The organism is uncultured Eubacterium sp., from assembly GCF_934561735.1.
Lineage (GTDB): Bacteria > Bacillota > Clostridia > Oscillospirales > Acutalibacteraceae > Eubacterium_R.
This window is the reverse complement of record NZ_CAKTGT010000006.1, coordinates 1-57,671: the sequence shown is the minus strand read 5'-3', so window position 1 is coordinate 57,671 and position 57,671 is coordinate 1. Positions and strand designations below refer to the sequence as shown.

Genomic DNA, 57,671 nt, shown 5'->3' with positions numbered 1-57,671 from the left:
TTGTCAAAAAATACAAAATGTTATTGACAATTATACAAAATGGAATTATACTGAATTAAACAACATTATACGCCATAATTGCGTCATTTTGTATGTAAATGCAAAAACAAAAAATTATATATAGTTTTAAATATATAAAAATATATATTTTGGGGGTTTGACCATGGCAACTGTCAAAAAGAACAATACAAAGAAAATTGTTTGGGCTGTTATTGCCGTTATTCTGGTTGTTGCAATTATTGTTGCATCCGTGATAATAGGCAAAAACGGCAAAAAAACAGAGGTAACACTTAATACGGTATCTACAAGTTCTATCACTCAGACCGTATCTTCAACAGGTCAGGTAAGTTCCGGTGTTAAAAAGGAATACAAGCCCGGTTCTGTTGCTACCGTAAAAAAGGTTTATGTAAAAGTCGGTGACAAAGTTAGAAAAGGCGACAAGCTTGCTTCGTTTGACACAAGCACTCTTGATTCTCAGGTTGCAAGCCTTAATTCCGCATATGCAAATTCAAACGCTTCGTATCAAGAGGCAGTTCAACATCAGGCAGAAGCGGCAAAGCAACTCAGCTCAATTAATAAAAGCATAGCAAAGACCGAAAAAACTTTGAAAAAGCTTCAAAAAGCCGAGCAGAAGAAAAACACTACCGCTACCACCGTTACTCAAAAACAAACAACAACTGCGGCGGCTTCAACAACAAGACCTAATATTACTATGCCAACCAGACCTTCGGCAACAACTACCGAATCAACAACAAAGTGTGAGCACGAGCTCGGTGCACCGTATAAGCAGAATAATTATGCTTATCACTATGCAACATGTTCAAAGTGCGGTGCAACCGTTCAGGAAGTTCACTCTTTCGCTTCTCCTGTAAAGTTTGATAACAATATCCATACATACACTTGCACAAAGTGCGGATATGTAAAGAAAGAAGCACATATTTTTGAATCAAACTCGCTCAGTGCAACATGTACAGTATGCGGTGCACAGCGTACAACAGGCTTTAACGAAACAGAAGTAAAGATTCAAATCGCTCTTGAAGAACTTCAACCGGTATTTGATTCACTCAAAGATCTCGGTGACGCATCAAAGCAAATCGTTGAGCTTCTTACAGGTCTTGCAAAGGACCTTGCGGATATCGCAAAAGATGTTGATGATTTAACCAGTACAATTACTCTTGTTGCCAACACAATTATGCAACAAATCGCTTCGGGCAACTGGAGTGCAGATAAAATTGCTGACGCAGTCGGCAAGTCGGTTACAGCTGCAATTAAACAGGGTATGATTGAGTTTATTGACAGCGGTGCTGCTGTTAAAATGATTGAAACTGCCGTTAAATCCGTTGATTGGAAGGCAATCGGCAGAGGTATTGCCGAGTCGGATAATTTCGGATTGGCTTCGGCTCAGGTTCAACTTGCCGCTCTTTATGCTCAAAAGGAAGTTTATACAATTACAGCTGCAGCTTCAACAGTTAATGCTCAAAAACAGGCAAAGGATGCCGCAAAGAAAGCATATGATACAGCTAAAAATGCAAGAGATGACCTTGCTAAGGGTTGGACAGCTGAATTTTCCGGTGTTATTACAACCTGTGATATAGAATCCGGTTCACAAACAACCGCACTTTCAACAGGTATTACTCTTGAAAATATGAAAAAGAGAGTTGTAACGATTTCTCTCGGTGAATACGATGTTCACAAGGTTAAAGAGGGAATGGCTGCAACGGTTAAAACAGCGTACGGTACATATGACGGTGTTGTTGCTTCTATTGCACCTACCGCAACAGGCGGTTCATCGGGTTCTGTGCTTGACAGCGTAGGCTCAATGGCAGGTATCAGCGGTCTTTCTTCACTTACCGATTCCGGTGCAGGTGTTGAATGTAAAATAGTTGTTGATCATCCTGACGAAAACATCATTGTCGGTTTTGATGCCGATGTTGAAATTGTAACCGGTATATACAACGATATACCTTGTGTTCCTATTGAATCCATAGTTCTTGAAAAAGAGGGCACATATGTTTATCTTTATGATTCGGAGGAAGGCACAGTAACAAAAACAAAGATTGAAACAGGTGCAACCTCGGATACTTCGTATGAGATAAAGTCAGGAATTTCAGTTGGTGACCAAATTGTTGCAACTCCTCAAACAGACTACGAGGAAGATACATTCAAGGTAAAAGTTGTAACCAATAAAACTAAATAAGAGGTAATATAGGTGAATATAACAGAAAGCTTAAAAATCGCTGTAAAGTGTATAAAAGCAAACTGGATGCGTTCCGTTCTTACCATGCTTGGAATTATTATCGGTATCACCTCTGTAATTATGATTGTCGGTGCAGGTACGGGTGTGCGTGACTATATCGTTGGACTTATTGAGGATATGGGCTCAAATGCTGTGCTTGTATCGGTTGATACAACTCAGGCAACCGAAAATGACTATATTACACTTGACGATGTAGAAAATATCAAAACAAAAGTTTCGGGCGTTGAGCGTTGCTCGCCAATGCTTATGGGCTTTGGTAATGCAACTATTGATGCAACCGCAACCGAAGCAACGGTAATGATGGTGGGCGTAAACAGCGATGTTCAGTTTGCTATGACAAATACGTGTGAGTACGGCAGATTCTTTACGGATGAGGAATATGCCGCAAATGCTCCTATGGCTGTTATGGGTCTTGAATCGGCAAAAACAGCCTTCGGTTATGAAGATGCAACAGGTCAAAGCATAACGGTTTCTTCATCCGGTAAATCAATGAAAATCAAAGTTTGCGGTGTTGCCAATATCGATGCAATGGTTAATTCGTTGGGCGGAAGCGGCAATATCGGCTCAATGTTCCAAAACGGCTCGGATAAGCCGATGATTGCACTCTTTATGCCTTGTACAACACTTACACAGATTACAGGTGCAAGTGCAAATCTCTCCAATGTTTTTGTAATTGCAGAGGAGGGCAAGGATTACGATGCTGTCGGCAACGCAACCGTAAACTATTTAAAAGCCGTTCACGGCAATTATTCAAACGGTATGTACACGGCTCAAAATATGGCTACATATATTGAGATTGTTGATATTATTATGAAGGTTCTTACAATCTTTATTGCCGGTGTAGGTGCAATTTCTCTTATCGTCGGCGGTATCGGTGTAATGAATATTATGCTTGTATCGGTAACCGAACGAACGAGGGAAATCGGTATCAGAAAATCGCTTGGTGCTAAAACCCGAGTGATTACAATGCAGTTCCTAACCGAATCGGTCATATTGTGCTTGATAGGCGGATTTATTGGCGTCGTCTTGGGTGTCGCGGGAGCATTTGCCGCGTGCTCGATAATAGATATAACGCCTAAGATAAGTATTTGGCTTATTCTCTTGGCACTTTTGTTCTCATCGGGTGTTGGATTATTCTTTGGTATTTATCCTGCAAAGAAAGCCGCTCAGCTCAGCCCTATTGATGCATTGAGAGCAGAGTAAATAAATTACTATAAAATAAAAAAACAATCCTTTCCAAAGCAGAGAGGATTGTTTTTTAATCGTTGTATGCTTTTTTGTTGTAGGGGAAGAGATATTATCTTCTCGTGCTGAATTTATCTCTTTTATGCAAACATAAGAAAATCGGTATCGCTTGATTTAGCGATACCGATAATTTTTAGGGAAGTTATTACTGATTATTTTTCAGCGTATTTGTCGTCACCGTTCCAGCTGTACATAGCTCTGATGCCCTTACCTACTTCTTCAAGTTGGTGAGAAGCTTCAAGCTCTCTTGTAGCCTTGAAGTGAGCCCAACCGTTGTTTGCTTCTGTGATGAACTTAGAAGCAAATGTACCGTCTTGGATTTCACGAAGGATTTGCTTCATTTCCTTCTTGGTTTCGTCTGTTACAAGACGCTTACCTGTTTCGTAGTCACCGAACTCAGCTGTGTTTGAAATTGAGTATCTCATCTTTGAGAAGCCGCCTGAATAAATAAGGTCAACGATAAGCTTCATTTCGTGGATACATTCAAAGTAAGCGTTTCTTGGGTCGTAACCTGCTTCAACAAGTGTTTCAAAACCAGCCTTCATAAGAGCTGTAACACCGCCGCAAAGAACAGCTTGCTCACCGAAGAGGTCAGTTTCTGTTTCGCACTTAAATGTTGTTTCAAGGATAGCAGCTCTTGCACCGCCGATGCCTGCACCGTAAGCAAGTGCTGTGTCAAGGCAGTGGCCTGAAGCGTCTTGATATACTGCTACGAGGCAAGGAGTACCTTTGCCTTCTTTGTACTCTGATCTTACTGTGTGACCCGGAGCCTTAGGAGCAATCATAAATACATCTACATTTGCAGGTGGTACGATTTGCTTGAAGTGAATGTTAAAGCCGTGTGCAAATGCAAGTGCTTTGCCTTCTGTGAGGTTTGGAGCGATGTCGTTCTTGTAGATTGCAGCTTGCTTTTCATCAGGAGTAAGTACCATGATGATGTCTGCAGCCTTAACTGCTTCTGCTGTTGTCATAACCTTAAGACCAAGGTCTTCAACATGCTTCCATGATTTTGAACCTTCGTAAAGACCAACGATTACATTAACGCCGCTTTCGTGAAGGTTGAGTGCGTGAGCGTGACCCTGTGAACCAAAGCCGATGATAGCAACTGTCTTGCCGTCAAGTACACTCAAATTACAATCTGATTCGTAAAAAATTCTAGCTTCTGCCATTTTTATTTCCTCCGAAAAAATAATATTTTGTTTTGTTTGGCTGTCGGACAAGTTGACCGACAACCGTTTGATTTATTTCTTAATTCACATTATATATCGTATGATGTCTTATGTCAATAGAAAATTTTAATTTTTTTATAATCCTTCCATTGCGTGCAAAATATGGAGCCTCATTGCCGTTCTCGCACCCTCTGCGTTTCGTGCTTTGAGGAAGTCCATAATCAGTCTGTCATCGTTTAAGTTGTTTTTGTTGATGTTTTCGTCTTTTTGCATAACAATTACGCCGTTTTTGATTGCGTTGAAGATGATTGGCATAAATTGCTTTACAAATGCATTGTGCGTTGCGTTTGCGATACTTTCGTGGAACTTTTGCTCCTCGTATGTTCTGTCTTCGCCGGATTTTATCTTTGCTTCAACGGCTTCGCCGTATTTGCAGATGATCGCTATTTCCTCGTCTGTGGCACGCTGTGCGGCGTAATATGCACAATCCGGTTCAAACATCAGCCTCATCTCAAACAAATCGTCAAGACCGCTGCTGATTTCGCCGAGGTCGTTGCTTTCTATTGTGGTGTTTGATGTAACAAAAGTACCTTTGCCACGCTTGATTTCCAATATTCCGCCGAGCGTTAAAATTCTCACCGCTTCTCGCAGGGTGGAACGACTTATTCCGAGTTCTGCGGCAAAATCGTTTTCGTTTGGGAGTTTGTCGCCTACGGAAAAGCGGTGCTCGTTTTCTATCATAGACTTGATTCTTTTTGCTGTAATATCGGACAGTTTACTTGTATTTGACATAGCACCATCTCCTTTATGTATGATAATACCACAAAACATCATACAAGTCAATATGTTGTCAGACATCATATTTTTAAATTATTTTTCCGATAGCTATTGTAAATTGTGAACAAATGTTATAGAATGTAATTAATTCTAATATATAGAGGCAGAAGGTGTAATAATGAATAAGGCCGTAAAGGTAAGATATTATATTGAATCATTGTGCGTATATGATTTTAAACAGGACGAGATTATTAACGCACTTTATGATTTGCTCAACTCATTGGAGGACGAAACTGTTTTGACAAAGCAGAGCAGATTTTTCAATTTGCTGTCATCACATCATTCGCTCAGGCACTATGTGTCAAAACTTATTTTGACAGATGACAATGTTTTTACAAAGGCTGCTGCGGCAGGAAAATGTGATGAACTTGACCCGTCTATTATTGACGGTGTAAAAGCCGATTTGGAAAAGCTTGAAGTTATCGCTTCGATTTCGGCAGAGGATATTTATAAAGCGGAAGAGGACAGTGACATTGCGGATGTTCTCAAAACTATGCCAAAGTGGAATTCAAACGGCAGGGCAATGCTTCCGCTCACCGATAATTGGGCAGAACATATTGAAGATTTAAAAGCCTTTCACAGAACAAACGGTTACGGTATGTTTGCCAAATTTGTTGCGTTCACTTGGAGAAATGAGGAGTTCGTTCCGATTACGGCTATTGATTCCATTCGCTTGACCGACCTTAAAAACTATGAGGTTCAGCGTGGCAAGGTTGTTGATAACACCGTTGCGTTTATTTCCGACTTGCCGGCAAACAATGTTTTGCTTTACGGTGACAGAGGTACGGGCAAAAGTTCCACCGTTCACGCAATCCTTAATGAATATAAGGACAGAGGCTTGCGAATGATTGAAATTTCAAAGGGCGACATCAACGATTTGACTATGATTAGGGAAAAGATTTCCGACAGTCCTATGAAATTCATCATATTTATTGATGATTTGAGCTTTGACAATCACGATGATTCGTTCGGCGAATTAAAGGCGGCACTTGAGGGCTCACTTTCGGGCAGACAGAATAATACTCTTATTTATGCCACATCAAACAGACGCCATCTTATCAAGGAGAATTTCTCCGACCGTGAAAATGATGTAAACCGTTCCGATACTCTTCAGGAAGAACTTTCGCTTTCAGACAGATTCGGTCTTTCAATCACATTCATCAATCCCGACAAAAAGGATTTTGAAGACATTGTTCAAAAGATTGCAACCGACAGAGGACTTAAATCCGATATGGAAAAGATATTGTTCAACGCAGAACAATGGGCAAGACGCAGAGGCGGTCGTTCTCCGAGATGTGCCCGTCAGTTTATCGACTATGTTGAAAGCTGTGAAAAGCGAAATATCGAATGGTAAAAATTTGATAAATATGAATTAATTAATTGTTAAAAATATTAATTCTTTGTTTACTCAAAATACAAATTGTGAACAAAATCGTTTGATATTATGGGTGCAAAGAGAAGAAAGAAAGGAAAAACGATTATGGCAAATAAAATTCTTGTAGTTGACGATGATTTAAACATCTGCGAACTTCTCAAACTTTATCTTGAAAATGAGGGCTATGTGGTATTCACCGCAAACGACGGTCAGGAAGCTGTTGATATGTTCCAAAACAAGACACCCGATTTGGTGCTCCTTGACATTATGCTTCCTAAAAAGGACGGCTGGCAAGTTTGCCGTGAAATCAGAAAAACATCATCTGCTCCTATTATAATGCTTACCGCAAAGGGCGAAACCTTTGATAAGGTACTTGGCTTGGAACTTGGCGCAGACGACTATGTTGTAAAGCCTTTTGATGCAAAAGAGGTTATGGCAAGAGTTAAAGCTGTTCTTCGCAGAACAACAGGCGACAGCGACTCAACAGAAACCGAAAAAAAGGTTGTTATCTATGACAATCTTGAAATTAATATTCAAAATTATGAGATGAAGGTAAAGGGCGTGCCTGTTGACACTCCTCCTAAAGAACTTGAACTCATTTATCACTTTGCTTCAAATCCAAACAGAGTTTATACCCGTGACCAGCTTCTTGATGAGGTGTGGGGATTTGATTATTACGGCGACTCCCGTACAGTTGATGTGCATGTAAAAAGACTCCGTGAAAAGCTTGAAGGCGTATCGGACAAATGGTGCTTAAAGACCGTTTGGGGTGTTGGATATAAATTTGAAACAAAGGACTAAATTGAATTATGGCATTACGAAAAGGTAAAAGACAAAACCTGTTTACCAAATACTTTTTGATATTTGTTGCCATCTTTCTTTTTATGCTTACGGTTATGGGTACAGTGCTCATAACGATTGTTAACGCTTATTCTCTCAGCGAAAAAACAGACCTTTTGAGTGAAAATACAAAAACACTTGCAAATACAATATCGCAGAATATGATTGTAAATAATATGAACAGTGATTATTCGGCATATAAGGAAAGTATTTGTGAAAACCTTTCTATGGTGTCGGGTTGTATAGATGCCGATGTGTTTGTTTGTGATGCCGGCGGCAGCATAATTATGTGCAAGGACCAAACCGGACTTAAAGGATTTGTTACCGGAGAAACGGTGTGCAAAAATCATAAAAATTTTGTAATCGGTGACAAACAGCTTCAGCGTGTGTATGAGGGTGCTTCAATCGGCAAGGCAATGATTAACGGCGAATCGTATTATGTTGTCGGTACGGCAATAAAAACTTCGTTTGATGCAAATAATTTAACTGACAACAATCAAATTATAGGTACGGTTTTTGCAGTTACACCGACAGGCTCACAAGGCATTGTTTCGCTTGTTATGAAGTCGTTTTTGATTATTGCAATCATTTGCCTCGGCATTGCCTGCATAGTTATTTGGCAGGTTACAAAGCATATGGTTACTCCTCTTCAGCAAATGAGTGCGGCGGCAAAGCGTTTTGCGGTAGGCGACTTTTCATACAGAGTTAACATCAAAACAAACGATGAACTTGCGGATTTGGGCTATGCTTTCAACGAAATGGCAGATGCTCTTGACAAACTCGAAAGCTCAAGACGGTCGTTTGTTGCAAATGTTTCGCACGAACTTAAAACGCCGATGACTTCCATTGCAGGATTTATTGATGGTATTCTTGACGGAACAATTCCAAAGGAAAAAGAGGATTATTATCTAAAGATTGTATCGGATGAGGTAAGACGATTGTCACGACTTGTTGTGGCAATGCTTAATATGAGCAAGATTGAATCGGGCGACTTCCAGATGAAACCTAAGCCGTATAATCTTTCCGACCAAATTATTCATATTCTTTTGACCTTTGAGCAAAAGATAGAAAAGAAAAATATAGAAATTCGAGGACTTGATAATCTTGAACCTCACCATATTGTAGCCGATACGGATATGATTTATCAGGTTATTTACAACTTGTTTGACAATGCCGTTAAGTTTACAAATGACGGAGGATATATAGAGATTAATGTTGCCGATGTGGGCGACAATGTTCAAGTCAGCATCAAAAACAGCGGTGAGGGTATTGACGCTTCAGAGCTTTCCCGTGTGTTTGAAAGATTCTATAAAGTGGACAAATCACGCTCACTTGACGCAAAGGGTGCAGGTCTCGGACTTTATATAGTAAAAACAATGGTAGAGATGCACGGCGGCAGAATTTTTGCAAAGTCGGACAGCAAGACCGAAGCAGAATTTGTGTTTACTCTTCCAAAATCAAAATAAAAGGAGAATCGTCATGGACGAATATAACAACAATCAAAATAATGTAAGCGGCGGCAACGATATGCCGAACGGCGAGTATCATTTTGTTCCGCCAAGACAAAATCAACCGCAAAATAATACAAATCAGGGCTCACAGCCCAATCAATATTCACAGCCTGTAAATCAGGGCCGATATTATCAAAACAATACACGCCCTAATAACGGCACATATTACACACCAAACAATGCAAATATGTATGGCAGACCTGTTGCACCGGCTCCGAAGCCGCCTAAGAAAAAGAATAAGGCACTCAAGGTTGTCATCATTGTTGCAATAGTTGTTGTAGCTGTGTCAATCTTTGGCATTGCAGCCGCAATGGTAGGAAATAATTCATCAAGCGGTTCAAGTGAAAGCACCACTCAAAGCGATTCTGCCGACAGCACAAAGGGCGGAGCAAAAATTAATGATAGCAAGGGCGATGTTGCAACAAAGGACAGCAACGGTAATTTGACCGTTGCCGGCGTCGCTGAAAAAACTATCGATTCCTGTGTTCTCATTTCGGTTTATTCCGAGCAGAATTCATATTATGATTTTTACAATTTCGGTCAAAGTCAAAACAGCGGTTCAGATGAACAAACTTTATCGGGCGAAGGTTCGGGCGTTATAATGAGCGAAAACGGCGGAACAACATATATTATGACTGCGGCTCATGTTATTTCGGACGGCTCAACCTTTAAGGTAACAACAAATGACGGCAAAACCTACGATGCAACAATTGTAGGATATGACAGCCAAACCGATATAGGCGTTCTTTCAATCAAGGCAAGCGGGCTTCAGGTTGCCGAGTTTGCCAACAGCGATGACATCGTTGTCGGTGAACAAGCGGTAGTTATCGGTTGCCCGGGCGGCAGTAAGTTTATGAACAGCGTTACAACAGGTATTGTATCTGCTCTTGACCGTCCCGTTTCATCATCAATCGGTTACGATAACGAGTGTATTCAAACAGATGCGGCTATCAATCCGGGTAACTCGGGCGGTGCGCTTTTCAATATGAGCGGTCAGGTTATCGGCATCAACTCATCAAAGATTGCTTCAACCGATTATGAGGGTATGGGCTTTGCCGTACCGAGCAATACAGCGGTTAAAACGGCAAACAGCCTTATTAAAAACGGTTATGTGGCAGGCAGAGCAAAACTTGGCATCACTTACAATACAATTACAAATGCGTCAAATGCAAGTGCAATTCTTGCCGCTCTTGAACAAAAGGGCTACAAAGATGCCGAAGGTACAATGATTATCGGCGAAGTTGATTCCGAATCGGACCTTGCAAACAAGGATGTTAGACAGTATGATATGATTGTTGCAATTAACGGCAACACAATGACTTCAACCGATGTGCTCACAAATATCCTCAGCAAATCATCACCCGGCGATACGGTAACACTTACAATCGCAAGAATTGAGAATAATAATCTTAAAATCTTTGATGTAAAGTGCAAGCTTATCGAAAGCAAAGGCTAATATTACTAAACAGTTTAAGGGACTGTCGCATTTATATGTGACAGTCCCTGTGTTATTGTTGCTTATTTATAGTTTACATTGTCTGCTTTTGTTATGTCGTAGATTGAATCAAGCTGTACATTGTCGTCAAGTGCACTGAATTTGTCGTTTTGGTAATCGGCTGTGCCTTCGTAATCGGCAAGGTAGTTTTGCTTCATAGTCAGCACTTTGTCGCCTTTGCCTTTGTAATTTTTAATTATCAGCTCGGGTGTGCCGTCGTTATCCAAATCTTTGATTAAATATTGCATTTTCGCTTTGACATCATCGCTTGTGTTGTTGATTGCCCATTGAACAGCCCAATAGTATTGACGGTGAACATTGTCGCTGTAAAGCGATTTGCGTTCTTTAACCCCATAATTTACGGGAATTGATTTTTTAAACGCCATATAGTCGTATTGCGGTCGCCATTGGTCACCTGTTTCTACGGTGTTGTTAAATGTATCCTCGTCGGCTTCAACATCAAAGTAGGTAATGCCTTTCAGTTCCTTGTCCTCTTTGTAAACAGCATCCCAAAAAGCGTGGTGTTTGATGGTCTTAACATTTTTCGGAATGTACATATAGTTGAGTGCCCTTGTGTAATAAAGGCAGTCCGAACCGATAAATTCCAAGCTTTCCGGCAGGGAATTGTAAATTGTTTTCATCGAGTCAACGGCTTTGTATGTTGTGTCCGTAATCGGCGTGTCGGTTGTGTAGGTGAAAATGTTTGTTAAAACGGTGTTTTTAAACACAGCCATATTGTCCATTTTTGTTACGCCCTCGGGTATGTAAAGGTCAACGATGTTGCTGTATGCAAATGCAAGTTCGTTGATTTTTGTAACTGTTGACGGAATGACATATGTGCGGCAAAGCCTGTTGTATGTTTGATAATACTGCTCGTCATAGAGTTTGTTTGTGCCCCACATTCTTTCAACAAGGTTGTTGCCTTTTTCATCAACTAAATTGCCGTTTTCATCGGTAATCTTTGATATAAACTTGCGGTTGCCCTTTTTGTCGATTTTTTCATCTGCGTAGCCGTTTTCAATCATCAGCTGCAAATCGTGATAGTTAGGGTAAAACACCGCTTCGGTTACATCTTTGTTGTAAACAACGCCGTCAAGGTCGCAGTAGTTGGGGTTTTGGTCGTCAATCCACACATTGCGAACATACCAACAGCTGTAAATAGCCTTGCTGTCAATGTATTTTACATCCTTGCCGAATGTGATGTTGTGCAGTGTTTCATCACCGTTGAACGCATATTCGTGGATGGATGTGATAGGCTTTGATGTATCTTTTTTGCCTGTGTCGAGGTCAACAACATAGTCAATGGTGATGTCTGTTATTCCGCCCGGATTTGAAAATCTTACAAGTTCATATGTGCCGTCATCAAGCTGTTTGTATTTGTATGTGTCGCTGTGTACGGCTTTTACTGAAAAGAACATTGCCGCAAAAATTGCAATCAGCAGTACAACGATAAAGACAACTTTTTTGGTTTTTGCGTTGTCATACGGTTGATTGATGTGAGGCTTTTGCAGTCCTTCGATTTGATATGTCCAAATTTCATCTTCGGGAATATCGAGCGTGTAAGCCTGAGCGGTTTCCTGAGTTTCAAATGCCTCCTGTGCAAGGAAGTCGTCATTTTGCTTTTGCTTTTTCTTTTTGCTCATGATACAACCTCCTCAAGTTCTTTTTCTTCTTCGGCAACTTCAACTATGCCGTGCTCCTCGTTATATTGCTTTCTTGTAACTTCTTCGCGGCGACGCAAGACTTCCATAACTTTGTTTTGCTTGTCGTCGTTGTAATCCCAAAAGATATACGGTATCGTCATAAGAAGATAGCCTATAATATCTATTATAATAGGTACAACAATGATTTTTACTCTTGACGAGTCGATGAAAAGTACATCCCAGTTTGTGTTAAAACCGAATTTGAGAAGTAACAACGGAATGATAAGGCCTACAAATGAAGTGATAGGACCCGTGAACCAGCCGAATACGCCGGCAAAACTTTCAAGTCTTTCACCCGAAAGGTACATTTGATAGTCGTTTACACGAATGTCCATATCGTGCGAGATTGACTTAGGTACGGTTTGGAACATTTCGGTTATGAACAGCATAACCACCGAAAGTGTACCGCAAAGAACAAGGTTTTCGCCGCAGAAGATGTAGCAGCAAACAATTACGCTGTAGCATACGGCACGGGAAAGCTGATAGAATATCATAACCTGCTTGTAGGTAAATCTCTTGATAAAGTACGGCGTGAACAGGTCGGGCGGCGTGCCGGCAAAGCTGACGAGAGCAACAATAAGACTGTATGTAAGACCCGTCAACCTGAATGTGTAAAGGTACAAAATTGTTGTAAATGCAAGCATACCGTTGCCGAGTGAATCCAAAAGACCTACTATTGTTTGGATCCACCTGTATTTGTTGCGAAGAACACCGAACATACCGTCCCAGAAATTGATTTTAACCTTCTTTTCAAGAGGCGGTTGCGGAATTCTCTCTTTGATTCTGCCTGCAAATATCATTGTGATAACGGCAAAAATCGTAAATGTAACAGGAATAATCCATTTGAACACGGCAATGTCCGCCCAGTCGTTTGGGCACTTGTCAATAATTGCCGGCAAAATGATTGCCAAAATTGATTGGAACAGGTGAGAAAGCTTTATAGGATATGACCTTACAAAGATACGCTCACGCATATTCGGCGAGATGTTTTGCGTGCAGGTTTCAAGATTGTTGTTGAACCCAAAGAGGTTGTAGATTGAAAACAGCAGGTTTGCAACCCAAACTCTTGTTGTAACATCTGTGATTGTTGAATAAAACGGAAGCCAGCCGATGAGCCAAACCATTATGATTTTCGGCACAACATCACAATAAAGGCTGTACTTGTATCTGCCGAATTTAGGTATAAGCTTCTTTCTGTAAAAAATATTACGGGCACCGGACCAGCCGTTCCATAAAATGTGGGTGCCGAAAATTTTGATAACCGATGCGGCATTAACGCCCTCAAGCCCGTTGAGGTAGGCAACAAGTTTGTTTGTTTCGGGCAGAAATGCCGAAAAATCGCCGAATATCATTGCAAGTCCGGCGGCTATCAAAAAGAAATATAATCCGTAAAAACTACGCTCGGTTTTCTTTGGCAAAAATCCGAGGTTGTCGTTGATTACCCATCCGATAAGCGTCCAAACATAGTTGAGCGGCATATTGATGAGGGAGATAATTGCGTATGTAAGATACGGCAGCTTGTAGTGATACATCATCAAATAGCAGCCTGCAGCAAAGCTGATGTATTCAAGCGTTTTGTTGCCGGCATAGTTTGCACCTACGCCAAACAGAATATCCACATATTCCTTGTACGGAACATATTTGCCCTTTGCAGGCTTGTTCCAATGCGTTTTAACTTCGGTAAAAAGTCCTTTTACCTTTGAACCTTTGTTTCCCATTCATTTCCTCCTAAAGCACTGTACTTATTAAACAATAACATATTTTTAGCAAAAAATTAACTGTTTTTTGTATAAATTGTGCACAAAGTTTTAAAAAGGAATTTTACATTTTGTACAAATTGATGTTTAACAAATAAAAAAGGACACCCCTTGGGATGCCCTTATAATAATATATTTACAGTACCTTAGAAAGGAAGTCAACCAATCTTTGGTCTTTCGGATGATTGAAAATGTCATCCGGTGTGCCTTGTTCAAGGATTTTGCCTTCGTCCATAAAGATAACTCTTGTGGCAACCTCTTTTGCAAAGCCCATTTCGTGAGTTACGATAACCATTGTCATGCCTTTGTTTGCAAGCTGTTTCATTACCTGCAAAACTTCGCCTACCATTTCAGGGTCAAGTGCAGAGGTCGGCTCGTCAAAAAGCATAACTTCAGGCTCCATGCAAAGTGCTCTTACAATGGCAACCCTTTGCTTTTGACCGCCCGAAAGCTGGCTCGGATAGGAATCCGCTCTGTCACGAAGTCCAACGGTTTCAAGAAGTTCAAGTGCCTTTGCTTCCGCTTCTTCCTGCGACTTTTTGAGCAACTTCATCGGTGCGATAGTCATATTACGCAAAATTGTCATATTAGGGAAGAGGTTGAAGTGCTGGAACACCATACCCATCTTTTGTCTGTGCTTGTTGATGTTGAGCTTCGGGTTTGTTAAATCCTCGCCGTCAAAAATGATGTGACCTGTCGTCGGAATTTCAAGGAGATTGAGCGAACGGAGCATTGTTGATTTGCCCGAACCGGAAGGACCGATGATAACAACAACTTCGCCTTGATTGATTTCAAGGTTAACTCCGTCAAGAGCTTTAACTTCGCCGCCGAGATAATATTTTTTTACATCATTTACGGAAATAAGTGCATTATCTTTCATTTTTACGAAGTCTCCTTTCAAGTATTCCTACCAATTTTGTAAGGAGCATAACAATTACAAGGTAAATGAGTGCTACCGACAAAAGAGGCATATAGTAAGAATATGTTGAAGCCGAGATGCTTGAACCTGCCTTTGTAAGGTCGGTTACGGCAACATAGCCGGCAACGGATGTTTCCTTGAGAAGTGCAATGAATTCGTTGAGAAGTGTAGGCAATACAGCCTTAAACATCTGCGGTAAAATAATGTATCTCATAGTTTGGAAGTAGTTGAATCCGATTGAACGACCTGCTTCAAATTGACCTTCGTCAATGGACATAATGCCGCCACGGAAAATCTCTGCAACATATGCGCCCGAGTTGATGCCGAATGCAAAAATCGCAACCGCAATACCGTTTGACGATGCGGCAAAAATGATAAAGTATGTGATAAGGAGCTGAACAACTACCGGTGTACCTCTGATAACCGTGAGGTAAAGTTTGCATATGAAATTGAGAATTCTCATAATGTGGTAGGTGAAGCCGCCGCGAAGCTTGAGCGTTTCTTCGTTTTTGTCGTATGAAGAACGCACTGCGGCAATGAGCACACCTATTACTATGCCGATAATTGCGGCAACAAGCGTAATTTCAAGTGTGTGACCCAAACCCGTAACCATATACTTCCATCTGTCTTTTTGTATAAAGTTGAGGTCAAACTGATTTTTGAAGTTTTCAACAAAAGCCGGAGCTTTCATTAATATTGTATCTAACATTTTATATCTCCATAAATAAAGGCGAACAATTAGTTCGCCTTAATCTGTGTTAATTCAGCCGAATCAGTCTGCTGTAATGTACTTGTCAACAATCTTTTGAACTGTGCCGTCAGCAATGAGTTCTTTAAGAGCGTCGTTAACCTTTGTTTGAAGCTCTGTGTTATCCTTCTTGAAGCAGATAGCGTAATCCTCTTCTGCATATGAAGTTTTAAGGATTTCCAAGCCTTCGTTTGCTGCAACAAATGACTTCGCAGGTTCGTTATCGATAATTACACAGTCAATCTTGCCTGCGATAAGAGCCTGAACAGCGTCTGCACCCTTGTCGTATTCCTGAACAGCTTCGTCACCGAAGTCGTCTTTTGCATAGATGTCGCCTGTTGTACCGAGCTGAACACCGATCTTTGTCTTTTCGCTGAGGTCGTCAACCGACTTGATGTCGCTGCCTTGCTTAACAATGATTGACTGAATACCTGTTGCATAAGAATCAGAGAATGAAACGCTCTGCTCTCTTTCAGGAGTAACAGTCATACCTGCCATACCCATATCGTACTTACCGCTTTGTACGCCCGGGATGATAGCGTCAAACTTTGTGTCAACGATTTCAAGCTTCATGCCGAGTTTGTCGGCGATAGCCTGTGCAACTTCTGCATCGATACCTACAACATTGTCGCCCTCTTTGTATTCGTAAGGAGGGAATTCGGCGTTTGTAGCCATTGTCAATGTTTCCTGTGTGTCTGTGTCTGTGTTTGTGTCATCTGATTTTTTCTCGCTTGAGCATGCAACGAAGCTAATGCAAATCATCAATGCCGCAAGGAGAACCGCTAAAAATTTTTTCATAATCTTTCTCCTTTATATTATATACATTTTTAGTGTTTCCACAATAGCACACTAAAGTTCTTTTTGCAATAGTTATACTTTAATTGCATATTTATACAATTTTAGTGCACAACTATTCATCTTGATTAAAAAAATATTTATGCAATTTTCACAAAAATGGAATTTTATCGTATTACCGCTTTACAACGCTAAAGAAATAAAGTATAATGAACCCATCAACAAAATTAATTTAATGAGGTAGAAGTTATGAAAACATTAAAAAAAGTAATCGCAGTCGTTTTGGCTGTGCTCACAGTTTGCTTTGCATTTGCGGCTTGTTCAAACGGTTCTTCCGATTCGGGCGATAAGTCAAGCAAAACCGATTCGGAAAAAATCATTGAATCCGGTAAGCTTGTTGTAGGTATTACAGACTTTGCTCCTATGGATTACAAGGACGACAACGGTAATTGGATTGGCTTTGATGCAGACCTTGCAAATATGGTTGCGGAAAAGCTCGGCGTTAAAGCTGAATTCGTAGAGATTGACTGGGACAACAAGTTCCTTGAACTCCAGACAGGCTCAATCGACTGTATCTGGAACGGTATGACAATCACAGATGAGGTTAAGAACAATTCATCTGTTACAAACGCTTATGCAATGAATCAGCAAATCGTTGTTACAAAGTCGGAACTTGCCGGCAAACTTAAAACGGTTGACGACCTCAAAGACCTTTCATTCGCTGTAGAAAACGGCTCGGCAGGTCAGAGTGCCGCAGAAGATAACGGACTCAAGGCAACAGCCGTTACCGCTCAGTCCGATGCACTTTTGGAAGTTGCTTCGGGTTCATCCGACGCTTGCATTATCGATTCAACAATGGCAGCTGCTATGACAGGTGAGGGCACAGACTATGCAGACCTTAAATCATCTGTTGTTCTTGTTGACGAGCAGTACGGTATCAGCTTCCGCAAGGAAAGCGATATGACCGAAAAGGTTAACCAAATCATCGCAGACTTCAAAGCAGACGGTACATTGCAAAAGCTTGCAGATAAGTACAGCGTTCAGCTTGCAGAATAATTTTTAACTTAATTATGCGAGGCAGTTACTCATTTTGGGTAGCTGCCTTTTGGTGGCTTATAAAGGCTTGATTTACCTTCAAAAAACACCGTAGGGGACAGGCTTGCCTGCCCCGAAACAATCATAACTCTATCATTCGGTTTAGGAGAATATTTTATGTTTTGGACAGTTACACTTGAACTTCTCAAGGGCTTTGCGGAAACACTCAAAATTTTCGCTCTTACCCTTTTGTTTTCACTTCCTTTGGGGCTTGTGCTCAGCTTTTTCTCAATGTCAAAGTTTAAGCCGCTTAAATATTTAACAAAGATCTTTATTTGGATTATCCGCGGTACACCGCTTATGCTTCAGCTCATTATCGTTTATTTCGGCCCCGGATTGATTTTCGGTTGGAACCTTATGGAACGCTTTAATGCGGTAATTGTTGCGTTTGTTATCAACTATTCTTGCTATTTCAGCGAGATTTACCGCGGCGGTATCGAATCTGTTCCAAAGGGACAAACCGAGGCAGGTCTGGTTCTCGGTATGAGCAAAAGCCAAATTTTCTTCAAGGTTACTCTTTTGCAGGTTATTAAGCGTATTGTGCCGCCTATGAGTAACGAGATTATTACACTTGTAAAGGACACTTCGCTTGCCCGTATCATCGCAGTGTATGAAATTATCTTTATGGGTCAAAACTTCATCAAATCGGCAGGTCTTATTTGGCCGCTGTTTTACACAGCCGTTTTCTATCTTGTGTTCTGTGGACTTCTTACAATTTTCTTCCATTGGGCAGAAAAGAAAATGAGTTATTTTGAAGCATAAGGAGGAAACATTATGGCTTTGTTGGAAGTAAAAGGAATTAAAAAATCCTTTGGCAGAACCAAGGTTCTCAAAGGTATAGATTTTGATTTGCAAAAGGGCGAAGTTCTCTCTATTATCGGTTCTTCGGGTTCGGGCAAAACAACTCTTCTTCGTTGCATCAACTTTTTGGAGTTTGCCGATGAGGGCACAATTTCCGTTAACGGTGAGATTATTTATGACGGCGTTAAGGATAAAAAAATCAAAGACAGGGAATTAAAGGCAAAACGTATGCATTTCGGTCTTGTTTTTCAGGATTTTAATCTTTTTCCGCAATACAGCGTGCTTAAAAATTTGACTCTTGCTCCGTCGCTTTTGAATCTCGGTTCAAAGGAAGAACTTGAAAATCAGGCAAAGAATATTATTGCAAGGGTAGGGCTTTCGGATAAAATCGATTTTTATCCGTGTCAGCTTTCGGGCGGTCAAAAGCAAAGGGTTGCTATTGCAAGAGCACTTATGCTCAATCCCGATATTTTGTGTTTTGACGAGCCTACATCTGCACTCGACCCCGAACTTACGGGCGAAGTTCTCAATGTAATTAAGAACCTCAAGGACGAGGGCAGCACAATGATTGTTGTTACACACGAGATGGAATTTGCCAAAAATGTATCGGATAAAATTATCTTTATGGCAGACGGTGTTGTTGAAGAAATGGGCACTCCTCAGCAGATTTATGAAAATCCGCAGAGCGAAAAGACAAAAGCGTTTCTTGCAAATTCACTTGAAAAGTTTTGAGTTGTAAAGAATAGATTTATATGTTAAGATAGTAGCAGAAGTATTTTGGATGTATTTCTGCTATTATTTTTATTTTGAGGTTTGATATGGATTACAAGTTGAAATTTACCTATAAGGCGGATAATAAGATTAAAACCGTTGAGCGAGAAAACGATGATGTTTCGTTTGATTTGCGTCAAAGTGCAAACGGTTTAAAACTCACCGTTATTCCCAAAAAACAAATCAGCGACATTTCTTTTTATCTTGAAAGAAACTATGAGTATCAAACCGACAGCAGGTTCTTTGCAAACGGCTTTCAGTCTTGGACGGATACAAAGGAGTTTACAAGAAACGAGATGATGGCTGATGAGGGACTTATCGGCAAAGGAATTTTCGGCAAAAGTCCGTTTGGCATTAATCTTGTAGGCGATTACACCTTTATTGAACAGCCTAAGGAGTACGGCAATTTTCACGCAATTTCGTTTGCTTATGTGAGAAATGACAAAAATGTTGACCTTTTTGCCTCATTCAACGACCGCACGGGATATACAATTATCTATGCGGATATGAATAAAAATACACTCCGCTTTTCAAAAGATGTTGAGGGTATCACAATAACAGAGCCGTACGAACTTCTTGATTTGTACTTTGACAATGGCGGATATGACGAGGCTTTTGACAGATATTTTGCAAAGATGAATGTTAAGCCGCTTACCGACAAAAAGATAAAGGGCTACACTTCGTGGTATAATTATTATCAAAACATCAGTGAAAATATTATACTTCGTGACCTTGAAGCAATCAGTAAAAAAACCGATAAGGTAAACACATTTCAAATTGATGACGGCTATCAAACCGCTGTGGGCGACTGGCTTTCAATCAACAAAACCAAGTTCCCAAACGGTATGAAACCGATTGCCGATAAAATTCACGAAAAAGGTTATCGTGCAGGTTTGTGGCTTGCTCCGTTCGGTGCACAAAAAGGTTCAAAGTTAGTATCTGAGCATCCCGATTGGTTGGTGAAAGGTAAAAACGGCAAGCCGATTATGGTCGGTGCAAACTGGGGCGGTTTTTATGCGGTTGATATTGACAATGCCGATGCAAGAGCATATATCAAAAATGTGTTTGACACCGTGCTCAATAATTGGGGCTTTGACCTTGTAAAACTCGACTTTTTGTATGCGACAGCTGTTGTTCCGCTTCACAATAAAACAAGGGGACAGCTTGCTTACGAAAGCATTGATTTTCTTCGTGAATGTGTCGGTGACAAGCAGATTTTGGGTTGCGGAGTTCAGCAAATGCCGTGTTTCGGCAAAGTTGAATATATGCGAATCGGTGCTGATATGGCTCTCGGCTGGAAACATAAATTTTTTCGCAATCTCACTCACAGGGAAGATGTTTCAACTCCAAACGCAATCCATAACAGCGTGTACAGAAGATGCCTTAACGGCAGAGCGTTCCTTTGTGACCCTGATGTGTTCTTGCTAAGAAAAACAAATATTCACTTTACGCCGGAACAGCAAAAGGTGCTTGCAAAATTTATTAAACTCTTTGGTTCTGTCCTCTTTATGAGTGACAATATTGATGAATACGATGATGAACAGCTTGCTGTTTTCAACGACACTCTGGCAGATGATGATGCAAAAATTGTAGCAATCAACGAAACAAATGACAAATTGTTTATTGATTATATTCAAAACGGCGAACCGTACACGCTTGGATTTTGTGTAACAGACGGGAATATTTATTGTCAATAACATTCAAATAAAAAGTCCGATTTGTTCGGGCTTTTTTCTTGTTTTTTCGGCAGTATGATGTTATAATATATAGACTATAAAAATGGAGAAGTGTGACCTATGAGTAATACTCTTAAAATTTCACCGTCAATTTTGGCGAGCGATTATGCAAATCTTCAGTCCGAACTTGACAGAATTTCAACCTCGGATATGATTCATATTGATGTTATGGACGGACATTTTGTGCCTAATATTTCAATCGGTGCACCTGTTGTTGCCGCTTGCAAAAAAGTGTGCAATGTGCCGTTTGATGTGCACTTGATGATCAGCAATCCTCTTGATTATGCCGAGGATTTTGCCAAAGCGGGTGCGGATATTATCTGCTTCCACACGGAGTGCGACAGCGACACCGAGCAAACCATAGACAAAATTTTGTCACTCGGTAAAAAGGCTGCTTTGGCTATTAAGCCGGCAACTCCGATTGACGAAGTTGTGAAGTATCTTGACAAAATTTCAATGGTGCTTGTTATGACGGTTGAACCGGGCTTCGGCGGTCAAAGTTTTATGGAATCAACTATGCCTAAAATCGAGGCTATTCGCAAAATCAATCCCGATATTGATATTGAGGTTGACGGCGGAATCAATGCCGACACCGTAAAAATTGCCGCAAAGGCAGGGGCAAATGTTTTTGTTGCGGGTTCGGCTGTGTTTAAAAGTGAAAATCCTGCCGAAACCATTGCTCTTTTAAAGAAAAATGCACAAGATGTACAGTAATTTGTTATGAGTAAAAAACAGGAAAAACGAAAATTTTATACAAACGAGCATCGTAACGAGCATTGGACGGAAGAGCCAAAGGGCAGACCGATTGATTTTGCCGATAAATATACTGTTGACGGTGAAGCGGGTAATGTGTATAATGACAAACGCCGTGCCGCACAGCATAAGGCTCAAAGAAAAAAAGAGAGCCGACAAAAAGCGATTAAAATCATTGTGTCGTCGCTTGTTGCGGTTGCACTCCTTTTCGGCGGATACACCGCTATGGATGTGCATATGATAAGACAGGCGGAGCCTGCCGAAAAACTGCTCCGTCAAAATAGTTCGGACAGCAATGCTTTGTCGCAAATTTCAATCAATGTTTCGTCGATTATGACCGAATCCGTAAGCCTTGACAATTCAACAATGCTTACATCGGTAATCAACGATGTGCATAATTTTTCGGCAAACAGCGTAACATTTGACGCAAAGCGTGAGGACGGCACAATCGGTTATCGTTCTTCGCTTGCAACCATTGATACTTACGGTGCCGTCAGCGATGTAGGCAGTGACAGTGTGGGCTCAATCAAACAGCTTATTGACAATGATATTTTGCCCGTTGCAAGAATTTGCTGTTACAAGGATAATGTTTTGCCGTTGCAAAACAGAGATTTTGCCATTACAAAGGGTAAAAAGCTTTATACCGACAGCAACGGAAATAATTATCTCAATCCAAATAACGAGCAGGTGTATAACTACATTCTCGATATTGTCAGAGAACTTAAAGGCTACGGCGTTCAGGTGTTTGTACTTTACGGCTGTGATTTGCCGAGCGATATTTCGGATAAATATAACGACGGGTTTAAAAAATTGGCAAAAAGGCTTCAATCCGATCTCGGCGGTGATGTTAAACTTCTTAAAGAAGTAGATGTTAAGGTTACAGGCAGGGATGCCGAAAGCGGAAATATTACAAATTCCGCAATAGATAAAGAAATCAAAAATTTTGATAAATTAAGTGACAATCAAATTTATTATATTTCCACCTCATTGGATACCACCCGTGTCTACAATCATGTTGCAAACGCAGGGGTAGAAAGATTTATTATTGCACAGTGATAATATAAAGGAGAAAGTATGAGAAAATCAGTCAAATTTATTGTTTGTTTTGTGCTGTTAATTGCGTTGACAATGCCGTTTGGTGTACTTGCCAAGGACGGTGAGCAGTCAAAAACAGTCAGTGCTCCGACATTGCAGTCTATAGAATTTAACGATGCCGAGATTGACGGTGAATTTGCACCTACCGAATTTTATTACAAAATCAATGTTAAATCCGACGGCGAAACGCCTACCCTTAAAAAATATAAGGTCAGCAAAGGCTCCGAAATTTTTGTAACCTATAATCAAAAAGAGGGTATGAACGGCATAAATGTAGAAGTAAAAAATGACACCTTGTCTTCAAACTACTTTTTTGAATATAAGTACAACGATGTTGAAGCAGAACTCAATTCAAACAATAATTTGAAAGAACTTAATTGTGAACTCGGCTGTGTTTATCCGGCTCTCAATAATGAAGATACTGCGTATCAGCTTTATATTCCGAGTGATATGACAGAACTTAAATTAAACGCTGTGCCGGAAGATATGGGTGCTTCGTGCAATGTCCCTCAATCGGTAAAAATGACAACCGAGCAAAGTCCGACTTTTGACGCTCGGGTATTGTCGTCCGACGGAACGCAAAAGGTTTACACTTTTGAGGTTAAAAGGCTCGGTATTACAACAAAAGAGCTCAAAAAAGAATTAAAAAGCAATTCTTATGAGAATATTATAAAAAGCGAAGTTTTCCACAAATCGCCGAGATTTAAGGTGTTGATTTTCGGAATAATCGGAGGAATTATCGTTCTTGTAATTGCGGTTATGCTTCTCAAACGGGTTGCGGTAAAAGCACAGGATGAGGACGAAACGGAGTTTTTTGATTATTCGGATGAATCCAAAGAGGAAGAAGCCGAATGATTTAATATAAAAAATAAACAACAAAGGCGGTGATAATAATGAAAGTGGATATTCAGGAAATGAACGAACAGGAAATCATTGAAGAAATCCAATCATTATGCGAAAAAAGAGAGTTTTCAAAACTTAAAAACCTACTGTCGGAAATGAACCCTGCCGATATAGCAAGTGTTCTTGACGAAGTGTCTGCCAACCAGCGACTGCTTATGTTCCGATTGTTAGCCAAAGAAGAAGCCGCGGAAACCTTTGTTGAACTTGACAGCGACAACCAGGAATCTCTTATTCATGCGTTTTCGGATAGCGAGCTTAAAGAAGTGCTTGATGAACTTTACCTTGATGATGCCGTTGATGTCATCGAGGAAATGCCGGCAACGGTTGTAAAAAGAATTCTCAAAAATGCCGACAGCGAGATGAGAGAATCAATTAACGCTCTCCTTAAATATCCGGAGGATTCCGCAGGTTCGATTATGACCCCGGAATTTGTAGACCTTAAAAGGGATATGACGGTTGAAGATGCTTTTAAGCGTATCAGACGAACAGGTATCGACAAGGAAACTATTTACACCTGTTATGTTTGCGACAGCTCAAGGAAACTAATCGGCGTTACCACCGTTAAGGAACTTTTGCTTCACGATTACGATGATGTTATCAGCGATTTTATGGAAACAAACATTATTTCCCTAAACACGCTTGATGACCAGGAACTTGCAACTCAGCTTTTTGACAAGTACAATTTCCTTGCTCTTCCCGTTGTTGATATGGAAGGCCGTTTGGTAGGTATTATCACGGTCGATGACGCTATTGATGTCATCCAAGAGGAAAACACCGAGGATATTCAAAAGATGAACGCTATGCTCCCTACGGAGAAAACATACCTTAAAACCTCGATTTTTGAAACATGGAAGTCACGCTTCCCGTGGTTGCTGCTTCTTATGATTTCGGCAACCTTTACAGGCTCGATTATTACGGGCTTTGAGGACAAGCTTGCAACTATGACTGTCCTTACGGCGTTTATCCCTATGCTTATGGACACCGGCGGTAACTCCGGCGGTCAGGCAAGTGTTACGGTTATCCGTGCCATGAGCCTCGGTGAAGTAACATTCAAGGATTTCTTCAAGGTTATATGGAAAGAAATTCGTGTAGGCTTGGTTTGTGGCTTGAGCCTTGCGGCAGCTAATTTCATCAAGATTTGGCTTGTTGACCATTTGATTATGCACAACGATGATATAACCCTCATTGTTGACCTTGCAATCTGCCTTACATTGGTGGTTGAGATCATTTTTGCAAAGTTCATCGGCTGCACACTCCCTATGCTTGCAAAAAAAGTCGGCTTTGACCCTGCGGTTATGTCGTCACCATTCATCACAACCGTTGTTGATGCCGTTTCACTTCTTGTATATTTCGGCATCGCAACCGCATTAATTCCGCAATTACATTGACACAATGAACAAAAAGTGGTAAAATATCGTCAACTTAATAAGTCAGGGGTGCTGATTGTTTTTCAATCTTGGCTGAGATTATACCCTTCTAACCTGTTCGGTAATGCGAGCGTAGGAAGACGATATAAATTTAGGATTTCAGCACCGATTTTTTCGGTGCTTTTTTTCTTGACTTATCAAGAATATTATGAAAGGAAGTATTTTATTATGAAAGCAAGTGTTGCTATTCAGGTTTTGCCAAGCGTAAAGGATGAGGACGAACTTATCCGCATTGTTGATGAGGTTATTGCATACATCAAGTCAACAGGACTCAATTATTATGTAGGTCCGTTTGAAACTACCATTGAGGGCGAAAGCTATGATGAACTTATGGAAATTGTTGCAAACTGCCAAAAGGTTGCAATCAAGGCGGGTTGCCCAAGCGTGAGTGCATATGTCAAGGTGGTTTACAATCCTGAGGGTGAGGTATTGACCATTGACAAAAAAGTTACAAAACATCACCAATAAACTTGCACCGCTCGGTGCGATAATTGTCATATTGCTGTTGTGGTTTTTGGCTTGTGATATGGAGCTTGTGCCTGCATATATGTTGCCGTCACCGATTGATGTTGTCAAAGCGTTTGTTGACAATTTTTCAATTATGATGAAACAGGCGGCTGTCACTTTGCAGGAAACTTTTTACGGCTTGCTTATCGGTATTGCAATAGCCTTTGTTATTGCAAGCCTTATGGACAGATTTACCATAATCAACAAGGCTCTTTATCCTGTTTTGGTTGTTACTCAAACAATTCCGACCATTGCAATTGCACCTCTTTTGGTGCTCTGGATGGGCTTTGGTATGGCTCCGAAAATCACACTTGTTGTTCTCACAACATTTTTCCCTATTGCAATCGGGCTTCTCAACGGGTTTGAAAGCGTGGATACCGATGCGATAAATCTTATGCGTTCTATGGGAGCAACAAGACTTCAAATCTTTAGGATAGTCAAATTGCCGAATGCTACCGCTTCGTTCTTTTCGGGGCTTCGCATTTCTGCCGCTTATGCGGTTGTCGGTGCCGTTGTTTCGGAATGGCTCGGCGGATTTGAGGGACTCGGCGTTTATATGACAAGAGTAAAAAAGGCTTACGCCTTTGACAAAATGTTTGCCGTTATCGTGTTTATTTCGGCAATCAGCTTGGTGCTTATGGGCATTGTTATTTTGCTTGAAAAAATTTCTATGCCGTGGGTACATAAAACAGAAAATTTGGGAGACAAAAAATGAAAAAATTTAAGAAAATAATCGCATTGTTGCTTGCACTTTCTCTTGTTTGTGCATTTGCAGCTTGCTCAAAGACAAATTCGGATGATGCGTCAGACGACACAACAAAAGAATTAAAGGATGTTACACTCTGCCTTGATTGGACACCTAATACAAACCACACAGGTTTTTATGTTGCATTGCAAAAAGGCTATTACAAAGACGCAGGTCTTAATGTATCAATCGTTCAGCCACCTGAAAACGGTGCAACAGAGGCTTGTTCCGCAGGTCAGGCACAGTTTGCTATTGACGCACAGGACACAATCGCTTCTGCTTTCACATCTGCAACTCCAATGCAGGTTACAGCTGTTGCCGCTCTTCTTCAGCACAACACTTCTTGCGTTATGTCTAAAAAGGGTGCAGGTATCGACAGTCCAAAGGGCCTTGAAGGCAATACATATCTCACTTGGGATTCACCTATCGAGCTTGCAATGTTGGAAAATGTTGTTAAGGCAGACGGCGGTGATTGGAGCAAGGTTAAGAGAATTCCAAACACTGTAACAGATGAAGCACAGGATGTAAAGCAAAATCCGGATCACGCAATTTGGGTGTTTGACGGATGGGGCGGAGTTAACGCTCAGGTAAACAATGTAGAAGTTGACAAGTTCTTCTTTAAGGATTTGAACCCTACATTTGACTACTACACTCCTATTCTTATCGCAAACAACGACCTTATCAAGAACGACCCTGAAACAGTTAAGGCATTTCTTTCTGCAACCAAAAAGGGATATGAATATGCTATCGAAAATCCTGACGAAGCAGCTCAAATCCTTATTGACGGTGACGACACAGGCTCACTCAAGGGCAGTGAAGAACTTGTAAAGGCAAGCCAAAAGTATATGGTAGACCAGTATATTGCAGACGCTCCGAAGTGGGGTTATATCGATCCTGCAAGATGGAACGCATTTTATAACTGGCTCGGCGAAGAAAAGATTGTAGAAGAAAAAATTCCTGAAAACACAGGTTTCACAAACGATTATTTGGCATAATTTATGGAAATTTTAAAGGCTGAAAATATTTATAAAAGCTTCGGCGATAATAAGGTCTTAAAAGGTGCTTCGCTTACACTCAACAAGGGTGAGATTGTCAGCCTTTTGGGTGTCAGCGGCGGCGGAAAAACAACGCTGTTTAATGTCCTGTCGGGTATTCATATGCCCGACAGCGGCAAGGTTTGGTTAAACGGCAAGGATATTACGGGCAAGCCGGGCAATGTCAGCTATATGCTCCAAAAAGATTTGCTTTTGCCTTACAGAAAGGTGATAGACAATGTTTCGCTTCCTCTTGTCATCAAGGGCGTCGGCAAAAAGGAGGCAAGAGCACAGGCAGAGCCTTATTTCAAAACCTTCGGTCTTGACGGCACGCAGTATCGGTATCCGTCACAGCTTTCGGGCGGTATGCGTCAGAGGGCGGCTTTGCTCCGCACATATTTGTCATCAAACGGCGTTGCACTTCTTGATGAACCGTTCAGTGCACTTGATACCATTACAAAATCCGTTATCCACAAGTGGTATCTTGATGTTATGCAAAACATTGATTTGTCAACGGTGTTCATTACTCACGACATTGACGAGGCTATTTTGCTGTCCGACAGAATTTATATTCTTGCCGACGGTGTGTGTGCAAATGAGATTAAAATCGATGCACCGAAGCCGAGAACAACCGAGTTCAATCTTACAGATGAGTTTTTGAATTACAAAAGGCAGATTGTGCAAATATTACATTTATTGTAATCTGCACAAAAATCGACTTAAATTTTCTACATATAATGTAAAATTTTAGTATTTACTTTTATATTTAATAGTATTAAAATTAAAAAAGAGGGCAAGGAAGTCTTTTCGTTTATTCGGAGCTTTCTTGCGCTTTTTTTATTGAATTCTATTTTTGGGGGAAATTTTATGAAGAATTTAGGTTACTATAACGGTAAATATGACGAAATCGAGAATATGCAAATTCCGATGCTTGACAGAGTTTGCTGGTTTGGTGACGGTGTTTATGATGCAACTTATGCCCATAATCATATCGTTTTTGATATGGACGCTCACCTTACAAGATTTTACAATTCCGCAAAGCTCCTTGGTATGAATATTCCTATTGAGCGTGATGAACTCGACAAACTTCTTCGTGAACTTGTTTTGAAGGTTGACGACGGCGACCAGTTTGTTTATATGCAGGTTACAAGAGGCAACGGACTCAGAGGTCATATTTATCCTGAGGATATGCAGGGCAATTTGTGGATTACTCTCACACCGGCTCCTGTTGCAGATACATACAAGCCTATTGATGTTATCACTTATGAGGATAAGAGATTTTATTATTGTAATTGCAAAACTCTGAACCTTATTCCGTCTTGCCTTGCAGCAACAGCGGCAGACAGAGCAGGTTGTCAAGAGGCTATCTTCCACAGAGGCGATTTGGTAACCGAATGTGCACACTCAAATGTTTCTATTTTTAAGGACGGCAAGGTTATCACTCATCAGCTTGATGACAAGGTACTTCCGGGTACTGCAAGAATTCGTCTTCTTGCTTTTGCAAAGAAACTCGGCTACGGCGTTGAGGAAAGAGATTACACACTCGATGAACTTATGAATGCCGATGAAATTGTTGTTCATTCAACAGGTTCTTTCTGTATTCCTGTAAAGACCGTTGACGGCAAGCCTGTAGGCGGTAAAGCACCTGAAATGCTCAAGACAATTCAGGACGCTTTGGTTAAAGATTTTGAGGAGCAGTGCAAAGCATAATGAACAGAACAGAACTTACAAAACTCAATGTCGGCTACAATCTTGATTGGCTGATGAATCTTGACCCGAGAGGCTACGGTGTGTGCCGTATTCTTTATGACGGTGCAATTAAATATACAGGCAAGCCTTTGTCACTCAACGGAGCGGAAGGACTTGTAGAAAATATCAAAAAAGGCGAAAAAGTGTTTATCCTTACGGGCTTTGTTCTTCTTCCGTGGAACGAGGCTGAAACAGACGGCATTATTTCTTCAACCGTGTTTGCTCGATTTGTTATGCGTGCCTTTGGTGCCAAGCCGGTTATGATTGTTCCCGACCAGTGCGAAAAATCAATCAAGGCTATGAGTAAGGTACTCGGCTTTGATGTTACATATGATATAGACAATATTCCCGACAACACAGTTTGTATTGTCACCTTTACAAAGGACAAGGCAAAAGAGGCTGAGCAAACAGCGGAAATTCTTTCTCACGGTTTGCCGTGTGCGATTATATCCAACGAAGCACCGGGCAGAAACAAAAACGGCTACTATCACAATGCAGTCGGCGTAAACACAACCGATGTTGAGGCAAAGTACGATGTGCTTTTCAGAGAATGTCAAAGCAGGGGAGTGTACAACCTTTCTATCGGTGACCTCGGCAACGAACTCGGTATGGGTACTATTGAGGAGCATATAAGAAAGTATATTCCGTATGCCGAAAAAGGCGGATGCAAGGCAGGTACGGGATTTGGAATTTTGGCGGACACAGCCGCCGATAATATTATTACGGCAACTGTCAGCGACTGGGGAATGAATGCACTTATGGCATGCACGGCATTTCTTTTGGGTGATGTTAATCTTCTTCATACCGAAGAGGAGGAGTCAGCCGTTATGGACGCTGCAGCAGGTGCAGGTATGCTTGATATGTACGGCGAAGCAAGACCGTATATTGATGGTATCGGTAAAAACATTGTTTTGCCTATGATTTCGCTTATGCGCGGACTTATTGATTATCCTCATACTGTTGAGGATAAAACAGCCGCTTGGTTTGAAACTACACTTAAAAAAGGATATTTCGGATGATACATTCATTTTTGCAAAACGGTGACAGTGCCGTTACCGTGCAGTTTAAAAATGAAATAAGCAAGGAAGTCAATTCATATGTAACTTCTCTTTGTGCCGAAATTGAGAACAATAAAATTAAGGGCGTAATTGAGTATATTCCCACCTTTTGTTCGGTATCGGTGCTTTATGATTGTACTTTAATCAGCGCAAAAAAACTCATAAGCAAGCTTGAAAAGATAATTAAAAATATAAAAATCACATCAAGTCGCAAAGCTAAGTTGTATGAAATTCCTGTGTGCTATGATGATTGCTTTGCTCTTGATATGGGCAATGTTTGCGAGCATTCTCACCTTACAAGGGAAGAAATTATTGCTCGGCACAGCGGCAGAGATTATCTCATTTATATGCTTGGATTTTTGCCCGGGTTTGCCTATCTCGGCGGTATGGACGAAGCACTTGCAACGCCCCGCCTTGATTCACCGAGGTCGGAGATTTTTGAAGGTGCCGTCGGTATCGGCGGTGAGCAAACCGGAATATATCCCGTTGCTTCACCGGGTGGATGGCAGCTTATCGGCAAAACGCCTGTCAAAGTTTATGACAAAGAAAGAGAAAATCCGATTTTGTATTCATCGGGTGATTATATTCGATTTGTGCCTGTCAGCCTTGCCGAATATGACCAAATAGAAACGCAAATAAACACAGGTACATATCGTGTTAAAGTTACGGAGGTTGAGCGATGATCGAAATTATTACTCCGGGACTTTTAACTACCGTGCAGGATTTTGGCAGAGTCGGTGTTATGAAAAACGGCTTTACTCAAAACGGCGTTATGGACAGGTACAGTATGAGGGTTGCCAACCGCTTGTGCGGTAATTGCGACAGTGCTCCCGTTCTTGAAATGACTGTGCTCGGTATCACGGCAAAATTTACGCAGGATACGGTTATTTGTTTATCCGGTGCGGATTTTAGTGCAAAAATAAATGACAAACCGATAAGAAGAAACAAGGCTTACAAGATAAATAGCGGCGACATTCTTTCTATGGGTGCGGCAAAAAGCGGTATGCGTGCTTATCTTGCCGTTGCAGGCGGAATAGTCGGCGAGTATGTTTTTGGCAGTGCGTCAACAAATTTGAAGTTTGCTTTCGGCGGATACAATGGCAGAAAACTGCAAAGCGGAGATGTTCTTGCAATAGGAACGGGTGCGTTTTCTCTTGGCAATATTGACAAGTGGGAAATTCCCGAAACCGAATACAGCAACAATGCAAAGCTTCGTGTTGTTTTAGGTCCGCAAAGCGAAATGTTCACAGACGAGGATATAAGACTCTTTTTGTCGCAGAAGTATGAAGTTATCGCTCAGTCGGACAGAATGGGTATAAGGCTCTCAGGCGAACCGCTCAAGTCGAAAAACGGTATGGATATTATCTCCGACGGCATAGTTTTCGGTTCTGTTCAAGTGCCGAATTCGGGCGAGCCAATTATTCTTACGGCAGATCACCAAACCACGGGCGGCTATGCCAAAATTGCGACTGTTATCAGCGTTGATTTGCCTTGTGTGGCACAGCTTTCGGCAGGTGATACCATAGAATTTGAGAGTGTTACGGTTAAGAAAGCGGAGAAACTTGCAAAAAAGCAAAAACGATTTTTTGATAATTTATATATGTTTTGATTTTAGGAGTAAATATGGATTATTCAGCAATGCACCCGCAAGAAGTGAAAAAACTTATCCGTGCGGGCAAAATTGATTTTCAAACATCAGGTATGTGCGCAGGTTATGCACAGGCAAATCTTTGTATTTTGCCAAAGGACTATGCGTTTGATTTTCTCCTTTTTTGTATGCGTAACCCAAAGCCGTGCCCGATTTTAGAGGTCGGCGATGTCGGCTCAAGAGAGTTCAAGGCTATGGCAAGCGAAGGAGATGTGTGCACGGATTTTCCGAAGTACAGAATTTGGAAAAACGGCGTGCTTGAAAAGGAAGTAACGGATATTTCCGAATATTGGCAGGATGATTTTGTGTATTTTCTCATCGGTTGCAGCTTCAGTTTTGAGAGCGAAATGCTCGAGGCGGACATTCCTGTTCGTCATATAGAGGAAAATGTAAATGTGCCGATGTTCAATACAAATATTGAACTTGCTTCGGCAGGAGCATTTCACGGAAATATGGTTGTTTCAATGCGTCCGATACCAAATGATTTGGTAGTTAAGGCGGTTGAGGTAACGGCTGCTATGCCAAAGGTTCACGGTGCACCTATTCAAATCGGTAATCCGCAAGCAATTGGCATTTTGGATGTCAATCATCCTGATTACGGCGACAGCGTTACAATCAACGAGGGTGAAGTGCCGGTGTTCTGGCCGTGCGGTGTAACCCCTCAAAATGCTGTTATGCAAACAAAGCCACCGATAGCAATTACTCATGCACCGGGGCATATGTTTATTACAGATGTAAAAAATGTTGCGTTAAAGTATTAATTCGCTTTACTTTTATATCTGTTTTATTAGAATTTATTAAGGAGTTTATAGATGTATTTTGTAGATTTAAACTCGGATTTAGGCGAGGGAGCTGCTTTTGATTCGCAGATTATTCCCTTGATTACATCGGCAAATATCGCTTGCGGATTTCACGCAGGCGACAGCAATATTATGAACACAACCGTTGCTTTGTGCAAGGAAAATTCCGTTGCGTTTGGTGCTCATCCGGGCTATTTGGACAAGGAAAATTTTGGCAGAACAAATATGATCTTGTCGCCTGAAGAAGTGTACAACATCACGCTTTGTCAACTTGGCTCACTTTCAGCTTTTGCAAAGGCACAAGGCGTGAAGATGCAACATGTCAAGCCTCACGGAGCAATGTACAATATGGCGGCAAAGGATATGGAAATGTCGCTTGCCATTGCAAATGCAATCAAAGATTTTGATTCGTCACTTATTTTGCTTGCTCTTTCAGGTTCAAAAATGATTGAAGCGGCAAAACAGGTCGGCATAAAATACGCCAGCGAAGTTTTTGCCGACAGAGCGTATGAGGCTGACGGTTCATTGCGTAAAAGAACGCTTGAAGGCTCAATGATTACCGATGAAAACGAGGCTATTGCCCGTGTTATTCGTATGGTAAAAGATGGCAAGGTTACTGCTTACACAGGCGAGGAAGTACCGATTGAGGCACACAGCGTTTGCGTTCACGGTGACGGCGAAAAGGCACTTGATTTTGTTCGTGCACTCAACAGGGCTTTTGCCGAAAATGATATAAAAACTGTGCCGATTTCAGAGGTGATTGGATAATGTACTTTAGAACACAGGCAAAAATTGATTTGGATGCCGTTGAATATAATTACAACAACACTCGTGCCAAATTGCCGCAAGGTTGCAAACTTTTGGGAGTTATTAAAGCCGATGCTTACGGTCACGGTGCCGTTGAGCTTGCAAAATTCTTGCAGGGCAAATGCGATTTCTTCGGTGTTGCTTGTATTGAAGAAGCCGTTGAATTAAAAAAAGCCGACATAAAAACCCCGATTTTAATTTTGGGCTATGTCGCTCCGGCGTTTTATGATTTGGTTGTAAAATATGATATTCGAATTCCTGTTTTTTCATACAACACGGCAAAGGCTTTGTCAGATGAAGCGGTGAAGCAGGGCAAAACTGTGCCGTTCCATTTTTGTATTGACACGGGTATGAGCCGTATCGGTTTTCAGGTTAATGAGGAAAGTGCCGACATCTGCAAAGAGATTTGTGCTTTGCCGAATATTGAAGCCGAGGGTCTTTTTTCTCACTTTGCAACGGCGGATGAATCGGATTTGACAAAAGCACTTGCACAGCGAGAAAAGTATAAGGCTTTTGTTGAGATGCTTGAGAGCAGGGGAATTCAAATCCCGATTAAGCATTTGAACAACAGTGCAGGCATTATGAATTTTGACGAATACTTTGATATGTGCCGAATGGGTATTATCCTTTACGGACTTTATCCGAGCGAGGAGGTTGACAAGTCGCTTCTCGACATCAAGCCTGTTATGTCGTGGCTCACTCATATTTCGCACATCAAAACGCTTCAGCCGGGCAGAGAAGTTTCCTATGGCGGAACATTCAAAACAACCGAGCCGAGAGTGATTGCAACAATTCCCGTGGGCTATGCGGACGGTTATCCTCGTTGCCTTTCAAACAAGGGCAGAGTAATTATCAACGGTCAATATGCACCGATTGTCGGCAGAGTTTGTATGGATCAGTTTATGGTTGATGTTACCGATGTTGACGGTGCAAAACTTGACTCGGTAGTTACACTTGTCGGTAAAGACGGCGGTGCCGAGCTTTCTATGGAAGAAGTTTCAAATGCCACTTATTCGTTCAACTACGAACTCCCGTGCCGAATTGCACGCAGAGTGCCGAGAACTTATTATAAAGACGGCAAGTTTGTTAAAGCAACTAATTATATGTATTAATTTAAGAATCTAAAATAATAAAGACTCTCTTTACACAAGAGAGTCTTTATTGTATATTAGTCTATTTGTGTGTAGTATGTGTTGAGCACCGCTTCCATAACGCTATCTTCGTCCGGTGTAAATTCGGCAATTACCGCATCGGGATATTTTGTGCTTTTTGACTCTTTCATTGTTCCTGTTATAGAATAGGTTTCAAATGAATTTATGCCTTGCGAAAGAACAAGCGAAGCAAGGTAGGTTGCATTGTTGAGTGTAAGATTTGTTCTGCTGTATTGCGATGCGGTGTTGTACAATTTTGAAACAACGCCAAAATCATTTTTTACGGCAGGCAAAAGCTGTTTTGCAAACGCTTTTACATATTGTTCAAGTCTTGCGGCTCTGTTAAGGGATGCTTCAAGATAGTCAACATCACGGCTTCTTACATATGCTTCTGCCATATCGCCCTTGAGCGTTACTTTTTGACCCTCAACTATTCCTTTGTCCGGTATGCTGTATTTTGCTTCAAGAGTAACACCGCCTATGGCGTCGTTGATAGGTGCAACACCTTCGAGGTCGAGGGCAAAATACTTGTTTATCGGAACGTTGTAGAGAATTCTGCTGATTGCCTTTGTAACATTTTCACAGCTTTTTGTTTTGCCGTCACCGTAGGCATAGGCAAGACAAAGCTGAACATTGTCGGTACTGAGAAATACGCCCGTATCGTTATATACATCAATATCAACCATTGTATCTCGAGGAATGTTGATGATTTTCACCGTTCCGTCGCTTGTGTCAACGGTAACCACAAAGTCCGCATCGGCACATCCAACAAAGTCTGCATCGCTTTTACTCAGCAAATCTCTTTGGTCAACACCCATAAAGGCGATGGATACAACATTTTCGTTAAATGCGTATTTGTGGCCTTTGTAGGTTATTATCTCATCGTGATTGTTGTCGGTTATCGTTGCAGATGTAAGATCTGTTCTTCCTTGGCTTTTAAGATAAGCATATGTTCCGCCGAGTGCCGAAACCAAAAGGGCAATTACTAAGAATATAATCAGTAACACTTTTAGCCCTTTGTTCATCTTTTTTCTTCTTCTTTTGGAAGAATGACGGTGAGATGAAGAATGGTGACGGTGGTGATGATGACCCGATGAATGTGAGTGATGATGCTCACCGCTTGACGAGTGGTGATGATGGTGGTGATGATGCATAGCTTCGGTCGGCTCTTTTTCAACAATAGCTTTTAATTCGGGAAGTTTGTCGTCATTTTCCTTAACAGGATATTTATCCGCACTTTCATTGTTGATTTTGTCGGAAACATCAGCTCCGCCGTATAATATATCTTCACTTTCGGTTGAAGTCAAATTTGGATCAATAGGTTTTTTCATCTTTTATTAATACTCCGCATACTAAATATCTGTTGGTTTTTTGTCCTGTAAAGCATGTGGACAATACCACTATATTATCCTCTATAGTGATTTCTTTGTCAAGAGATTTTGCAACATTTTTGTTTGTAGATGTCGGATTTTGTATCATATCGATAAATTCTTTGTACACTTCATCGTTATGAAAATCAAAACTGTTCAAAATATGCCTGTCATCATATTTAAATGCCGAAACTATTTTGTAAGTGAGTTTTTCGGTTGGTGTGTATATTACAAATTTTGTGTGCTTTTCAAAAAAATCAGGTTTTTCAAATCTGTGCAGTGTTGTAAAGTAAGTGTCGCCGTAGCCGTTGTGACCGTAAATCAAAGTTACTCTGTCGGTAAAATCCTTTTTGTTCAGGCTTTGGGTGTATACGGCACCGCTTGAAGAATATGATTTGTCCGTTGCACTGTGCTTTAAATAAAAGTCGTCCGATGTTTCGCTTTGAACGACAGGGTAGTTGACCTTTGTTCCCGGAACCTTTATCCAAGCATAAATTTCGTCGTTTTGCTTTTGCAATGAATCGAAATCTATTTTGTTTTCAACTTTTTTTTCACTTACCGTTTGTGACGTGATTGTTGCCGATGTAAGGTTTTCATCCTTTTGCTTTGCATTTTGTGTTGATAAAATTTGAAACAGGGTTATGCCGATTCCTACCGCAATCAGTATGATTGCCAAAACGGTAAAAACTTTTTTTGTGCGGGAGTTGTTGTTTGAACCTTTTTTTTCATCCATAAAAATCACCTGTAATAAAAAGAACCTATAACATTTGTTACAGGTTCTTTCGTTATTAGTTTATATTAGTCTTTTTTCTTTTTTGAGATTGCAAGCATTGCAACGCCTGCGCCTGCCATAGCTATACCCGCCATTGCAGCACCTGTTGCAGGTGAAGTACCGCTGTTGTCTTTCTTTGCAGAATCTGACTTGCTGTCATCTTCGCTGTCGTCTTTTTTATCTGTAGTGTCAGCTTTTTCTACGATAGCGTTTGCTGTAACATCATCGGCTCTTGTGTTGCCCAAAAGTTTGATTGTGATTGTTTTGTTGTCTTCCGACTGGTTGATAACTTCGTAATCAACACCTTCGATAAGACCAGGGAACTCCCAATCTGTTACTTCGCCTTTGCCTGTGTATACAAATTTGATTGTATTGTTTTTGCTGTTGGTTGTCTTGTCGATATCTTCAAAATTTTCCTTGCCGTTAACTTGTTCTGTAGCTGTTACAAGAGCGTTGGCTTTAACTTGCTTTTGCTTTCCGCTTTCTGTAAGTTCGATAGTAACATCTGTTTTGTCGTCTGACATAGAGATGAGTTTGTAATCAACGCCTTCTGTCATACCCGGAAATTCCCAGCCTGTAACCTTGCCGCCGCCGTTATATTTAAAAGTATATTGCGAACCGTTCTTTGTATAATTTGTTTTTGTTGAATTGCCTGAGTTAACGGTAACGATAGTAGGCTCTGTTTCGGAAGCCGGTCTTGTTGTTACTTCACTGTGACCCGGGCTTGCTACAGGTGCTGCCATAACAGGCATTGCAGCAACTGTTCCTGCCGAAACCAACATAACTGCCGATAAAGCAATAGAAATAAACTTTTTCATAATAACACCTCAATAAATAGTTGATTAAATATATTTATTCACTATAATTTAACTGTATTATATCACGAAGTCTATTATTTGTAAAGCACTTTTTTAATAAAATGTAAATTGTAATATTTGTAACGAATTGATTTTTTTAAGACAGTTGTGCTTTACCTGTGCAAAGCTCATAGTATCTGCCTTTGAGTGCAAGCAGGTCGCTGTGGTCGCCTCTTTCAATGATTCTGCCGTTTTCAAGCACCATAATCGCATTTGAATTTCTTACTGTTGAAAGTCTGTGAGCAATTACAAATACTGTTCTGCCTATCATCAATCTGTCCATACCGTGCTCGATGTGAGCTTCTGTTCTTGTGTCGATTGAAGATGTTGCTTCGTCAAGAATCATAACGGGAGGGTCTGCAACCGCGGCTCTTGCAATGGCAAGGAGCTGTCGCTGTCCCTGGCTGAGGTTTGCACCGTCCGATGTGATAACCGTGTTGTATCCGTCCGGAAGATGCTTGATGAATGAATGTGCACTTGCAAGCTTGGATGCCGCAATACACTCTTCGTCTGTTGCGTCAAGTCTGCCGTAGCGGATGTTATCCATAATTGTACCCGTAAACAGGTGAGTGTCCTGAAGCACCATAGCAAGCGAACGGCGTAAATCAGCCTTTTTAATTCGCTTGATGTCTATTCCGTCGTAGGTAATTGTACCTTCCTGAATATCGTAAAATCTGTTGATGAGATTTGTTATTGTGGTTTTGCCTGCTCCTGTTGAGCCTACAAATGCAATTTTTTGTGCCTGCTTTGCATAAAGGTTGATGTCGTGAAGAACAACTTTGTCTTCAACATAGCCAAAGGTTACATCCTTGAAAACAACCTCGCCTTTAACAGGAATTCTTTTGTCGCCGTCAACCCAGTTCCAAACTTTGCCGTTCTCCGTTGCGGTTTCTTCAAGCGTAACCGTGCCGTCGTCAACTTCGCTTTCGGTATCCATAACGGCAAATACTCTTTCGGCACCTGCAAGAGCAGAGAATACATTGTTCATTTGGTTCATAATTTGGTTGATTGGCTGTGTAAATTGTTTCGAGTAGCTCAAAAATGTGAAGAATGTACCGATGCTGAGCCCTTTTGTGAGTACAAGTAAGCCGCCTGCAAGTGTAACGCTTGCGTAAGAAGCGTTGTTGATACCCGTTGAGCAAGGACCCATAATACCGCTGTAATAGTTTGCCTTTGTTGCAACCTGACGGAAGTTTTCGTTAAGTTCTTCAAAGTCTTCCTTTGCCTGCTCCTCGTGGTTGAATACCTTAACAACTTTCATACCCTCGATTGTTTCTTCAATATTACCGTTCATCTCGCCGAGAGCTTTTTGCTGAGCCTTAAAGTATTTTCTTGTGTGCTTTGCAATGTTCATCGAGTTTACAATCATAATGATAAGAAATACAAGTGCAACAATGAAAAGTCGCCATTCAAGTACAATCATCATTATGATGATACCTATAAAGCTGAATACCGATGATACAAGCTGAACGATAGATTGCTCAAGCATCATTTGAATGTTGTCAACATCGTTTGTAAAACGGCTCATAATTTCGCCGTGAGTTTGACTGTCAAAGTATCTGAGCGGCAATGTTTGCAAATGGTCAAACAAATCTTTTCTGATAATGTTTGAAGTTCTGTATGCGATTTTTACCATAATTTTTGACTGTATGAATATAAAAAGCGAAGCGCCGATGTAAAATGCCGATACAATCACAAGATTTTTAATTAATTGCTTAATACCCTCTGTGGCAAAATTGCCTGCCTGAATTGATGATGCAACATCGTCCAAAATAGGTTTGAGCCAATATGATGCCGCCATTTGGCAAACCGTTGCCATAACGAGTGACAAAAATACCACGAATAACAGCAGCTTACTTTTGCCCATATATGTCAAAATGCGTTTTAATGTTTTCTTTGCGTCCTTAGGCTTTTGACCCGGTACGCCTCTTCCGCCCGGTCCCGGCATTATTCAGTCACTCCTTTCTGTTGTGTTTTGTAAATTTCCTGATAGATTTCGCTTGTTTGCATAAGTTCGTCGTGAGTGCCTATGCTGTCAATTTTGCCGTCATCAAGCACAACGATTTCATCCGCTTCTGCAACCGATGAAATTCTCTGTGCGATAATCAAAACGGTTGTGTCCTTAAGCTCGTTGTAGAAGCATTCTCTGATTTTTGCTTCGGTCGCTGTGTCAACGGCAGAGGTTGAATCGTCAAGGATAAGAATTTTCGGTTGCTTGATGATTGCTCTTGCAATACAAAGTCTTTGCTTCTGTCCGCCCGAAAGGTTCAAACCGCCTTGTGCAAGCACGGTGTCATAGCCGTCAGGTTGGCTCATAATGAAGTCGTGAGCTTGAGCCGCCTTGCAAGCTGCAATGATTTCTTCATCCGTGGCATTCGGATTGCCCCACTTGATGTTTTCTTTGATTGTGCCTGTAAAAAGTACATTCTTTTGGAGTACAACGCCTGTCAATTCACGGAGTGCTTCAAGGTCGTAATTTTTAACATTTACGCCGTCAACAAGAAGTTCACCGCCCGTAACATCGTAAAGTCGGGGAATAAGGTTTACAAGACTGGATTTGCCGCAACCTGTTGAACCTATTATGCCTACAATACTGCCCGGTTTTGCTTTAAAACTGATGTCTGACAAAATATCGATTCCGTCATTGTAGCCGAACGAAACATTTTTAAATTCGATTTCGCCCTTAGGGTCGGTAGGCTTAAATGCGTTTTCCGGATTTACTATATCAACATCCGTGTCGAGCACTTCAACAACTCTGTCGCCGCAAGCCTTTGCTCTTGTGATTTGGAGCATAAGCATTGACACCATCATTATGTTCATAAGTACCTGAATGATGTAGTTAGCCAAAACCGATATTTGACCTACATTCATAAGTCCCTTGCTTGCGTCAACCGAACCTTTGTAATAGATGTATATAATTACAAAGTTCATAAGAAGCATCATAACAGGCATAACCGTGATGATAAGACCCGATGCCTTTGAGCCTTGTTTTGCAAGCTCGTCGGACGCATTGTGGAATTTGTCCTTTTCTCTGTCCTCACGCACATATGCTTTTACAACTCTGATACCGATGAGATTTTCCTGCACTACTCGGTTGATGTTATCAATTTTCTTCTGCATCTTTTGGAACATAGGAAAGCCGAATTTGAGGATAACCGTAATGATGATAATCATAATAGGGAAGAGAATGAGCAAAATCATTGACAGCTTTGCATTGATTGAAAATGCAAATACAGCCGAAACAATGAGGAGTGCGGGTGCTCTTACCAATATACGAAGCCCCATCATAACCGTATTTTGAAGCATTGTAACATCATTTGTGAGTCTTGTTGTGAGTGATGATGTTGAAAATGTGTCGATGTTTTTGAAAGAGAATGACGAGATTTTGTCGTACATAGCTTTTCTTAATCTGTATGAAAATTTTTGGCTTACAACGGATGATGTTTTCATCGTCATCAAACCGCCTGCAAGTCCGATAACCGCCATAATCAGCATAAGCAAGCCGATTTTTGCGATTTTATATTTTAGCTGTGTAGGGTCGCCCGTGGCACTTTTTACCATTTCGTACACGCTGTTTGCTATCGACGGCAGTGCAAGTTCGCACATTGCTTCGATAATCATACCGGCGGCACTTGCCACGCAAAGCCAACCCAAGCCTTTAAGATATTTAGATAGCTTTTTTATCATTCGGACTCCTCCTTTATAAAGTTTTCTATTATTTTGTCAAGCAAATCCGACAGAGTGTTGATTTCTTCTTTACTCAGTCCGTTTGTTAGCATTTTTTCTTCCGCATCCATTTTTCGTCTGATGTTATCGGGTACGGCATTTCCTTTTTCGGTCAAGTAAATTTCGGTAATTCTTCCGTCTGTTTTGCTTGTCCGTCTTTTAACAAAGCCTGCTTTTTCCATTCGCTTTATGCTGACCGACACCGTTGACGGTGCTGTGCCTGTTTCCTCGGCTATCTGTCCGATTGTTGCACTGCCCTGAAGTTTCAGGAACATAATTATCTTGTGTTGACCTGCAAAAAGTCCTTCATCGGCAACCGCTTTGTTAAAATTTACTCTTTCCATCCTTGCCACCATACCTATTCTCGGGGCAATATGTCCCTTTGGCGGAGGTGGAGGACAACAGGATTTTTTCTTGTTCAAATTAACAACTCCGAATTTTATTTAGTCGGCTAATATTTAGCCGGCTAAAGGTATTATAGCACAAAAAAATTCAATGTCAACACTTTATTTTTGTTAAACAGCCCCACTTGATATAGTATATATATTATGTTAAAATATATGGCGATATTATCGGGAGGGCAGATTATGGATTACAATTTGTGCGATTACAACACAGTTAAAAAGATTTTATCCGCTCACGGCTTCAATTTTTCAAAAGCCCTGGGTCAAAACTTTATTATTGATGACAGTATTTGCCCTGCCATGGCAGAAATGCTCGGTGCTGACGAAAAAACAGGTGTTCTTGAAGTCGGACCGGGTGTCGGTGTTCTTACAAAGGAACTTTGCAAAAGGGCGGGCAAAGTCGTGTCGGTTGAACTTGATGAGCGACTTTATCCTGTTTTGGAGCAGACTTTGGCAGATTATGATAACTTTGAACTTGTAAAAGGCGATGTTATGAAAATAGATTTGCACGCCCTTATTGCGGCAAAATTTGCGGACTGCGATGAGGTGAAAGTTTGTGCAAACCTGCCTTATTACATCACTTCACCCGTTATTATGATGCTTCTTCAAAGCAAACTGCCGATAACCGAAATTGAAGTTATGGTTCAGCAGGAGGCGGCAGAACGACTCTGTGCACCTATCGGCTCAAGAGAAGCCGGTGCGGTCAGTGTTGCGGTTAATTATTACGGCGAGAGCGAGATTTTGTTTAATGTCGGCAGAGAATGTTTTATGCCAAGCCCAAAGGTGGATTCAAGCGTTATAAAAATTATTGTCAGGGAAAAGCCGGAGTTTGATGTTAAAAACGAAAAACAGTTTTTCTCACTTGTAAAGTGTGCATTTTCACAGAGAAGAAAAACGCTTGTTAATTCGTTGTCCAATTCACTCGGCAAGTCCAAACCGCAAGTTACAAACGCTTTGGCTCAGCTCGGACTTGCTCCTACGGTAAGAGCCGAAAATTTGAAAATGGAGGATTTGGTAAATCTTACGGATTTACTGTTTAATTGATTATGGCTAAAGAAAGAAAAGACAGTACAATTGTTTTTACCGAATATTCGGTGCCTAAGGCAGTCGGAACTTTGGCAATTCCGAGTATGCTCGGTATGCTCATTAACATTATATACAACCTTGCCGACACCTTTTTTGTAGGTCAGACAGGAGATAAAAATCAGGTTGCCGCCGTTTCGGTTGCCATGCCTGTGTTTTTGTTTTTCCTTGCAATCGGCAACCTTTTCGGCGTAGGCGGATGTGCATATATAAGCCGTTCGCTCGGTGAGGGTAAAAGGGAAAAGATTAAGTCGATTTCATCATTTTGCGTATATACAGGTATTATGGTTGCGGTTGCTTTGTCTGTATTGTTTATTGTTTTCAGACGACCGCTTCTTTTCCTTGTAGGTGCAAGTAAATATACCATTGATTTTGCCTGTGATTATTTGTTTTGGATTTCGCTTGGCGGTGTGTTCAGCGTTACAAGTATTGTTGCGTGCAACCTCATAAGAGGTGAGGGTGCCGCAAAGGAATCTATGATAGGTATGGTTATCGGTCAGGTTTTCAATATTATTCTCGACCCGATTTTCATTCTTTCACAGGGCAATAAACTGTTTGGTATTTCGATGCCGTTCGGTTTTAATATGGGCGTAAAAGGTGCGGCTATTGCAACGGTTATCGGCAATATTGCATCTGTTGTTTATTTTCTTGTTTACTTTATGAAAGGCAAGTCGATTTTGTCAATTACACCGAGCAGATATTCGGTTAAAGACGGTATATTTAAGGGTGTTGTAAATGTAGGTCTTCCGGCTTCACTCAACAATCTTCTTATGTCGCTTTCAAATATCGTTGTAAATATTTTTCTTGCAAAGTACGGTGACAATGCCGTTGCCGCAATGGGCGTAGCGATGAAGGCAAATATGCTTGTGGTTATGCTCCAAATCGGTCTTGCACAAGGCATTCAGCCGCTTATCGGTTATTGCTACGGTGCAAAAAATTATCACAGAATGAAAAAGAGTATTCATTTCGGTATGATGTGCAATGTAATTATCGGTGCAAGCGTAACGGTGTTTTATATCTTGTGCAGGCGTCAGGTTATCGGTATGTTCATCGATGACGAGGCTGTAATTGAATACGGCGTAAAGATGATTACCGCACTTATGACACCCGGAACTTTCCTTGGCATTATGTTTATTATCAACTTTGCTTTTCAGGGAATGGGCAAGGGTATGCAGTCGCTTGTTCTTGCGGCAGGCAGACAGGGCTTGATTTTCCTGCCGATGTTGTTTATTATGAATAAGGTTGCCGGACTTGAGGGCGTAATTTGGGCACAACCGATTGCCGATGCTTGCTGTATTATTTTGGCGGCAGTTATGTTCCGTGCAACTACAAAAAAATTAACAAAAGAGGCAAAGCTCGCTGAGCTTGATTAAATTATGTATATTAACAGTATTGATAAAAAAACGCTCAGGGAAATATCCGAGCGTTTTGGTGAACGATTTATAAAAGAGCCGCTGTTTATGTTCTTTTGCAGCGATATAAATAAGCGTAAGGCTTTTATTTATGATTATATGATGTATTATCTTCCTCGTTTTGTTGATGAAGAAACGGTGTTTATAGATAAGCATGCAACCGCTGTTGTAACGCTTGTTGACCCAAAAGATTTTGAATATAAGTTTAAAGGCTTGTCGGGTCACAAATTAAAAAAATACAGCTTTTCTTCAAAGGTGTTTCTTCACAAAGAAAATCTTGAAGATATATGCGATACTTTGCTTCCGGGCAACAAGCAGGCCATGGTTTTGACCGTATACAGCGACCCAAACGGCAAATCTGACAGCTTGCAGGAATTGATTGCCGAAGCCGTTGATTTTGCCGACAGGGAAGGCATTACTTTGGTTTACGATACTTTCAGCAGAAAATATATAGATTATATGCAATCAAAAGATTTTGTTGTTGCATACAGCAAACCGTTTATGGATACACAGTTTACAGAGACGGTTATGACTTATAATGTGTAGTTAGAATTGTTTTATATTAAGCGTTTGAACATAACAAAAAGGCTATGGATTCTTCCATAGCCTTTTAGACTGTCGATAAAGCCCCTGAACCACGCCAAAATATAATCAACCGATTAGCCTCTTATTTGGGAGGTGGCAACACGGAGTATTGACGGAGGGGTTAAAAAATGCTGTAAGTATCAAACTTACAGCATTTTTGGCGTTTTTCGTTTTTTGCTCAGTCGAGGTACCATCGTACATCTTCCTTCGCAAGAAAATGAAATTCAGAAACTTTCTCAACAGCTTCTATATTTGTGATTGTTGTGTAAGATTAAAGTCTTACTACACCTCTGCGTTCCTTGAGGTATTCATCTGATGCAGGATATTCGTTTGTGTAAGTGATCTTTACAGATGCGCTCTTATCTTTGATGATTGCGATTGAAGCGTGTGTTACATCAACATTTGCAATCATTACATATTTAGCGGCTGTGATTTCTTTTGTCTTTGTGTCGATTGTAATAACACCTGTACCGCCTTTGTACATAACTTTTACGTTATCCGAAGCGTCACCCTCTGTGAATGAAAGAACAGTGATGCTCTTAACTGCAGCTGTGATATCGCCGAGAACTTCAAAGAATGAACCCTGTGAGCCTTCACCACGGAAAGCAAGTTCTTCCTGCTTAGGCTGAATTGTCATTGTGATTGTGCCGTCGCCGTTGTCAACAATGTTTGCGTCAAGAATGTCATCGCCTGTGAAAGTTGATGTTCTGTAATCATGGTCATTCTTTCTTGTAGGGTCATCAAGGTTGTTATCAAGCTCAGGGTTTCTGTTGCCGCTTGGTACAAGACCGTAGATGTTAGCGTCAAACATTGGACCTACAATGCTTGGAACAAGACTGTTGATTGTGCTGTTTTCCTTGCCGTCGATCATAACACTGCCGACCTCAAGGTTTTCAGAGCCAAGCATTTTATAGAATGTTTGTGTTTTACCGTCGGCATCTTTATACTGAGCGGTAAGTGTCTTTGTGTAGTTATATGCTTCAACATAATAGTTGGCAACATCATTAAAGTCCTTAAACTCAACTCCGCCGTATGTGTTTGGCTCGAATGACTTTTCAAGAACAGAAGTATCTTCCTGTGCTGCTGCGTCATCGGCACCTTCTTCGCCTGCGTTTTTCCATTCACCGGATTTAACTTCCTGAATAGCCTGGATTGTTCCGTTTGTTACATAGTTAAGTTTTGCACATCCTGCAAGAGAAGCTACAAGAGCAGCAACCAAAACCAAACATGTAATTCTTTTGATTAGTTTCTTCATTTATGGGAATCCCCTTTCCTTAATGCGTTTTCGTCTTTACGGAAAACATTTACATCATAAATTTATTACAATTTGAACAAAAAGTCAATAGGTAATTCAAAATTAATTTAAAATCTTGTGATTTTTTATTTAAAATTAATATTGTTTATTACCATTATATGTGTTATAATTATCAAAAATGCGGAGGGATGCATTATGAGATGTAAGAATTGCGGAAGCGAAAATGATGATAATTTATATATATGTCAAAATTGCGGCTCACCACTTTACGATGAGGACGATGAAACCGAGGCCGTAAAAGAGGACGATATGGGCAAAACAAGAGTTGCTCCGGTAGTTCAGTCAAATCAAAGACCGGCATCAAATCAGCCGCCTCATAATAATAAAGATGATAATAAAAATAATAACAAATCAAAAGAAAAAACACTTATTATAATTGTTGTTTTAGCAGTTGTTCTTGCTCTTGTTGTTACGATTATTGCTTCTGTTTTAATCAGTAATTCAAAGAAAAACAATGATGTTGAGGACACATCGTTTTCAACTACACTTGCTCCTACAACAGAGCCTACTACACTTGCACCTACAACGGCACCTACAACAACTCCAACCACTGCCGAAACAACAACCCAATCCACAACTCAGGTTACGGAATATACCGTTACCGCAAGCTGTTCGCAGGGCGGAGAGGTAGAAGGTGACGGCGTATACGCTCAAGGCGAAAAATGCACCGTTATTGCAAGAGCCGATGACGAATATGAGTTTGACGGATGGTATAAAAACGGCAAGAGAGTTTCTTCAAACGAGGCTTATACATTTACCGTTAACGGCGATACGGAATTGGAAGCGGTATTTACCTATATCACCGATGTAACCGAGGTTGACGAATAATGACAAAGGGCGATATTGCAAAGAATTATTTTGAGCAGGGATATAATTGTTCACAGGCTGTTGCACTTGCTTTTGCCGATGAAATAGGTATGGACAGTAATATGATTGCACGCCTCACCGGTGGCTTTGGCGGCGGAATGGGCAGAATGAGAGAAGTTTGCGGTACAGTCAGCGGAACTGCGTTTGTTTTGTCTGCTCTTTACGGCTATTCAGACCCAACCGATGCCGATGCAAAGGCACAGCTCTATGCCGATGTTCAAAAGGTAGCGGGTGAGTTTAAAGACGAAAACGGCTCGGTTGTCTGCCGTGAACTCTTAGGATTGACTAAAAGCGGATTTGACAATCCTCAACCCGAAAAAAGAACGGATAGCTATTACAAAAAGCGTCCTTGCGGCGAACTTGTAAAGATGTCTGCCGATATACTTGAAAAGTTTATTGCCGATAATTCACAAAAATAATTAGTGATTTTGTAAAAAAACACTTGCTTTTTATTGTGCAATGTGTTATAGTAATTTGCGCAAGTGAAAAACACTTGCATATGCGCCGGTAGCTCAGCTGGATAGAGTGACTGGCTACGAACCAGTAGGTCGGGGGTTCGAGTCCCTTCCGGCGTACCAAAAACGAGGAATGTTCTTTAGGATGTTCCTCGTTTTTATTATTTTGGTTTGCAGGGACTCGAACCCTGAGAGGGTTTTTGCGTTAAGAAAACAGTCCGGTGGACTGTTTTTAGCAAAAAGCGTGAAGCCGGTTACTGTGGCGAAGCCATAGTCGGCGAACGAAATAAGCTGTGAGCCAAGCTCACAGCTGTGTCCCTTCCGGCGTACCAAAAAGTCATTAGGTATTTTTACCTGATGGCTTTTTTATTATGTCAGAAAGTATGCAAAAATACCATATACAAAAACTGACGCACTGCTGTACGGCAGTTTTTGAGAGGAGAAACATATGGAGTATTCGTTACAAATTGACTTGGCAATTTGTTTGAATACGGAATATGTTTGGACGAGGCGTACCAAAAAGTCCAAAGTGGATTTTTCCGTTTTGGTTTTTTACGAACTTGTTTAATTACTTTTGACAGCTTTTAAAATGTTTGGGTGAAAATAATTTTGATATATCGACTTTTTCAAGCTTTAGTAATTCTATTTTCTTGTCTATTCCGCCGGCATAGCCCGTTAGGCTTCCGTTTGTGCCTACAATTCTGTGGCATGGAATTATTATTGAAATTGAATTGTGCCCCACAGCACCGCCGACAGCCTGTGCCGACATTCTTTCAATGCCTTTTTGCTTGGCGATTTTACTTACTATTTCACCGTAGGTCATTGTTTTGCCGTATGGAACATTCAATATAATTTCGCCGACTGCTTTTCTGAACGGTGTGCCTTTAATTATAACTTCGGGTGTAAAATCCGGTTCTTTGCCGCTGAAATATATATCAAGCCACTTTGCGGTTTTGTCAAATATCAAAAGCGATTTTTCTTCGATTTCGTCATTTATTGTTTCGGCAAAATATTTTTGTCCGTCAAACCACAGTCCTGTTAGTGCCAAGCCGTTGCTTGCCATTGTTATTTTACCAAGCGGTGAATTGTAGTGATGTATATATGTCATTTTTCTCCTTATTTGTTCTTCGGTGCATAATCTTTCATTTCGGGGATTGCTCCGCCCGATACAGCCCAAAAATACAGGCTTGCCACGCTGCAATAGGGACTTAACCTGCGGCGGTATTTTTCAAACAGTTTGCGGTCGATTTTTCTGTGATGGTACACCATTCGCATACCTCGTTGTATTGCCAAATCATCAAAGCTCAAAATATTCGGCCTTTGCATACAAAACAACAAAATCATTTCCGCCGTCCAAACGCCTATGCCTTTGAGTGATGAGAGCTCTTTGATTGCATCTTCATCGCTCATATTTTCAACTGCATTTATATCAAAACTGCCGTCATTTACTCTGCTTGCAAAGTCGGTGATATATTCGGCTTTTCTGTATGATATTCCAAACGATTGCAATTTGTCTGCTCCGGCATCGAGTATTACGGATGCGTTTACCGTGCCTAATGCGTCTGTCATTCTTTGCCAGACGGTTTCCTGTGCTTTTGTTGAAATTTGCTGACCGATGATATGATGAACAACCGATGAAAAAAGGTCGCTGTCAACCTCACGCTCTATCATGCCGATTTTGTCTATAACTTCCGCAAGGCGTTTGTCCTTGGATTTAAGATATTCAATTTCTTTTTTTCCGTATTCAAAGTACATTTGTAATACCTCAATTTTGATATTCAAATAAATTTTAACATAATCAGACAAAATTGAAAAGATAATTCTACTTGATAAACGGCAAAAGTTTTAATATAATAAATTTGAATAGTTATACATAAATATTTGTTTATAATGAGAGGGTAAATGAATTATGTACAGTGTTCTTGTTGTTGATGATGAAATCCGCCAAAGAGAGGCGATTATAAAAAGTATAAATTGGGAACAGGCAGGCTTCAGCGTTGCGGGTGATGCCGAAAACGGAATTGAGGCGCTTGAACTTCTTGAAAAACTTGAACCCGATTTGATTTTGACCGATATAAAAATGCCGCTTATGACGGGTCTTGAACTTGCACGCAAGGTAAGAGAAATACGCCCTGCCACAAAACTCGTTATTTTGAGCGGATATGATGATTTTGAATATGCTCAGGAAGCGTTTAAATACAATGTTATCCGTTATCTTTTGAAGCCTATTTCCGCAAGTGAACTAACTGAGGAACTTGAAAAAATCAAGGTTGAAATGGATACCGAGTTTGAGCGGCTTAAATCCGGTTCGTCAAACGAAGAAATTGAATTAAGGCTTAAAAAAACAGAATTCCTTTTGCCTTTGCTTCTCGGCACCGGCGAGGATATTTACACCGAAGAAGAACTCAAAAACAGTGCAAAACAGCTTGGACTTATTGTAGGTGACAACGATTGTTACAGTATTGTTGTTTCAAAATTCAAAACATTTACGGGAGAAAATCGCACCGAGGCTCACCATATTGATTTTGTAAACAGTATTGTCGGTAAATACGCTTTGTGCGAAAGTTTTTTGGTTAACGGCAGAATAGTCACTCTTGTAACAAGTGAGCCTGAGGCAATGTCAACAAAACTTCGCCTGCCTGTTATTGAACTTGTGCAAAGTGCAAAAAAGCTGTTTAATCAAAAATGTACAATAGGTATCAGTCAAACCGTTGACAGTCCGGCACTTTTATCGCTTGCATGCACGCAGGCTATTACGGCAAGGCGATACACTTCCGACGGTGCCGGTGATATTAGATTTATTAACGACCAAGAGCGAAAAAGCAGTTTTGAACTTGAAAATGTGGAAAAATCTGTGTATAAGCTTGAACAGCTTTTGAAAGTAGGCAATAAAAACGAAATCAGCGCTTTTCTTGAAGATATGCTGTCAGAAAAAAGCAGGGACAGCTTGGATTATTTGATTGTTCAAATACTTGCAACGGCACACAGGTGCGTGAGCGTTTTATCGGACAGCGATGCTTTGTCGGAACTTTTTACATCAAACAACTTTTTTACATCCCGTTTGTCGTTTGATTTTAACGGGCAGTACAAGAAAGAATTAATTTCGCTTTGCCTTGACGCAAGGGATATTATTTCGCGTTCTCAAAGGCACGAGAGCGAAGCAATTTGCGACAGAGCACTTCAAATTATCAATGACGAATATATGAATGAGGATTTGTCATTAACCGACGCAAGCGAAAAATTGGGCGTAAGTCCAAACTATTTGAGTGCCCTTATCAAGAAAACAAAATCTCAAAATTTTGTTGCACTTGTAACGGAACGAAGAATGAAGGCGGCAAGCGATTTGCTTTTGTGCACTTCTATGAAAATATTTGAGGTTTCGCAAAAATGCGGCTACAGCGACCAGCATTATTTCAGCTACTGCTTTAAAAAATATTTTGGTATGTCGCCTAATAAGTACAGAGAAGAACATTTAGGAGGAGGCAATGTTTAAACACAGCAAAACAAAACTTTCGGTATTGATTATTGCAATTGTTGTTTTCGGGGTTATTTTTTCAACCCTTGCTTCAACATTGTTTTTCAGCGTGTTTTATAAAAATTCAATGTTCAGTTCTGCGTATGTTACAAGCAAGCAGTCGGTGTCACAGGCTGACGAAACGGTGTCAAACTATATTTTTTCAATAAAAAGCAAACTTGACAATCTTTGTATTGAAACCGATAACTGCACCGATGCCGCATCACTTCAAAAGTTAATATCAACCGCATCAAGGCTTGAAGATGATATATATTGCGTGAGCATTTACGATATGCAGGGCAATGTGCTGTCTAACGGGAACGATACAAACGAAAATATAAAAGGCGGCTCAACGGATTTGTCGTTTGACAAGTCGGTTTATTCAAATCTGAAGGACGGTTATGCAATCAGTCAACCGCATGTAAACACGCTTTATCAAAACAAATATCCGTGGGTTGTTACCATTGCAAAAAAAGAGTATTCAAATCTTTTTTCGCAGCAGGTGTTTGTTGCGGTTGATTTTAAGTTTTCGTCAATTGCAAAATATATAGACAAGGTGAGTATCGGTCAAAGGGGATATTGTTATATAGTCAACTCAAAAGGTCAAATTATATATCATCCTCAACAGCAAATGCTTTTTTCGGGACTCAAAGAGGAGAATACTTCCGAAATATCCGAACTTTCGGACGGAATACACAGAAAAAAGGATAATATTTATAATATTTCGTCGCTCGATTCCTGTAATTGGAAAATAGTGGGCGTCAGCTTTAACGATGAAATTACACAGGCTGTCAAAAGTCAGGTTGTTGTAGGATTGATATTTGCACTTTTTTTCAGTGCTTTTATGTCTGCGGTTATTTATTTTCTCCTTTCGAGGACCGTAACCCGTCCCGTAAGACGGCTTGTTGCCTCTATGCAGAAGTTTGAAAAGCAGGCGGAAACCTTTGAATATAAAGCCGATATGAGCAATGTTGCCGAATTTCAAACCCTGTCAACATCATTTGAACATATGGTGCTTATGATTCAGTCGCTTGTGGAAAAGGTGCACAATGAGGAAATTGTGCTCAGAAAAACCGAACTTAAGGCTTTGCAGGCACAAATCAATCCGCACTTTCTTTATAATACTCTTGATTCCATTCAATGGATGTGCGAGCAGGACAACAGCAAGGACGCCGTTAAAATGGTAGGTGCGCTTGCAAAACTTTTCAGAATCAGTATAAGCCACGGCAACGAGTTTATTACAATCAGCGATGAACTCAAGCATGCCGAAAGCTACCTTATCATTCAAAGTTACAGATACAAAAATCAGTTTACTTATTCCTTTGATGTTGACAAAAGTGTTTTGGACTGTATGTGCAACAAAATTACCATTCAGCCGTTTATTGAAAATGCTATTTATCACGGACTTGACCGAATGGTTGATGAGGGCGAAATTAAGATTATCGTTGAGCGACGAGGCAAGGACATTGCAATTATCGTCAAGGATAACGGACTCGGTATGACCGAGGAGCAATGCAAGGCGGTTCTCCAAAAGGGCAGGAGCGATTCAAAGGGTATCGGTGTTAAAAATGTTGATGACCGATTGAAGATATATTTTGGCGAGGAATACGGAATTACGATAGACAGTGAGCTTGATGTGGGCACAACCGTAACAATTAAAATACCTAAAATAGAGAAAGGACACGAAAATGAATATTAAAAAAACACTTGTTGCTTTTGCCGTTGTACTTTCTCTTGTTTTCTGCTTTGCAGGCTGTACGGGTGGTAATCTGTCACCAAAAAGTAAAACCGTAGCCGTGATAACAAAGGGCAGTGATTCCGATTTTTGGAATGATGTGAAAAACGGCGCTTTTTCTGCCGCAACCGAATATAATATAGATATTACATTTGAGGGCCCCGACAGCGAAGAAGATTACGAGAGCCAAAACAAAATGATTGAAAACGCTGTTTCAAAAAATGTGGGTGCAATAGTTCTTTCAGCCATCGATTACGAAAAAAATGCTCTTGCCGTTCAAAAGGCGATTGACAAAGGCATAAAAGTAATTACGGTTGACAGTGATGTTGATGCAAACGGCAAGGAACTGTTTATCGGCACGGATAATGTGTCGGCAGGCAAAAAAGCGGCTGAGCAGGCGATTGAACTTTGCAAGAATAAAAAATCCGTTAATATAGGTATAGTAAATTACGGCGAAAATACCGAAAACGGCAAACAGCGTTTAAAAGGCTTTACCGATTATATTGACAAGGTAAAAAATGCAAAGGTTGTTGCCTCGGTCAATGTTGAATCAAATGCCGAAAATGCAACATTGGGGGCAAAGCAACTTATTGAAGAAAACAAGGGCATCAATGTGCTTATAGGGTTTAACGAATGGTCAACCCTCGGTGTAGGCTATGCCATAAAGGAATTGAATTTGAAAGATGAAGTTTTCGGCATAGGATTTGACAGCAATGTAAATTGCGTCGGTATGCTTGAAACCGGAGAAATCGACACGCTGATTGTTCAAAATCCGTTTTCTATGGGGTATCTCTCGGTATCAAAAGCTGCCGAACTTCTTTTAGGCAATGCCAAAACCGACGGAGTAATCGAAACGGATACTTATGTTGTAAATCGTAAAAATATGTTTTCACCCGATGTCCAAAAAATCCTTTTCAGCTTTAATAATGAAAATAATTAAATAAATCAGTATAAAGCCTGTATGCGTTACAAACAATGTATACAGGCTTTATTTTTTTGGTAATGTTTACAATATAAACATAATAAATTGAAAAAATGATAAATTTTTATACAGTTTGAATAAAATTTTCTATTCAGTTTCGCTTGCCCCACAGATATAATGAAGATGCTAAATGACTTAACAATAAATTTTTAAGGAGGTAGTCTTTATGAAAAAGATGAAAAAATTGTTGGCATTATTATTAGCGGTTGTTATGGTTGTAGGCTTTGCCGCATGCTCATCAAACAAGAGCGACGGCGATACCGAAACCAAAAAGGCATCAAACAAGGGTGAAATTTCCGTATTTTACTACACATTCAGTGATGCGTATATCTCAACGGTACGCTCATCAATGGATAAAATTTTAAAAGACGGCGGTTACACATACAACGATTATGATGCAAACGGCAACCAAACAACACAAACCGAGCAGGTTCAAACAGCACTTGCAAAAGGTTCGTCATTGCTTATTGTTAATGTAGTTGACACCGGTTCAAACGATGCGGCTCAAAACATTATCAATCTTGCAAAGGCACAAAATGTTCCCGTAATCTTCTTTAACCGTTCTGTTGACCAATCGGTTATCGAAAGCTATGACAAATGCGTATTTGTAGGTACAGACTACGAGCAGGCAGGTCATATGCAGGGTCAGATGATTGGCGAATATCTTGTAAATAATTATGACAAACTTGACCTTAACGGTGACGGCAAAATCAGCTATGTAATGTTTAAGGGTCAAGAGGGCAACATGGAAGCTATCGCCCGCACAAAGTACGGTGTTGAGGACGCAGATGCAGTTCTTGAAAAGGCAGGCAAGCCGGCACTCGAATTTTACGATTCGGCAAACAAGAACAAGTACCTTGTTGACCAGGACGGCTTGTGGTCATCCGCAGCCGCTACAAACTATATGAGCACAGCACTTGCTCAGTATACAGAATCAAATAAAAATATGATTGAACTTGTTATCGCAAACAATGACGAAATGGCTTTGGGTGCAGTATCCGCACTTCAAACAGCAGGCTATAACAAAGAAGGCAAAACAGTTATTCCTGTATTCGGCGTTGACGCAACAGACGCAGCTAAGTCGGCTATCAAGTCAGGTTCAATGGTAGGTACAATTAAGCAGGACGCTCAGGGTATGGCTTCGGCAATCACAACGATTATGTCAAATTACCTCAATGAGAAAACAGCACTTGAAGGTATCGACACAGCAAATGTTGTAGGCACATGGAGAGTTAACATTCCTTACTCGGCTTACACAGCAGATTCGGCAGAATAATAAAATTATTGCAAAGACAGTTACGGTTGAGGCTTTTGCCTCAACCGTCATATTCAGCAGATAGGAGAGAAGAGATATGCAAGAAAACTTAAAAAAATCCGATGCTGCGACTGACAAAGATATATTGTTAAAAATGGTTGATATAGAAAAGACTTTTCCGGGCGTTAAGGCACTTGATCATGCACAGCTTACAGTTAAAAGAGGCACGGTTCACGCTCTTATGGGCGAAAACGGTGCAGGCAAATCAACGCTTATGAAATGTCTTTTCGGTGTTTACAGCAAAGATAACGGTCACATTTATGTAGAGGGCAAAGAGGTTAATTACAAAAACAGCAAGGAAGCTCTTGAAAACGGTGTTGCAATGGTGCATCAGGAGCTTAACCAAGCTCTCAAGCGTAATGTTATGGATAATATGTGGCTCGGAAGATTTCCAAAGGTTTCAAAGTTTTTGCCTTTTACAAGCGAAAAGAAAATGTACGATGAAACAATGAAAGTTTTTGAAGATCTTGATATTAATGTTGACCCGAAAACGGTTATGAGCACCATGTCGGTTTCGCAAAGGCAGATGGTAGAAATTGCCAAGGCGGTTTCTTACAATTCAAAAATTATTGTTTTTGATGAGCCTACCTCGTCGCTTACCGAAGAAGAGGTTGAACACCTTTTCCGTATTATCAATATGCTTCGTGACAGAGGATGCGGCATTATTTACATTTCCCATAAGATGGAAGAAATTTTGCGTATAAGTGATGAAGTAACCATTATGCGTGACGGCAAGTGGATAGCAACCAAGCCGGCAAGCGAGCTTACCATGGACGAGATTATCAAACTTATGGTAGGCCGTGAACTTACAAACCGTTATCCCGAAAAGGATAACAAAATCGGTGATGTTCTGCTTAAAGTTGAAAATTTAAGCGGAGAATATACAAATCTCACCGATGTTTCGTTTGAAGCAAACAGGGGAGAAATCCTCGGAATTGCGGGACTTGACGGCTCCGGCAGAACGGAACTGCTTGAGCAAATCTTTGGCATTACAACCAAAAAGAGCGGCAAAATCACGCTTAACGGCAAAGAGGTTAAAAACCGCAATCCGCACGAATCAATCAAAAACGGCTTTGCCCTTTTAACCGAGGAACGACGGGCAACGGGTATTTTCGGCATTCTCAATATCAGAGAAAACACAACAATTTCAAGCCTTAAAAAGTACCAAACAGGTCCGTTCCTTAACAAAAAGAAAATGAAGGACACAACCGATGAATATATAAAATCTCTCAGAGTTAAAACTCCTAATCAGGAAACTAAAATCAGCTCTCTTTCGGGCGGTAATCAGCAAAAGGTTATCCTTGCAAGATGGCTGTTGACCGACCCTACCGTTCTTCTTCTCGATGAACCGACAAGAGGTATCGATGTAGGTGCAAAATACGAAATTTATCAGCTTATTCTTGACCTTGCAAAAAAAGGCAAAACAGTCATTATGGTTTCTTCCGAAATGGCAGAGCTTTTGGGCGTATGCGATAAAATCCTTGTTATGTCCGGCGGCAGACTTTCGGGTGAAGTTGACGCAAAGACAACAAATCAGGAAGAAATTATGACTCTTGCAGCAAAATATGTCTAAGGAGGATTTCATTATGGCTGACACAAGTGTAAAAAAAGTTAAGTGTTCCCGTGCTTCCGTTTGGATTGAAAAGTTCAAGGCGGCAGACAAGGACGATAAAAAAAGATTAATCACAGATTTGCTTTTTAACAATGCAATGTACATCATTATTGCTATTGCAGTGGTTTTTATAGCAATTAAGGTTCCGGCATTCTTGAGCGTTTCGTCAATAGTAAACATTGTTTCGCTCACTGCCGCAAAACTTCCTATAGCTCTCGGTATTGCAGGATGTATTGTACTTACCGGTACGGATATTTCCGCAGGCCGATGCGTAGGTCTTACCGCCTGCGTTGCGGCTTCGCTTTTGCAGATGACGGGCTATGCAAACAAAATGTTCCCTAACCTCAACACAATGCCGCTTTTTGTGGTATTCCTTGCGGTTATCGCAATCGGTGCGCTTGTAGGTCTTGTAAACGGCTTCTTTGTAGCAAAGTTCAAGCTTCATCCGTTCATCGTTACTCTTTCAACTCAGCTTATCGTTTTCGGTACTGTTCTTATGTACCTTATGATAGGCGGCAACAACGGTCAAACTCTTTCGGGTCTTGATGCGTCATATACAAACTTTATCACAGGCACACTCTTTACAATCGGCGGTGTTGCAATCCCTAAGTATGTTCTTTATTCGGTAATCTTAACTGCTGTTATGTGGGTTATCTGGAACAAAACAAAGTTCGGCAAAAATATGTTTGCCGTAGGTTCAAACGAGGAAGCCGCAAGAGTTTCCGGCGTAAATGTGTTTATGACAATACTTATGGTATTTGTTCTTGCAGGCGTTATGTACGGTATTACCGGCTTTATTGAAGGTGCGCGTATCGCTTCCTGTTCGGCAAATACAGGCCTTAACTACGAATGTGACGCCATTGCGGCTTGCGTAATCGGCGGTGTATCGTTTGTAGGCGGTACAGGTAAAATCAGCGGTATCGTAATCGGCGTACT

Annotated in this window: 52 protein-coding genes, 1 tRNA gene and 1 riboswitch; of the genes, 37 read left to right on the top strand and 16 right to left on the bottom strand. The window is 40.7% G+C overall.

Features of this window, described 5'->3' with window-relative positions; all coding sequences use genetic code 11:
* Positions 1–163 precede the first annotated feature (163 nt).
* Positions 164–2,197 (top strand): biotin/lipoyl-binding protein, encoded by a 2,034-nt coding sequence (locus tag Q0E08_RS06220; protein WP_294778066.1) that lies wholly within the window; start codon positions 164–166, stop codon positions 2,195–2,197.
* A 12-nt stretch (positions 2,198–2,209) separates the two neighbouring features.
* Positions 2,210–3,460 (top strand): ABC transporter permease, encoded by a 1,251-nt coding sequence (locus tag Q0E08_RS06215; RefSeq protein WP_294778064.1) that lies wholly within the window; start codon positions 2,210–2,212, stop codon positions 3,458–3,460.
* A gap of 194 nt (positions 3,461–3,654) precedes the next feature.
* Here Q0E08_RS06215 and ilvC read toward each other — a convergent pair whose 3' ends face one another.
* Both ilvC and Q0E08_RS06205 read right to left on the bottom strand, forming a co-directional pair.
* A complete protein-coding gene (gene ilvC, locus Q0E08_RS06210; protein WP_294778062.1) occupies positions 3,655–4,671 on the bottom strand; it encodes a ketol-acid reductoisomerase in 1,017 nt (338 codons plus the stop codon).
* Between the two features lie 135 nt (positions 4,672–4,806).
* Positions 4,807–5,463: a FadR/GntR family transcriptional regulator gene (locus Q0E08_RS06205; protein WP_294778060.1), complete on the bottom strand. Its 657-nt coding sequence runs from the start codon at positions 5,461–5,463 to the stop codon at positions 4,807–4,809.
* A 163-nt stretch (positions 5,464–5,626) separates the two neighbouring features.
* On the opposite strand from Q0E08_RS06205, the gene Q0E08_RS06200 reads away from it, so the two are divergent.
* From Q0E08_RS06200 to Q0E08_RS06185, 4 genes are all read left to right on the top strand, one after another.
* Positions 5,627–6,862 carry an ATP-binding protein gene (locus Q0E08_RS06200; protein ID WP_294778058.1) on the top strand — a complete coding sequence of 412 codons (1,236 nt, stop codon included), beginning with the start codon at positions 5,627–5,629 and terminating at the stop codon, positions 6,860–6,862.
* A 126-nt stretch (positions 6,863–6,988) separates the two neighbouring features.
* Positions 6,989–7,684 (top strand): response regulator transcription factor, encoded by a 696-nt coding sequence (locus Q0E08_RS06195; protein WP_294778056.1) that lies wholly within the window; start codon positions 6,989–6,991, stop codon positions 7,682–7,684.
* A gap of 8 nt (positions 7,685–7,692) precedes the next feature.
* On the top strand, positions 7,693–9,189 hold the full coding sequence (locus Q0E08_RS06190; protein WP_294778054.1) for a HAMP domain-containing sensor histidine kinase: 1,497 nt from the start codon (positions 7,693–7,695) through the stop codon (positions 9,187–9,189).
* 13 nt (positions 9,190–9,202) lie between these two features.
* Positions 9,203–10,690, top strand: coding sequence for a S1C family serine protease (locus tag Q0E08_RS06185; RefSeq protein WP_294778053.1), 1,488 nt, complete (start codon positions 9,203–9,205; stop codon positions 10,688–10,690).
* Between the two features lie 62 nt (positions 10,691–10,752).
* Here Q0E08_RS06185 and Q0E08_RS06180 read toward each other — a convergent pair whose 3' ends face one another.
* From Q0E08_RS06180 to Q0E08_RS06160, 5 genes are all read right to left on the bottom strand, one after another.
* Positions 10,753–12,372: a leucine-rich repeat protein gene (locus tag Q0E08_RS06180; protein ID WP_294778052.1), complete on the bottom strand. Its 1,620-nt coding sequence runs from the start codon at positions 12,370–12,372 to the stop codon at positions 10,753–10,755.
* Entirely contained in the window at positions 12,369–14,150 is a 1,782-nt protein-coding gene (locus Q0E08_RS06175; RefSeq protein WP_294778050.1) for an MFS transporter, read from the bottom strand. The genes Q0E08_RS06180 and Q0E08_RS06175 overlap by 4 nt, the downstream gene beginning before the upstream one ends.
* 175 nt (positions 14,151–14,325) lie before the next feature.
* Complete coding sequence (locus Q0E08_RS06170; protein ID WP_294778049.1) at positions 14,326–15,069, bottom strand: amino acid ABC transporter ATP-binding protein; 744 nt, start codon at positions 15,067–15,069, stop codon at positions 14,326–14,328.
* Entirely contained in the window at positions 15,059–15,799 is a 741-nt protein-coding gene (locus Q0E08_RS06165) for an amino acid ABC transporter permease (RefSeq protein WP_366775197.1), read from the bottom strand. The genes Q0E08_RS06170 and Q0E08_RS06165 overlap by 11 nt, the downstream gene beginning before the upstream one ends.
* An 81-nt stretch (positions 15,800–15,880) precedes the next feature.
* A complete protein-coding gene (locus Q0E08_RS06160) occupies positions 15,881–16,654 on the bottom strand; it encodes a basic amino acid ABC transporter substrate-binding protein (protein WP_294778046.1) in 774 nt (257 codons plus the stop codon).
* Positions 16,655–16,900: 246 nt separating this feature from the next.
* Between Q0E08_RS06160 and Q0E08_RS06155 the strand changes: the two genes are divergently transcribed.
* The 19 genes from Q0E08_RS06155 (at position 16,901) to alr (ending at position 34,692) form a co-directional block, all read left to right on the top strand.
* Positions 16,901–17,707, top strand: coding sequence for a transporter substrate-binding domain-containing protein (locus tag Q0E08_RS06155; RefSeq protein WP_294778044.1), 807 nt, complete (start codon positions 16,901–16,903; stop codon positions 17,705–17,707).
* A 156-nt stretch (positions 17,708–17,863) separates the two neighbouring features.
* Positions 17,864–18,508 (top strand): amino acid ABC transporter permease, encoded by a 645-nt coding sequence (locus Q0E08_RS06150; RefSeq protein WP_294778042.1) that lies wholly within the window; start codon positions 17,864–17,866, stop codon positions 18,506–18,508.
* A gap of 12 nt (positions 18,509–18,520) precedes the next feature.
* The gene (locus Q0E08_RS06145) at positions 18,521–19,279 is read left to right on the top strand and encodes an amino acid ABC transporter ATP-binding protein (RefSeq protein ID WP_294778040.1); all 759 of its coding nucleotides are present in this window, start codon (positions 18,521–18,523) and stop codon (positions 19,277–19,279) included.
* Positions 19,280–19,365: 86 nt separating this feature from the next.
* Positions 19,366–21,015, top strand: a complete 1,650-nt coding sequence (locus Q0E08_RS06140) for a glycoside hydrolase family 36 protein (RefSeq protein ID WP_294778038.1) — start codon at positions 19,366–19,368, stop codon at positions 21,013–21,015.
* A 99-nt stretch (positions 21,016–21,114) separates the two neighbouring features.
* A complete protein-coding gene (gene rpe, locus Q0E08_RS06135; protein WP_294778036.1) occupies positions 21,115–21,768 on the top strand; it encodes a ribulose-phosphate 3-epimerase in 654 nt (217 codons plus the stop codon).
* Between the two features lie 6 nt (positions 21,769–21,774).
* Positions 21,775–22,863: a putative glycoside hydrolase gene (locus tag Q0E08_RS06130; RefSeq protein WP_294778034.1), complete on the top strand. Its 1,089-nt coding sequence runs from the start codon at positions 21,775–21,777 to the stop codon at positions 22,861–22,863.
* Positions 22,864–22,881: 18 nt separating this feature from the next.
* The gene (locus Q0E08_RS06125) at positions 22,882–23,757 is read left to right on the top strand and encodes a hypothetical protein (RefSeq protein WP_294778031.1); all 876 of its coding nucleotides are present in this window, start codon (positions 22,882–22,884) and stop codon (positions 23,755–23,757) included.
* Positions 23,758–23,795: 38 nt separating this feature from the next.
* Positions 23,796–25,193, top strand: a complete 1,398-nt coding sequence (mgtE, locus tag Q0E08_RS06120; protein ID WP_294778029.1) for a magnesium transporter — start codon at positions 23,796–23,798, stop codon at positions 25,191–25,193.
* A gap of 34 nt (positions 25,194–25,227) precedes the next feature.
* A riboswitch (TPP riboswitch) is annotated at positions 25,228–25,328 on the top strand.
* A 72-nt stretch (positions 25,329–25,400) separates the two neighbouring features.
* Positions 25,401–25,700 carry a thiamine-binding protein gene (locus tag Q0E08_RS06115; RefSeq protein ID WP_078767675.1) on the top strand — a complete coding sequence of 100 codons (300 nt, stop codon included), beginning with the start codon at positions 25,401–25,403 and terminating at the stop codon, positions 25,698–25,700.
* Entirely contained in the window at positions 25,669–26,454 is a 786-nt protein-coding gene (locus tag Q0E08_RS06110) for an ABC transporter permease (RefSeq protein WP_294778026.1), read from the top strand. The genes Q0E08_RS06115 and Q0E08_RS06110 overlap by 32 nt, the downstream gene beginning before the upstream one ends.
* Positions 26,451–27,479: an ABC transporter substrate-binding protein gene (locus Q0E08_RS06105; protein WP_294778024.1), complete on the top strand. Its 1,029-nt coding sequence runs from the start codon at positions 26,451–26,453 to the stop codon at positions 27,477–27,479. The genes Q0E08_RS06110 and Q0E08_RS06105 overlap by 4 nt, the downstream gene beginning before the upstream one ends.
* Positions 27,480–27,482: 3 nt before the next feature.
* Positions 27,483–28,220, top strand: coding sequence for an ABC transporter ATP-binding protein (locus Q0E08_RS06100; protein ID WP_294778022.1), 738 nt, complete (start codon positions 27,483–27,485; stop codon positions 28,218–28,220).
* 165 nt (positions 28,221–28,385) lie between these two features.
* Positions 28,386–29,228 carry an aminotransferase class IV gene (locus Q0E08_RS06095; protein ID WP_294778020.1) on the top strand — a complete coding sequence of 281 codons (843 nt, stop codon included), beginning with the start codon at positions 28,386–28,388 and terminating at the stop codon, positions 29,226–29,228.
* On the top strand, positions 29,228–30,286 hold the full coding sequence (locus tag Q0E08_RS06090; protein ID WP_294778018.1) for a DUF4392 domain-containing protein: 1,059 nt from the start codon (positions 29,228–29,230) through the stop codon (positions 30,284–30,286). Before Q0E08_RS06095 ends, Q0E08_RS06090 begins: the two co-directional genes overlap by 1 nt.
* On the top strand, positions 30,283–31,008 hold the full coding sequence (gene pxpB, locus Q0E08_RS06085) for a 5-oxoprolinase subunit PxpB (RefSeq protein ID WP_294778016.1): 726 nt from the start codon (positions 30,283–30,285) through the stop codon (positions 31,006–31,008). Before Q0E08_RS06090 ends, pxpB begins: the two co-directional genes overlap by 4 nt.
* The gene (locus tag Q0E08_RS06080; RefSeq protein ID WP_294778014.1) at positions 31,005–31,934 is read left to right on the top strand and encodes a biotin-dependent carboxyltransferase family protein; all 930 of its coding nucleotides are present in this window, start codon (positions 31,005–31,007) and stop codon (positions 31,932–31,934) included. The genes pxpB and Q0E08_RS06080 overlap by 4 nt, the downstream gene beginning before the upstream one ends.
* Positions 31,935–31,948: 14 nt before the next feature.
* Positions 31,949–32,734 carry a putative hydro-lyase gene (locus Q0E08_RS06075; RefSeq protein ID WP_294778012.1) on the top strand — a complete coding sequence of 262 codons (786 nt, stop codon included), beginning with the start codon at positions 31,949–31,951 and terminating at the stop codon, positions 32,732–32,734.
* 51 nt (positions 32,735–32,785) lie between these two features.
* On the top strand, positions 32,786–33,541 hold the full coding sequence (locus Q0E08_RS06070; protein WP_294778010.1) for a 5-oxoprolinase subunit PxpA: 756 nt from the start codon (positions 32,786–32,788) through the stop codon (positions 33,539–33,541).
* Positions 33,541–34,692: an alanine racemase gene (gene alr / locus Q0E08_RS06065; protein ID WP_294778007.1), complete on the top strand. Its 1,152-nt coding sequence runs from the start codon at positions 33,541–33,543 to the stop codon at positions 34,690–34,692. Before Q0E08_RS06070 ends, alr begins: the two co-directional genes overlap by 1 nt.
* 56 nt (positions 34,693–34,748) lie before the next feature.
* On the opposite strand, the gene Q0E08_RS06060 is transcribed toward alr, so the two are convergent.
* The 6 genes from Q0E08_RS06060 to Q0E08_RS06035 form a co-directional block, all read right to left on the bottom strand.
* Positions 34,749–36,062 (bottom strand): LCP family protein, encoded by a 1,314-nt coding sequence (locus Q0E08_RS06060; protein ID WP_294778005.1) that lies wholly within the window; start codon positions 36,060–36,062, stop codon positions 34,749–34,751.
* The gene (gene srtB / locus Q0E08_RS06055) at positions 36,046–36,834 is read right to left on the bottom strand and encodes a class B sortase (protein ID WP_294778003.1); all 789 of its coding nucleotides are present in this window, start codon (positions 36,832–36,834) and stop codon (positions 36,046–36,048) included. Before srtB ends, Q0E08_RS06060 begins: the two co-directional genes overlap by 17 nt.
* Positions 36,835–36,899: 65 nt before the next feature.
* Positions 36,900–37,691, bottom strand: a complete 792-nt coding sequence (locus Q0E08_RS06050; protein WP_294778001.1) for a hypothetical protein — start codon at positions 37,689–37,691, stop codon at positions 36,900–36,902.
* Between the two features lie 136 nt (positions 37,692–37,827).
* Positions 37,828–39,678 (bottom strand): ABC transporter ATP-binding protein, encoded by a 1,851-nt coding sequence (locus Q0E08_RS06045; RefSeq protein ID WP_294778000.1) that lies wholly within the window; start codon positions 39,676–39,678, stop codon positions 37,828–37,830.
* Positions 39,678–41,417 carry an ABC transporter ATP-binding protein gene (locus Q0E08_RS06040; protein WP_294777998.1) on the bottom strand — a complete coding sequence of 580 codons (1,740 nt, stop codon included), beginning with the start codon at positions 41,415–41,417 and terminating at the stop codon, positions 39,678–39,680. The genes Q0E08_RS06045 and Q0E08_RS06040 overlap by 1 nt, the downstream gene beginning before the upstream one ends.
* Positions 41,414–41,800, bottom strand: coding sequence for a MarR family winged helix-turn-helix transcriptional regulator (locus tag Q0E08_RS06035; protein WP_294777995.1), 387 nt, complete (start codon positions 41,798–41,800; stop codon positions 41,414–41,416). The genes Q0E08_RS06040 and Q0E08_RS06035 overlap by 4 nt, the downstream gene beginning before the upstream one ends.
* Before the next feature lie 243 nt (positions 41,801–42,043).
* On the opposite strand from Q0E08_RS06035, the gene rsmA reads away from it, so the two are divergent.
* The 3 genes from rsmA to Q0E08_RS06020 are packed head-to-tail and all read left to right on the top strand — an operon-like array spanning position 42,044 to position 44,901.
* Positions 42,044–42,904: a 16S rRNA (adenine(1518)-N(6)/adenine(1519)-N(6))-dimethyltransferase RsmA gene (gene rsmA / locus Q0E08_RS06030; protein ID WP_294777993.1), complete on the top strand. Its 861-nt coding sequence runs from the start codon at positions 42,044–42,046 to the stop codon at positions 42,902–42,904.
* 2 nt (positions 42,905–42,906) lie between these two features.
* Positions 42,907–44,316 carry an MATE family efflux transporter gene (locus Q0E08_RS06025; RefSeq protein WP_294777991.1) on the top strand — a complete coding sequence of 470 codons (1,410 nt, stop codon included), beginning with the start codon at positions 42,907–42,909 and terminating at the stop codon, positions 44,314–44,316.
* Positions 44,317–44,319: 3 nt separating this feature from the next.
* Positions 44,320–44,901, top strand: a complete 582-nt coding sequence (locus Q0E08_RS06020; RefSeq protein ID WP_294777989.1) for a hypothetical protein — start codon at positions 44,320–44,322, stop codon at positions 44,899–44,901.
* Between the two features lie 310 nt (positions 44,902–45,211).
* Here Q0E08_RS06020 and Q0E08_RS06015 read toward each other — a convergent pair whose 3' ends face one another.
* Positions 45,212–46,195 (bottom strand): hypothetical protein, encoded by a 984-nt coding sequence (locus Q0E08_RS06015; protein WP_294777987.1) that lies wholly within the window; start codon positions 46,193–46,195, stop codon positions 45,212–45,214.
* A 195-nt stretch (positions 46,196–46,390) separates the two neighbouring features.
* Between Q0E08_RS06015 and Q0E08_RS06010 the strand changes: the two genes are divergently transcribed.
* The 3 genes from Q0E08_RS06010 to Q0E08_RS06000 all read left to right on the top strand — a co-directional run bounded on the left by Q0E08_RS06010 (position 46,391) and on the right by Q0E08_RS06000 (position 47,700).
* Positions 46,391–47,083: a hypothetical protein gene (locus Q0E08_RS06010; RefSeq protein ID WP_294777985.1), complete on the top strand. Its 693-nt coding sequence runs from the start codon at positions 46,391–46,393 to the stop codon at positions 47,081–47,083.
* Positions 47,083–47,541: a C-GCAxxG-C-C family protein gene (locus Q0E08_RS06005; RefSeq protein WP_294777983.1), complete on the top strand. Its 459-nt coding sequence runs from the start codon at positions 47,083–47,085 to the stop codon at positions 47,539–47,541. The genes Q0E08_RS06010 and Q0E08_RS06005 overlap by 1 nt, the downstream gene beginning before the upstream one ends.
* A gap of 82 nt (positions 47,542–47,623) precedes the next feature.
* Positions 47,624–47,700 (top strand) — tRNA-Arg (locus Q0E08_RS06000).
* A gap of 445 nt (positions 47,701–48,145) precedes the next feature.
* Here the strand turns inward: Q0E08_RS06000 and Q0E08_RS05995 are convergent.
* Both Q0E08_RS05995 and Q0E08_RS05990 read right to left on the bottom strand, forming a co-directional pair.
* The gene (locus Q0E08_RS05995) at positions 48,146–48,685 is read right to left on the bottom strand and encodes a methylated-DNA--[protein]-cysteine S-methyltransferase (protein WP_294777981.1); all 540 of its coding nucleotides are present in this window, start codon (positions 48,683–48,685) and stop codon (positions 48,146–48,148) included.
* Positions 48,686–48,693: 8 nt separating this feature from the next.
* On the bottom strand, positions 48,694–49,332 hold the full coding sequence (locus Q0E08_RS05990; RefSeq protein ID WP_294777979.1) for a DNA-3-methyladenine glycosylase: 639 nt from the start codon (positions 49,330–49,332) through the stop codon (positions 48,694–48,696).
* 154 nt (positions 49,333–49,486) lie between these two features.
* Between Q0E08_RS05990 and Q0E08_RS05985 the strand changes: the two genes are divergently transcribed.
* The 6 genes from Q0E08_RS05985 to Q0E08_RS05960 form a co-directional block, all read left to right on the top strand.
* Positions 49,487–51,070 (top strand): response regulator, encoded by a 1,584-nt coding sequence (locus Q0E08_RS05985; RefSeq protein WP_294777977.1) that lies wholly within the window; start codon positions 49,487–49,489, stop codon positions 51,068–51,070.
* Positions 51,063–52,790 (top strand): sensor histidine kinase, encoded by a 1,728-nt coding sequence (locus Q0E08_RS05980; protein WP_294777975.1) that lies wholly within the window; start codon positions 51,063–51,065, stop codon positions 52,788–52,790. Before Q0E08_RS05985 ends, Q0E08_RS05980 begins: the two co-directional genes overlap by 8 nt.
* A complete protein-coding gene (locus Q0E08_RS05975; protein WP_294777973.1) occupies positions 52,780–53,766 on the top strand; it encodes a substrate-binding domain-containing protein in 987 nt (328 codons plus the stop codon). The genes Q0E08_RS05980 and Q0E08_RS05975 overlap by 11 nt, the downstream gene beginning before the upstream one ends.
* A 208-nt stretch (positions 53,767–53,974) precedes the next feature.
* A complete protein-coding gene (locus Q0E08_RS05970; protein WP_294777971.1) occupies positions 53,975–55,084 on the top strand; it encodes a galactose ABC transporter substrate-binding protein in 1,110 nt (369 codons plus the stop codon).
* 76 nt (positions 55,085–55,160) lie between these two features.
* On the top strand, positions 55,161–56,696 hold the full coding sequence (locus Q0E08_RS05965) for a sugar ABC transporter ATP-binding protein (protein WP_294777970.1): 1,536 nt from the start codon (positions 55,161–55,163) through the stop codon (positions 56,694–56,696).
* Positions 56,697–56,709: 13 nt separating this feature from the next.
* A partial coding sequence (locus Q0E08_RS05960; protein ID WP_294777968.1) for a beta-methylgalactoside transporter occupies positions 56,710–57,671 on the top strand: 962 nt, incomplete at its 3' end.

What these genes read in the sequence shown, in the direction of transcription:
- Q0E08_RS06220 (WP_294778066.1), top strand. Translation starts at nt 164, where the DNA reads ATGGCAACTGTCAAAAAGAACAATACAAAGAAAATTGTTTGGGCTGTT.
- ilvC (WP_294778062.1), bottom strand. Translation starts at nt 4,671, where the DNA reads ATGGCAGAAGCTAGAATTTTTTACGAATCAGATTGTAATTTGAGTGTA.
- Q0E08_RS06205 (WP_294778060.1), bottom strand. Translation starts at nt 5,463, where the DNA reads ATGTCAAATACAAGTAAACTGTCCGATATTACAGCAAAAAGAATCAAG.
- Q0E08_RS06200 (WP_294778058.1), top strand. Translation starts at nt 5,627, where the DNA reads ATGAATAAGGCCGTAAAGGTAAGATATTATATTGAATCATTGTGCGTA.
- Q0E08_RS06195 (WP_294778056.1), top strand. Translation starts at nt 6,989, where the DNA reads ATGGCAAATAAAATTCTTGTAGTTGACGATGATTTAAACATCTGCGAA.
- Q0E08_RS06190 (WP_294778054.1), top strand. Translation starts at nt 7,693, where the DNA reads ATGGCATTACGAAAAGGTAAAAGACAAAACCTGTTTACCAAATACTTT.
- Q0E08_RS06185 (WP_294778053.1), top strand. Translation starts at nt 9,203, where the DNA reads ATGGACGAATATAACAACAATCAAAATAATGTAAGCGGCGGCAACGAT.
- Q0E08_RS06180 (WP_294778052.1), bottom strand. Translation starts at nt 12,372, where the DNA reads ATGAGCAAAAAGAAAAAGCAAAAGCAAAATGACGACTTCCTTGCACAG.
- Q0E08_RS06175 (WP_294778050.1), bottom strand. Translation starts at nt 14,150, where the DNA reads ATGGGAAACAAAGGTTCAAAGGTAAAAGGACTTTTTACCGAAGTTAAA.
- Q0E08_RS06170 (WP_294778049.1), bottom strand. Translation starts at nt 15,069, where the DNA reads ATGAAAGATAATGCACTTATTTCCGTAAATGATGTAAAAAAATATTAT.
- Q0E08_RS06165 (WP_366775197.1), bottom strand. Translation starts at nt 15,799, where the DNA reads ATGAAAGCTCCGGCTTTTGTTGAAAACTTCAAAAATCAGTTTGACCTC.
- Q0E08_RS06160 (WP_294778046.1), bottom strand. Translation starts at nt 16,654, where the DNA reads ATGAAAAAATTTTTAGCGGTTCTCCTTGCGGCATTGATGATTTGCATT.
- Q0E08_RS06155 (WP_294778044.1), top strand. Translation starts at nt 16,901, where the DNA reads ATGAAAACATTAAAAAAAGTAATCGCAGTCGTTTTGGCTGTGCTCACA.
- Q0E08_RS06150 (WP_294778042.1), top strand. Translation starts at nt 17,864, where the DNA reads ATGTTTTGGACAGTTACACTTGAACTTCTCAAGGGCTTTGCGGAAACA.
- Q0E08_RS06145 (WP_294778040.1), top strand. Translation starts at nt 18,521, where the DNA reads ATGGCTTTGTTGGAAGTAAAAGGAATTAAAAAATCCTTTGGCAGAACC.
- Q0E08_RS06140 (WP_294778038.1), top strand. Translation starts at nt 19,366, where the DNA reads ATGGATTACAAGTTGAAATTTACCTATAAGGCGGATAATAAGATTAAA.
- rpe (WP_294778036.1), top strand. Translation starts at nt 21,115, where the DNA reads ATGAGTAATACTCTTAAAATTTCACCGTCAATTTTGGCGAGCGATTAT.
- Q0E08_RS06130 (WP_294778034.1), top strand. Translation starts at nt 21,775, where the DNA reads ATGAGTAAAAAACAGGAAAAACGAAAATTTTATACAAACGAGCATCGT.
- Q0E08_RS06125 (WP_294778031.1), top strand. Translation starts at nt 22,882, where the DNA reads ATGAGAAAATCAGTCAAATTTATTGTTTGTTTTGTGCTGTTAATTGCG.
- mgtE (WP_294778029.1), top strand. Translation starts at nt 23,796, where the DNA reads ATGAAAGTGGATATTCAGGAAATGAACGAACAGGAAATCATTGAAGAA.
- Q0E08_RS06115 (WP_078767675.1), top strand. Translation starts at nt 25,401, where the DNA reads ATGAAAGCAAGTGTTGCTATTCAGGTTTTGCCAAGCGTAAAGGATGAG.
- Q0E08_RS06105 (WP_294778024.1), top strand. Translation starts at nt 26,451, where the DNA reads ATGAAAAAATTTAAGAAAATAATCGCATTGTTGCTTGCACTTTCTCTT.
- Q0E08_RS06100 (WP_294778022.1), top strand. Translation starts at nt 27,483, where the DNA reads ATGGAAATTTTAAAGGCTGAAAATATTTATAAAAGCTTCGGCGATAAT.
- Q0E08_RS06095 (WP_294778020.1), top strand. Translation starts at nt 28,386, where the DNA reads ATGAAGAATTTAGGTTACTATAACGGTAAATATGACGAAATCGAGAAT.
- Q0E08_RS06090 (WP_294778018.1), top strand. Translation starts at nt 29,228, where the DNA reads ATGAACAGAACAGAACTTACAAAACTCAATGTCGGCTACAATCTTGAT.
- pxpB (WP_294778016.1), top strand. Translation starts at nt 30,283, where the DNA reads ATGATACATTCATTTTTGCAAAACGGTGACAGTGCCGTTACCGTGCAG.
- Q0E08_RS06080 (WP_294778014.1), top strand. Translation starts at nt 31,005, where the DNA reads ATGATCGAAATTATTACTCCGGGACTTTTAACTACCGTGCAGGATTTT.
- Q0E08_RS06075 (WP_294778012.1), top strand. Translation starts at nt 31,949, where the DNA reads ATGGATTATTCAGCAATGCACCCGCAAGAAGTGAAAAAACTTATCCGT.
- Q0E08_RS06070 (WP_294778010.1), top strand. Translation starts at nt 32,786, where the DNA reads ATGTATTTTGTAGATTTAAACTCGGATTTAGGCGAGGGAGCTGCTTTT.
- alr (WP_294778007.1), top strand. Translation starts at nt 33,541, where the DNA reads ATGTACTTTAGAACACAGGCAAAAATTGATTTGGATGCCGTTGAATAT.
- Q0E08_RS06060 (WP_294778005.1), bottom strand. Translation starts at nt 36,062, where the DNA reads ATGAAAAAACCTATTGATCCAAATTTGACTTCAACCGAAAGTGAAGAT.
- srtB (WP_294778003.1), bottom strand. Translation starts at nt 36,834, where the DNA reads ATGGATGAAAAAAAAGGTTCAAACAACAACTCCCGCACAAAAAAAGTT.
- Q0E08_RS06050 (WP_294778001.1), bottom strand. Translation starts at nt 37,691, where the DNA reads ATGAAAAAGTTTATTTCTATTGCTTTATCGGCAGTTATGTTGGTTTCG.
- Q0E08_RS06045 (WP_294778000.1), bottom strand. Translation starts at nt 39,678, where the DNA reads ATGCCGGGACCGGGCGGAAGAGGCGTACCGGGTCAAAAGCCTAAGGAC.
- Q0E08_RS06040 (WP_294777998.1), bottom strand. Translation starts at nt 41,417, where the DNA reads ATGATAAAAAAGCTATCTAAATATCTTAAAGGCTTGGGTTGGCTTTGC.
- Q0E08_RS06035 (WP_294777995.1), bottom strand. Translation starts at nt 41,800, where the DNA reads ATGGAAAGAGTAAATTTTAACAAAGCGGTTGCCGATGAAGGACTTTTT.
- rsmA (WP_294777993.1), top strand. Translation starts at nt 42,044, where the DNA reads ATGGATTACAATTTGTGCGATTACAACACAGTTAAAAAGATTTTATCC.
- Q0E08_RS06025 (WP_294777991.1), top strand. Translation starts at nt 42,907, where the DNA reads ATGGCTAAAGAAAGAAAAGACAGTACAATTGTTTTTACCGAATATTCG.
- Q0E08_RS06020 (WP_294777989.1), top strand. Translation starts at nt 44,320, where the DNA reads ATGTATATTAACAGTATTGATAAAAAAACGCTCAGGGAAATATCCGAG.
- Q0E08_RS06015 (WP_294777987.1), bottom strand. Translation starts at nt 46,195, where the DNA reads ATGAAGAAACTAATCAAAAGAATTACATGTTTGGTTTTGGTTGCTGCT.
- Q0E08_RS06010 (WP_294777985.1), top strand. Translation starts at nt 46,391, where the DNA reads ATGAGATGTAAGAATTGCGGAAGCGAAAATGATGATAATTTATATATA.
- Q0E08_RS06005 (WP_294777983.1), top strand. Translation starts at nt 47,083, where the DNA reads ATGACAAAGGGCGATATTGCAAAGAATTATTTTGAGCAGGGATATAAT.
- Q0E08_RS05995 (WP_294777981.1), bottom strand. Translation starts at nt 48,685, where the DNA reads ATGACATATATACATCACTACAATTCACCGCTTGGTAAAATAACAATG.
- Q0E08_RS05990 (WP_294777979.1), bottom strand. Translation starts at nt 49,332, where the DNA reads ATGTACTTTGAATACGGAAAAAAAGAAATTGAATATCTTAAATCCAAG.
- Q0E08_RS05985 (WP_294777977.1), top strand. Translation starts at nt 49,487, where the DNA reads ATGTACAGTGTTCTTGTTGTTGATGATGAAATCCGCCAAAGAGAGGCG.
- Q0E08_RS05980 (WP_294777975.1), top strand. Translation starts at nt 51,063, where the DNA reads ATGTTTAAACACAGCAAAACAAAACTTTCGGTATTGATTATTGCAATT.
- Q0E08_RS05975 (WP_294777973.1), top strand. Translation starts at nt 52,780, where the DNA reads ATGAATATTAAAAAAACACTTGTTGCTTTTGCCGTTGTACTTTCTCTT.
- Q0E08_RS05970 (WP_294777971.1), top strand. Translation starts at nt 53,975, where the DNA reads ATGAAAAAGATGAAAAAATTGTTGGCATTATTATTAGCGGTTGTTATG.
- Q0E08_RS05965 (WP_294777970.1), top strand. Translation starts at nt 55,161, where the DNA reads ATGCAAGAAAACTTAAAAAAATCCGATGCTGCGACTGACAAAGATATA.